This window comes from Mojavia sp., from assembly GCF_059505145.1.
On record NZ_JCACKA010000028.1, the window covers coordinates 1 to 54148 of the forward strand.

Here is a 54148-nt window from a genome sequence, read left to right on the forward strand (position 1 = left end):
CTGCTTTGAAACGGCTTCGTCTTATTATTATGCAACTTAAGTGCCGATTAGCTTACTCAAGCTACAACTGCGGAGTCACCTAACGAAAGTTATTAAATTCGTTAAAAATTCACTGTTAATTTATTCTGATTTCATAGAAGAATCGTTAATCTATTGTCTTAGTTGCTTTAGATACATAAATACCGCTAATGACAACAGATGATTCTCATCAAATAGAAGACGAATTTATAAAAGCTAAAAATAATTGGGAGTTAGAAAAGTTATACGTAGATTTGGCCTCAGCCAAAGGAAAAGCCTTAACACCTATAGAAAAGAAATTCCTCAGAGGTTTACTTTGTGGCTGTAGCCCTGCGGAAATTGCTAAGATAGTTTACCAAAGTGGTAGTAGCAGTACTGTTAGAGTTTACCTATCTAATGGGCTTTATAAATACATAGAAGAAATGCTGAGTAATCAGGTAGGATACTCAGTCAAAGTAAAAAATTGGAGTCGCGTTACTCATTTGCTAGAAAAAGCTGGGTATAAAAAAGGTTGGTTTAAAATCCAACCAGTAGTTAATCCTCTTAAAATAAATACTGAAAGAGAAAATGATTCATTAGAAAATGGAGCGGAAGCAATTAATGTCAGTATTTTCCACGGACGAACACAAGAACTTGCTCAAGTTCGACAATGGATTGTGCAAGAGCGTTGTCGGTTAGTAGTAATTTTGGGTATGGGTGGAATTGGTAAAACTGCTTTTTCAGCCAAGCTAGCAGAAACAATTAAAGATGAGTTTGAATATGTGATCTGGCGATCGCTACGTTTTGCACCGCCTTTAGAGGTACTTTTACACCAGCTAATTCAACTCTTATCCCCAACGCTCAACACAACTAGCCTTCAAACAGTAGAAAGCCGAATTGTACAATTAATTGAGTGTTTGCGTACTCGTCAGTGTCTGATTGTATTGGATCACGTTGACTCGATTTTTGCCAATGGCGATAGATATGAAACACAGGAATATGCGCCAATGCCAAATAATAGCCAAGGTATAAAAAATGGCTATGCTGGCCTTATTTCCCAAATTCGATATCGTCCAGGTTATGAAGGTTATGGAGAGTTGATTCGGCGGTTAGGAGATTGGCAACATCAAAGCTGTGTAGTATTAACCGCTAGGGAAAAACCCCCAGAGATTGCTGCTCTTGAAGGAGAAACATTACCTATTCGCTCTTTAAAATTAACTGGCTTAGATCAGGAAGCAAGCATTGCAATTCTCAGAGCTAAGGGCTTGGATAATCAAACACCACAAAAGGAATGCGAAATATTATTCAAACGATATGCAAGTAACCCACTATTTATCAAATTAGTTGCAACCACTATTCAAGAATTATTTGGTGGTAATATTTCTGAGCTTATCGCCCAAGGAACTTGGGTTTTTGGCGATATTCGAGCAATGTTAGACCAGCACTTTCATCGTTTGTCTGATATAGAAAAATACGTGATGTACTGGCTAGCTCTCAATCCAGATTTAGTTTCGCTAAGAAAGTTGCAAACGGATATCACAATACCAGGTGTATCGCCACAAATGTCGCCAAGATTAATATTGGAGGCTATAGAGTTATTACACAGGCGATCTTTAATCGAGAAGGCTACACCTACGACGAGTATTGAAAAGCAAGCAATCGGTTTTTCCCTAATTCCAGTGTTGAAAGAATATCTAATTGAACAATTAATCGAAAAAAATTTTAAATTAAGTCAACAGACAGATAGTTACTTATTCATCAACCATACTAATTTTGCAGTACAGCTAAAAAATTATATGAGAGAAAATCAACTGAATACACAGATGTAACATTAAAGTGAGAAATTAGGGATTAGGACACTTCATAACTCATAACTGGAGCGTAGCGACTAATGAGTAGCTTATTGCAAGGGGTTAACCTGTACTTAATTGGGATGATGGGTAGCGGTAAGACGACAGTAGGACGTTTACTGGCGAAACATCTGGGTTATGGGTTTGTAGATACCGACAATGTAATTGTCCAAGCAGCAGGAAAATCAATTAATCAGCTATTTGCCGAGTCTGGAGAAGCAGCGTTTCGTCAGTTAGAAAGTGATGTGCTGGCACAAGTTTGTGCTTATACCAAGTTGACTATAGCAACTGGAGGAGGCATTGTACTAAAGCGAGAAAATTGGAGTTATCTGCACCACGGTTTAATTGTTTGGTTAGATGTGCCAGTGGAGTTACTCTACAACCGCTTGGCAGAGGATACCACAAGACCACTCCTGCAAGATGTTGACCCTAAAGGCAAACTGCGATCGCTTCTCGAACAACGCCAACCACTTTACTCCCAAGCCGATTTGCAAATTACTGTTCGTGAAAGTGAAACACCTGAACAAATTGCCACTAGAGTTATGGAGGTAATACCTAGTGTTCTCAAAACCCCAGTTAAACATCACAATTAGTGGTGAGCGCTAAATCTATCGCAAACATTTTTTGAACTGGTATGACAAGCAAAATCTAGCGAGATGTGGCACTCTAAAAGCTTCATGCTGTAGAGAAATATACTAATTGCAAATGTAATACCCAAATTCCGCGTGAGAGATTGTTACCAGTTCCAAAGTCTTCTACACTGACTGGATAGGTTTTAAGTCTCAACAGCTCCTCATAATGGTCAACGATACTGAGTACATCAGGCAAGCTGAAGCCACTCGTGTACAAGTGCTAAGCGAAGCTCTACCTTATATTCAACAATTCACTGGTCGCACTGTTGTTGTTAAATATGGTGGCGCGGCGATGAAAGATAGCACCCTCAAAGATAAAGTCATCCGCGATATTGTATTTTTATCCTGCGTCGGTTTGCGACCAATTTTAGTTCACGGTGGTGGGCCAGAAATTAATAGTTGGTTGGATAAATTGGGAATCGAACCGCAATTTAAAAATGGTCTGCGAGTCACTGATGCCCCCACAATGGATGTGGTGGAAATGGTTTTAGTCGGTCGAGTCAATAAAGAAATTGTCGAGCTAATTAACCAAGCTGGAGGCTTGGCAGTGGGGCTGTGTGGCAAAGATGGTAATCTACTCACAGCTCGTCCCCAAGGTCAAGAAGGTATCGGCTTTGTGGGCGAAGTCAGTAATGTGAATATAAAAATTTTGGATACCCTAGCTAGCAATGGCTATATTCCAGTAGTATCAAGCGTAGCCGCAGACGAGACAGGACAAGCCTATAACATTAACGCGGATACGGTAGCTGGAGAAATCGCCGCCGCACTAGGAGCAGAAAAGTTAATTTTACTGACTGACACCAGGGGTATTTTAAAAGATTACAAAGATCCGTCAACTTTGATTCCTAAAGTAGATATACCCGAAGCCCGCGATTTGATTGCAAGTGGTATTGTCAGCGGGGGGATGATTCCAAAAGTAAATTGTTGTGTGCGATCGCTTGCTCAAGGAGTTAAAGCTGCACATATTATTGATGGTCGCATTCCCCACGCTTTGTTATTAGAAATCTTTACTGACGTTGGTATTGGAACCATGATTCTCGGTTCCCAGTTTATGCAATAAAATCCGACAGGGTGGGCTGTTTGCCCACCTAAAATTACCGTGGATAAATTAAAATTCCCGGCGTTCTCCCTCTGAATTTTCCACCACGCCTTGAATGATCCACGATCGCTGGATTTACTATTATCGTCGAGCCTCGCACGGTGGGGTGAATCTGATTAGGATGGATAAATGTGCGATTTATTACCCGCCTGCCTCTGGGATAGTAGTGATCTGTGTGAACAGGATAGGGGTGAACGGGATAAGGGTGAACGGGATAAGGGTAATTTGTATGAGTCGGATAAGAATGAACCGGATAGGGATAATTTGTGTGAGTCGGTATTTTGTGCCCTGTTACCGGATTTACAGGTATGGGAGCGGGAATCGGACTACCGTAAATAACCGATCCAACGGGAGGCTGTTGGCTCCCGCCATTAATAATTATGAATTGGGCAGAAGCTGGGGCAATTGCAGCACTCATCAGTGCCAGAGTCATACCTGCGCCCAGCCAGTTCAATCGCAAATGCTTGATATTATGCATATTTTGCTTACCCACAAATTTGATAACCTGGAATTGTTAGCGAAAAATACGTAAGAAATAGCACTAGCTACTTGATAAAAATTTTAAAAGTCTATCTAATTTAATTTTGACAGGTTTCAAAAAGATTCCGCAAAGATTGCTGATATTGGCAAAATAAATTAAAGCAGTTCTGATTTGTGTGCAAAACGTGAGTTCAGAAAGTTTAGAAATTGCCAGATCTCGCTACCAAGCTGGGAAAGTTGCCTTTGAAAATGGGCAATATCGAGAAGCTGTGGAAAATTTAGAAAAAGCCAGCGCCCTGTTAGCTCGTAATTCTCGGCTTGGGGGTGAAATAGAACTTTGGCTAGTAACAGCTTATGAAGCGGCTGGGCGGACAGAGGATGCGATCGCTTTGTGTAAACAACTCCAACGCCATCCCGATGTAGAAACCAGCAAACAAGCCCGGCAGTTACTTTACATCCTACAAGCACCAAAGCTCAATAGACCTAGCGAGTGGATGACCGAAATTCCTGATTTGGGCGCAATACCTGATAATGATTCTAAAATTCGTATAACCGCTAATCCTCGCAAATCTTCGCCAAAGCCAGCTGAACCAGAATTTGTTGACCTCAGCCAGGTCAATACCAGAGATAATCGCTTTATCTGGTTAGCGCTAATTGTCGTAGGTTTAACGCTTTCGTACTTGGTTTGGTTGAGTTTTTAAACAAACCTTTTCTGACACCAAACAGTACCAAGAGTTATAAGTCAAGATTGGTTAAAATATTTGACGTTTTTGGAGATTTATAGTAATGAACCTGCAAATTTGGAAAGCAAAAATTCCAAAACCTATTTTGTGCTTGGTACTGTTAGCATCTGTGCTACTGTCTGGTTGTGTAAAGTACGATGTTGGAGTGAATTTTGATAACTCAAATCACGGCGAACTAGTGCAGCATATTAAATTAGGAGAACGGCTAACTAGTTTTAGTGGCGACTATGTGTATGAATGGTTAAACAGCATAGAGCGTCGTGCCCGTAAACTTGAAGGTAAAACGCGGCGGCTTTCTCCAGAAGAAATTATTGTGTCAATTCCTTTCAATAATGGGCAGGAACTACAAAAGAAATTTAACGAGTTTTTTAATTCTCGCACTAATCAAAAAACAGAGTCTGCGCCAAGTGAATCAGACTCAGAATTGCCAAAGATTGAATCCAACTTGCTCATAGAGCAAAATAATTTTTTACTGCTAGTACGTAATCGCTTAATTTATGATTTGGATTTGCGATCGCTTTCTTTGATTTCCAGCAACGGTAATGTCCTAGCAAATGCAGGTTCAATTCTCGATTTAGATTTTAGCTTGAGAGCACCTTGGGGAGCGAAAAACATTCCCATCACCGAAAATGCAATCCAGCCAGAAAAGAACAAAAATCAACTAGTGTGGAAGCTTAGACCTGGTGAACTCAATCATATAGAAGTTGTATTCTGGCTTCCCAGTCCTTTAGGCATTGGTGCGTTACTGATTACTTTGTTTGTCTGGGGAGGGCTGTATCTCAGATACACTTTTATGCCCGATCCCAGGATTCAGTTTGCTCCCAAAGCAGTTGCTACCCAAGAACAGTAGACTATTCAGCTTGCTAGAGTAATTTTGAGGATTGCACTCTGGCGCAATTTATGGCGATAAACGCTCAATCTGCCAACTACCATCGTCCATGCGAGTATAAAGCAAGCGATCGTGTAGGCGGTTAGGGCGTCCCTGCCAAAACTCGATTTCTGTGGGGATAACTCGCAAGCCACCCCAATGAGATGGCCGGGGAATTTCTTGATTTTCAAATTTGCCGTGCAACTCCTGCAAGCGCTGCTCTAGGACTTCTCGGTTGGCTATCACCTCACTTTGATTAGATGCCCATGCACCGAGACGACTGTTCTCAGGACGACTATAAAAATACTTGTCTGACTCTTCATCAGTAACTTTCTCAACTCGCCCAGAAATACGGACTTGGCGTTCTAGTTCTGCCCACCAAAAAACTAAGGACGCCTGGGGATTTTCTGCGAGTTCTTGTCCTTTGCGACTATTGTAGTTAGTGAAGAAGACAAAGCCTCTTTCATCAAAATCTTTTAGTAGCACCATTCTTGCCGAAGGTTTCCCTTCTGGCATAGCAGTAGCTATTGTCATGGCATTGGGTTCAGGAAGTTGGGCTACCAGTGCCTGATCGAACCATTTTTTAAATTGTATAAAAGGATTAGGGTCAGCCTCAGTTTCACTCAAATCTTGTAAAGTATAGTCTTTACGAAGGTCGGCAATGGTTTTATCCATCGTAATTTATTTCCTTGTTATTAGATATGCGTATGTATGTCTTTGTTAAAAATATCTATTATGATGATCAGCGCCAATATCCGTTGAACAAATTCTTTTCAGGAATCTCTAAAACAGATTGCATCAGATGCGCCGTTCAGCCCCCCTACAACGTCTGTTAATTTATGGTCTGAGTGGCCCGATTATCGCTCTCAATGTCTGGCTGCTTTCCGTACTATTTCAGTATTTCCAGCATCCAATCACTATCTTGAGCATCGCCACAATTCTGGCTTTTTTATTAAATTATCCAGTTAAATTATTTGAGCGTGCTCGGATCACTCATGCTCAGGCGGTAATCATTGTTTTGCTTGTAACTTTAACACTGGTGGTAATTCTGGGCGTCACATTAGTACCAATGCTAATTGACCAAACTATTCAACTGTTAAATAAAATTCCAGATTGGTTAACTACCAGTCAAAGAAACTTGGAACAGTTTGAGGCTTTAGCAAAGCAGCGGCGTCTACCCCTAGATTTGCGGGTGGTGAGCAATCAAATCAATGCCAACATCCAAAACTTGGTGCAGCAGCTAGCTTCTGGCGCTGTGGGAGTTGCTGGAACGCTGTTGTCAGGATTACTAAATCTGGTGTTAGTAGTCGTGCTGGCATTTTATATGCTTTTATATGGCGATCGCGTGTGGTTTGGTTTAGTTAGTCTGTTACCCTCTAATATCAGATTCCCCTTAACGGCCTCCTTGCGTCTCAACTTTCAGAACTTTTTTCTCAGCCAGTTATTGTTGGGGCTATTTATGGTAGTAACCCTAACTCCAATTTTCTTACTACTCAAAGTGCCGTTTGCCTTATTGTTTGCGATCGTGATTGGCATAGGTGAACTAATTCCCTTTGTTGGGGCAACTCTAGCCATCGGTCTAGTAACGATATTGGTACTACTGCAAAATTGGTGGTTGGCAATTCAAGTAGCTTTGGCAGCGATTGTTATGCAGCAGATTAAAGATAACCTGCTAGCTCCTAAGTTACTTGGTAACTTTATCGGGCTGAATCCCATCTGGATTTTTGTGGCTATTTTGATGGGATTCGAGATTGCTGGTTTGTTGGGCACACTCGTTGCTGTTCCAATTGCCGGTACTATCAAAGGTACTTTTGATGCGATCAAGAGCGGCCGCTCCGGCGATTTTGTATCACCTTTTACTGTTTCTTATGAATCTGCCTCTGATGAAGAGAATAAACGCTAAAAGGCAGCGCTCTTTTTTGCTTGAGCCAGCCCTAGAGTCAGAGTGCGCGAACAGGACTTGTAATCCCATTCAGCCTACTATATACAGCCTTTGAGATGGCAACCTATTCTAGAAAGCGATCGCCCTTGTTTATCTCAATTTCCGAAAAGTCTGTATTAAGTATTTTAAATTACCGCTTGTTACTGATTTTTAAAGTATAAAAATATCATACTATACATCCCTGTTTAGTACAGTAATCATACAATCCTACTGTGTTAATACAAAACTTGTATTAGTCAAAATACTTAAAAATACAACTTGCAATAACCGAAATCACATTTTCCAATATTACTGAATTTAAATTGCTGGAATTGATTAAGTAAAATTCCTTATGTCAATTGATGAAATTGATGCTAAAAGTAAACCTTGGGTTAATTTTTATATTTTATTACAACCCGCGTTACTGTCAGCAGATGATTTCTTCATAAAACAAGCATAATTTTTGTTGAACGACAAGCAGTTTTGCGTCTATATCCAATAAATTTACTGTTGAATCTACGCACTTTTGATTTAATTAGAACTAATTGATGGATGCTTCCGAGCTATTAGAAACAATTACACTCCTGATTCACCAGGCTGAACGGGGAGAAATTGATCCTTGGGATGTGCAGGTAATTGAGGTGATTGACCGTTACTTAGAACTAATGGCACCAGAGGCAACACAAAGAGGCTATGAAGCCGACTTGTCTCAATCTGGACAGGCTTTCTTATCGGCATCGATGTTGGTGTTATTCAAGGCAAACACCTTAATGCAATTACAATCAGTAGCCGATGAGCAACAAGTTATCCTAGATGACGCATTGCTAGAATCTGAAGATGGCGTATTGTTACATTCAGCTCATCGACTGCCATTAGAGCAACACATACGTCGTCGCCCCGCCGCAATGCCACCACCAAAACGCCGTGTGACTCTGCAAGAGTTAATCGAACAATTGCAGATTATGGCGAACCAACTGAAACTTGTACAAAAAAGCAGCAAACCTATCCGTCCTCGGCGTCAGTCTAGTGTCCAAAGTATGCGGGCAGCGCTAGAACTGGCTCACCAGGAAAATCTGACAGAAGTGGCTGGAGAATTAGAACAAGTCTTGCATCTTTCAGCAACAAAGCTACATTTAGAGCAAAATTGGTTAAATTTGGAACAGCTTGTAGAATTATGGTCGCAGAGCAAGCAACCATACCAAAATGGATCTGCCCATACATCAGAACATAGCCACTTAGTTAGTGTTTTTTGGGCGCTACTACTGTTATCGGCTCAATCCAAGGTAGAGCTATTTCAAGAAGAGTTTTACCAGGAGATTAAAATTCGGTTACCCATAGATTCAGCTAACACATGCAAACCCTTGGAGCAGCCAATGAACTAAGTCACTTTAACCCAGTGGTACAGATAATTTCCAGACTTTTTCTTCAGCAATCCCCAAATTTAAGTAAATTGAAAAGATAACCAATAACTTATTATCATGCTATACCGCTAGTTGTAACAAGCAACAAATTTCCCTAATTTGTGCTATCAGGGATGAATAAAAACAGCAAGAAACCAATGAAGCATAACTCGTTGAAAGTAAACTGGCTTGTGGTTGAGGAATAAATCTATATGAAAGCGATGATTCTTGCGGCGGGTAAGGGTACTCGCGTGCGTCCGATTACCTATACAATTCCCAAACCGATGATTCCAATACTGCAAAAGCCAGTGATGGAATTTTTACTGGAACTTTTACGTCAACATGGTTTTGACCAGATTATGGTCAACGTTAGTCATTTGGCTGCGGAAATCGAAAACTATTTCCGCGACGGTCAGCGGTTTGGTGTACAGATTGGCTATTCTTTTGAAGGGAAAATTGACGACGACGGTAAGCTGGTGGGGGAAGCAGTCGGTTCTGCTGGCGGGATGCGTCGCATCCAAGACTTTTCACCATTTTTTGACGATACGTTTGTAGTGTTGTGCGGTGATGCTTTAATTGATCTGGATTTAACGCAGGCAGTAAAGTGGCATAGAGCTAAGGGGTCGATCGCTACGATCATTACAAAATCGGTTCCGAAGGAAGAGGTTTCTAGCTACGGTGTAGTCGTGACTGATGAAGATGGTCGCGTTAAGGCTTTCCAAGAAAAACCTTCAACAGAAGAAGCTTTAAGCACTAACATCAACACGGGTATTTACATATTTGAGCCAGAGGTATTTAAATATATTCCTTCTGGGATAGAGTACGATATCGGTAGCCAGCTATTCCCAAAACTAGTGGAAATTGGTGCGCCTTTCTACGCCAACCCTATGGATTTTGAATGGGTAGATATTGGTAAGGTTCCAGACTATTGGCGGGCGATTCGCGGTGTGCTGCTAGGTGAAATTAAAAATGTGCAAATTCCTGGTCATGAAGTCGCCCCTGGCATCTACACCGGCTTAAATGTGGCTGTGAATTGGGACAAAGTGGATATTACAGGCCCAGTTTACATCGGTGGTATGACCAGAATTGAAGATGGTGCTAAAATCGTTGGCCCAGCGATGATTGGCCCTAATTGTTGGATATGCAGTGGCGCGACTGTAGAAAACAGTGTAATTTTTGAATGGTCGCGTTTGGGCCCAGGAGCCAGGCTGGTTGATAAGCTGGTGTTTGGGCGTTACTGCGTGGATAAAACCGGGGCAACTATCGACGTCCAAGCTGCGGCTTTAGACTGGTTGATTACTGATGCCCGTCAGTCACCACCATCCCATACTCCTGCTGAACGACAAGCGATCGCAGAATTGTTAGAAACAAATGTAAGTTAGGGATTGGGGATGGGGCATTGGATGAAGAGGACAAGGAGCATGGGGAATGGAGGGACAAGGAGCAAGAGTTAATCATGGTTCTTTCCCCTTGTCCCCTTGTCCCCTTGTCCCCTTGTCCCCTTGTCCCCAGTCCCCAGCCCCCTGTCCCTAGCCCTTAACTATTCAAATATGTATATCTTCTAAGGCTCTGTTCGTAGGTTTGTAGTAATCGCTGAGATTCTGCTAGAGTGATGCGCTTTTCTTCCAAAGCTTTTTCGCAACGCTGGCGGATGTTTTCCACCATATCTTCAGAGTCATATTGCACGTAGCCTACCACTTCGCTCATGGTATCGCCTTTAACGACGTGTTCAATTTGGTAGCCTTTGGGGGTCAATTGGATATGAACTGCGTTAGTGTCGCCAAACAGGTTGTGTAAATTACCCATGATCTCTTGGTAAGCTCCACTGAGAAACATCCCCAAGTAGTAGGGTTCTCCTGGCTTAAAAGTGTGCAGTTCTAAAACAGATTTGACATCACGTAGGTCAATAAAGCGGTCGATTTTGCCATCACTATCGCAGGTGAGGTCTGCCAATATTCCCCGCCGTGTTGGTTCTTCATCTAAGCGGTGTATTGGCATGATTGGAAATAACTGGTCGATCGCCCAACAGTCTGGTGCTGATTGAAACACTGACATATTGACGTAGTAGATAGAAGCCATGATTTGCTCTAGGTCTTCCAACTCATCAGGTACGTATTCCTGCTGCCTAGTCATGTTAAGAATTTTCTGACAGCAAGCCCAGTAAAGTCTTTCGGCTTTGGCGCGTTCTCTTAGACGTAAAATGCCCAAGTTGAAGCGGCTAATGGCTTCTTCTTTAAATTGAGCCGCGTCGTGGTAGAACTCTTGATAATTTTCTTTGTTAATTGATTGGTATGTTTCCCACAAATAATTAATTATTGGAGATTCGCCTTCTTGCGGCGGTTCTGGCGGATCGAGGGGGACATCGCTAGTACTGAGAACATCAAAAATCAGCACCGATTGATGGGATGCGATCGCCCTTCCACTTTCACTAATCAGTGTAGGTACGGGAATTTGCCGCTCTGCACAGGTATCTTTTAACTCTGCCACGATGTCGTTGGCATAGTTTTGCATATTGTAATTTTTCGAGGCGTAGAAATTGGTTTGTGAGCCATCGTAATCTACACCCAAGCCACCGCCGACATCTAGATATTTCATATCGGCCCCCAGCATCGCTAACTCTACGTAGATCCGGCTGGCTTCTTGGATGGCATCTTTAATTACATTGATAGCAGAGATTTGCGAACCGATGTGGAAATGCATTAACTGCAAGGAATCCAGCAAGTCAGCTTCGCGTAATTGGTCAACAGCTTCGATAACTTCTGGCATTGTCAGACCAAATTTAGCGCGATCGCCGCTAGAAGTTCCCCAACGTCCCATACCTTGGGTACTGAGTTTAGCCCGAACACCTAAGATGGGTTTAATACCCAACTGGCGGTTAGCAGCAATTACCAGATCGACCTCTTCGATCTGTTCAATGACAATAATTGGTGTTTGCCCTAGCCTTTGGGCTAACATTGCCGTTTCGATGTATTCTCGGTCTTTATAGCCGTTGCAAATTAATAATGCTCCCGGTGTATCGAGTAAAGCTAAAGCAATCATTAATTCTGGCTTGGAACCAGCTTCTAAACCAAATTGGTGGGGTTTGCCAAACTTGACTAAATCTTCAATCAAGTGTCGCTGCTGATTGCACTTGACAGGAAACACACCGCGATAGACACCAGGGTAGTTGTAGCGGGCGATCGCTTTGGCAAAACAAGCGTTTAACCGCTCAATTCGGTCTTCCAAGATATCGGAAAAGCGAATTAACATGGGTAGCCCCAAATTCCGCTGCTTCAGGGCATTGACTAATTCAAACAAGTCAAGAGAACCGCCGCGATCGCCCTTGGGGGAAACGGTGACGTGACCCGCAGCACTAATGGAAAAATAAGGCTGTCCCCAACCTTCGATGCGATAAAGGGCTTCGCTGTCCTCAATTTTCCAGGAGCGAGGCGAATCTTCTGTGGTAGTACTAGGTGGTAAAAGCTTTTTTTGTTTATAGTTTTTCACTTCTGATTTATGCCCATTGGACGGCAGCTTGACTACCTCTTCAGATGTAGTAGTTGATTCAACACCCATTTCTTCCTGACCTCTGTTTTCACCCACGAATTTTCAATTTAGCGCATTCATCTTTGAACGCATATGCACCCAAAGATAATTTCTGAGATAAACTCTGATTGGTCAAGGGTAATGTGTCATTAATTATGAGTGATTAAGCTTTGGTTAAGTATGCCAAATCTTGCCACTACTGGACAAAGAACAACTAATAACTGACACTAAACACTGGACAATTAATCGTAAAAAATTTATTAAGTTTTGGGAGCATAGCTTTGGAACGCACATTCTTAGCAATTAAGCCTGATGGCGTACAACGCGGACTGGTGAGTGAAATTATCGGTCGCTTTGAAAAAAAAGGTTTTACCCTAGTTGGTTTGAAGCTTTTAAAACCCAGCCGGGAATTAGCTGAACAGCACTATGATGTCCACCGGGAAAGACCATTTTTTGCAGGATTGGTAGAATTTATTACCTCTGGCCCTGTGGTAGCGATGGTATGGGAAGGTGATGGCGTTATTGCCTCTGCAAGAAAGCTAATTGGTGCGACTAACCCCTTAAACGCTGAACCAGGTACAATTAGAGGCGATTTGGGTATTAACATTGGTCGTAACATCATCCACGGTTCTGATGCTCCTGAAACAGCGCAACAAGAAGTAGCTCTGTGGTTTAAGGATGAAGAATTGGTAACTTGGCAACCAGAATTAACTCCTTGGTTGCACGAGTAATGAGTTAGGAACTGGGGATTGGGAAAAAGCAAGGGAGCAGGGAGCAGGGAGCAGGGAGCAGGGAGCAGGGAGCAGGGGAGCAGGAAGCAGGGAGCAGGGGAGAAAACTTCCCCGATGCCCCATGCCCCATGCCCAATGCCCAATGCCCCATTCCCGTTTTCTTATTTCGTTACTTCGCTCTTTTCAGTTATCTCCTGGGGCACTTCAATGAGAGTGCGCTTAGAAAATCCCCAGGCCAGGATCAGAGCGATCGCAGTAATCATTAACCATTCTGGTGGAACAAAACTATCGTTTACAACCCTCAACAACAGACGTAAACCTACCAATGCCACAGTAATATAGCCTGCGTCCTCTAAGTTCTCAAATTCGTCTAACCACCGGATAAACAATCCTGCCATGAATCGTAGAGTGATGATCCCAATTGTTGCACCCGTTAGAACTAACCACTTTTCTTGAGAAACAGCGATCGCAGTTGTCACACTATCCAAAGAAAATGCTAAATCTGTAAATGCAATCACAGGTATCGCTTGCAACAAAGAGCTAAACCTGGGGCCGTGGTGGTGATCATCATCAGCTTCTTGGGAGGTAAAGTGTTGAAATACCAGCCACAGCAAGTAGGCAGCACCCAATAGTTCAAATTGCCAGAAGTTTTGCACCCAAGTGGCAGTGAGAATTAGGGTAATTCGCAGCACATAAGCAACGATTAAACCAAAGTTGAGGGCCCGCCGCTCAAGTTCTTTATCTTCTAATCCTTGGGCGATCGCAGCGAGGGCGATCGCATTGTCAGCAGACAGCACCGCCTCTAAAAACACCAGGATAAGCAGGACTATAGGAGCTTCTACGCTGAAGTGAAAGTTAAGATAATCAAAAATTTTGTCTAGCATTCCAGGTATCTCAAGCAGGGAAACTTAAAAATTAGCAGTAACAGCAAATTTCATCATAAAAAGCGCAACAAATTGCTACTTTTATCCAGCTTAACGTGGCTGTAGTGCATTCTGAAAATGCTTGCATCTAGCTTGCATCTATAGAATTGCAGGGCAAGTAGGGTGTGTAGAGTATAACGCAACCCACCAAAAGTTTGAATATTGTCTCAAAAAGAGAGTTTAGACACTATGTTAGGGGGATTATTGGGTGAAAGTGAGAGAAAAAACTTATTCCGGCTGGCAAAGAATGCTGTAGGGGTAACTTACCACCGATTACACCACTTTTTAACCCAAGCATCTTGCAAGCTGCGATCGCAATTAAACGAGTCTGTTGAAATTTCATTGACTCCCTATAAGAGGATGTCTGAGAAGTATTAAATATTTCGTTTGATCCCCCCTAGCCCCCCTTGGAAAGGGGGGAAATATATCAAAGTCCCCCTTTCCAAGGGGGATTTAGGGGGATCTATAAGTCTCAAATACAACATCAAAAAGTTTTCAAACATCCTATAAGGAACAGATAAGGTCAAACAATTTTGGATGCGTGGATTTTAGATTTATTATCACGTTTAAATTCGCTTTCTACCCTAAAGAGCGGGAACCATTTTCAAGGGAACGGGAACGCTATGGTAACAGACCCGCTCAGATTTGAAATTTTGATCCTTCAATCCAAAATTTCAAATCTAAAATCTAAAATTCGGTGAGAAGATGAACTGATTCGAGTAAGGCGTTTTAAGTCCATACAACTCTTATGAAGATACATCTAAACCATAGTTCTGATAAAGAGTTTTAATTTTATTTTGAATGAGTGCTTGCACATCTTCTGGCGATACAATCACACAATCTGGTGCATATTGCATCACTTCCCGAATAAACCAAAAGGTACTAAAGACACGCCTGACAACTCGCTTCACACGTTGTGTGTCTGGTAGCCATTCATTTATTTGATCTTCCGCTTTGGCTTGATAAGCAAAGCCTAAATTACCCAGTAGATGCATTTCTACATCTATCTGTGCCAAGCCAGTACGCCACTCGCCAGCAACAGGTAAAACAGCAGCCTCTTGAATACGGTCTAAACGCAAACTCCAATTATGACGTAATTCTTCCACATCAGAGTTTCCCTCTGTCTCTTCGCACCAGCAATCAAGATATTGCCGCTTTTCGTGGGGCGTAATTTTGGCATAGCGAACGGTAAAATTAAACACACGCTCTGCTGCATCTTGATAGGAAAGCTGAAAGGGCTGTTCGCGCAAGATATAGCGGTCTATTTCTAAGCGCCAAGGCGGGGGTAAATTCTCTAAGAAACGTTCGATTTCGCCCCGCAACGGTAATGATAGTTCGCTGCGTTCGAGAAGTAAGTTTGCAATAATTTGCGCTTGTTCAATCTGCCCGATATCTGTCAACGCATTGATACATCTATGTAACGCCCTGATGCGGGTTTCTGACCAGTTGTTGTTTTTACCGATGAGTAACTTACGTTGAGCGATCGCTTTAATTAACTTAGAGATGTTAGGCTCCTCTCCCCACATCATACCGAATTCACGAGCGATCGCTTCTAGCTCGGCTTTGTCGCGTTCTGATATCGACAGCGTAATAGATTGACCTTTTCGACTCATATTTTATACGGACACTTTTATACGGATAAATCTTGGCAACTTCTATTTTGCATGGCATTATAGGGAATAACAACGAGTTACGGACAGTTTTTAAGTACAGTGAAAAACTCGCACCATTGGTGCGAGAAATAGGCTGGAGATGTTTTATACCCATCTAAAAAACTGCAACCAATGGTTGCAGAAATTTATAAGTGGTATTTCTTAGCACATATATAAAAACTGCCGCCATTGGTGGCAGAAATTGATTAGATTTACTAAGTCTGTCATTCTTTTTGCATAAAATTTCCGATAAACCAAGCATTCACAAGGAATTATCAAGGATATGTCTGAAAATTACAGCATAAATCTCAAACCTGTTTATTCTCAAACCGTCCCTACACCTGACGGGGTGAAATTACCTAAAGATTGGTCGCTTTCTTGGCATCAAGCAGAAACTTATCAAGCATTACAAGACCCAAATATTGATGTTGTCTTCAATAGAGCGATGACAGGCGATGGTAAAAGCTTGGCAGCTTATTTGTCAGCAATGACAAATCGCACGTACACTTTAGCAATGTATCCGACAAATGAACTCGCACGAGATCAAGAAAAACAGGTTCAAGGATACAAAGATGAATTTAAACCCAAGTACGAACCTCAAATTAATCGCTTAAATGCGGCTATTTTGGAAAAATATATAGCTACTGGTAAGCTGTTTTCCAAACGAGATGGGATAGAAGATTTTTCTACTAACTATGAAATCCTGCTGACGAACCCTGATATTTTCCATTACATCCATAATTTTTACTACTTGAGAGGAAAAATAGATAATCCTGACAGGTTATTCAGACGTATAGATGAAAATTATAAATTATTTATCTATGATGAGTTTCATATTTTTTCATCTCCGCAAGTAGCTAGTGTTATTAATACAATACTTTTAATAAAACACACTGGCGATACTCATAAAAAATTTCTCTTCCTTTCTGCTACACCTAACGAATTGTTAAAGACTTTTCTAGAAAAGGCTCAACTTAGATATAAAGAAATTGCTCCAGATGCTGTTGGAGCTTACAAATTCTCATCAGATGATTCAAGCAATGGGTGGCGGCAGATTAGTCAACCTATTAACTTATGCTTTGCTCAAGGAATAGAGCCTAATCTTAGTTCTAGCTATAAATGGATAGAAGAAAATGCTGAAACGGTGATTTTAAAATTTTTTCAAGACTATCCTAACAGCAAAGGTGCAATTATTTTAAATTCCATCGCAGCAGTTAAAAAGCTAATAGATAAGTTAAAACCTATTTTTGAACCGCGATGGAAGGTTAGAGAAAATACTGGTTTAACAGGAGAAACCGAAAAATCTCAATCAGTTACCGAAGCAGATTTACTTTTGGGTACTTCTACAATTGATGTCGGCGTGGACTTTCGGATTAATTTCTTAGTTTTTGAAGCTGCTGATGCGGGAAACTTTATTCAACGATTTGGTAGGCTTGGTAGACATGAAGGTTTTGAAGCTTATCAAGCTTATGCTTTAATACCTAACTTTCTTGTTGCAAGGCTATTTACAGATAAATCCCATGCTTTAGAAGATGGTGAAACTTCTGACCGCATTAGTTTTAAAAATGCCATTGATAAATTTTGGACATTTAAAAATCAGTTTGAGCGATATCCTCAGCAATGGGGTGGTATACAGTCAGCTTATATCTATTCAAAGCTGCAAGGAAACTATCATATCAAAGAGAAATATCCAGAGGTAGCTAAGAAATTTGGCATTAGTGTTCAAAATGCTTTGGGAATTAGCATTAAACAGATGAATGCACAGTTTTATCGCTGTCAAAGTGAAGGAAAGACAAAAATTATTGATGAGGCTAGGAGTTTTCGGGGAAGTAGCCAGTTAGATTGTGCAATTTATGACTTAACTAATCCAGATGAGCCAGAAGCAGAAAGATTTAAAATGTATAATCTTCCTGGCATTCTCAATAACTTTATTTTCGAGTTATGGGATAAAAATAGCTTTATGGAAAAAGCCGAGAAAGCTGGAGTAATTACTACTCGCTTTGATAAAGCTTTGTGTTATTTAAAGTTTAAAGGCTATCGGGATGTGCGGGAAGATTGGCACTTCTATTATCCAGGGAATTTGAGAGAATTAGCTAAATCTGGTAAGGTGCAAGTTCTACCAGATAAACAACACGAACTACAAGGTTTAGAGATTTCGCAACGACACGGTTACGGTATCAACCAAATTAGTGATGCTGTGAGTAGACGTAAACTAGTGTGCTTCATTTCAGACCGCGATCGCAACTTTTTACGCGCCACTCTCGGATTACCTATGCACTTTCAAGCTTACCCCCTCACGAATGAGCCAGAGGATAGAAGCCCTCAGTACACCATTACTTTTGGACAAGATGCGCTGTTGTTGGAAACCTTAACTTGGCATTGGAAGCCAAAGGATGATGAAGGATGGATATGTTAGAACTAAAGGCTATTAGAGGTGAAGCTACATGACTAACAATGATTTGCTTTCTCGAATTTCCATCGACCCGAATATTTGTTTCGGTAAACCTTGCATTCGCGGACACCGTATTTGGGTTTCTCTAATTCTCGACCTTTTAGCAGCAGAAGAAACAATAGAGACCATTTTAGAAGAATATCCTAGCTTAGAAAAAGAAGACATTCTTGCTTGTATCGCTTATGGTGCTGAGATGACAAGGGATTGTTTTGTTGAAATCCCTTTAGGAACTCACAAGGAAACAAAAAAGTGAATATCAAACTAGATGAAAATCTTGGTAGCCTGCGGGTGGCTACATGGTTGCGTTTAGCAGGGCATGATGTTGCAACAGTTAGAGAACAAGGTCTTACTTCTACTCCAGATGAAGAATTAATTGTTATTTGTCACCAAGAAGGCAGGATATTAGTTACTTCAGATAGAGGATTTGGTAATCGTCTGAAATATAATCCTTCAGACTATTCAGGAATAATCATACTACGTTTACCTGGTCGTTCTAAATTTGCTGATTGGCGTGAAGCTATTGAGACATTAATTGCTGGTTTAGAAGCCGCAGATGTGGCGGGAAAGTTGTGGATAATTAGCAACGGTAATATTCAAGAATATCAACCAATTGAGCTAAAGGATAAAAATTAATGGATGAATTTGATGATAATCTTCCCGATGAAGTACCAGATTTTGATTCAGTAAAAGATGAAGATGATGAATCGCCTGTTAAACGCGAACTTCTCACTATTCGGTTATTTAAAGAAGCTGTAAAAAAGGCAAAAGGAAATGAAGGCGAGCGCATCATAGAAAAATTTGCAGATTATGTCTTACCTAATTTAATTCGACAGCTAGCAGGTGCAACTGCTAAGGGTGGTAAATTCTTTGAAGTAACTGTAGAAATTATAAATACAAAACGCGCAGCAGCAGGTAAAAAACCACTTCGTAGAGACAACGCTGGCGACCAATCTATACTTGCTCACTTACTTAATGGTCTATTTCCCAGCTATCGAATTTTGAGGAAGTTACAAGCAGAAGGAATAGGCACAAATCCAGTTAAGCGTAATTGTGAAGATTTGCAATCGTCTGTATTTATTGTTTCCTATTTGTTGCATGACTATGAAAAATTCCCTGACTATCGAGATTGGTTAGAACAGAATTTTATCATTCGCAATTGGGAAGAAGAACCACCAAAAAAAGAAGATGCTCCGAATTTGGGACGTGAATACATTACCAAAAAGATTTTAGATTTTGGCTTATACCACTTACTAGGCGAACAATGGGAAGAACTTATCGATGACATTATTGAAATTAGCAGCAATGCAGGAGTTAAAAATGATTCGGATTTAGGTTTGATTACTCGTGGCTTAAAACCTTTAGATGATGAAAGACTAGATAGCAGAATTAGACAGGTTTTGATTGACTTAGTTTCACTATCTGATTTATTTGCTTCAGTCATTAAACATCCGAGAGATGTAGAAAATAGTCGTTTACCTACATTGCTTGCAAGATTAAGCAATCATCAATTACAACTTACCTATCATTCCCTTGCAGAAAATCGTGGAATTCTCACAAATATTTTCAATAATGCTTTAATTGCAGCACATCCTGAAGAGTTTTATACACCATTACTTTATCTACCTGATGGCGTTGTCTATTTAGCTACTGTTGATGCTCCTCCGATTACAACTGATGGAATTCCTGAACAAGTTATTACCAAAATAAAGTACTTATGTGCCGAGAAACTGAAGGAAAGACAGACAGGTTTTAATCGTGATGGTAAGGGTTTTAAATTTGCAGATTATTACTGGTTATTTTTTGATGTAGTTGAATTAATGGAAGTTAGCATTAATGCTGCTTCTCGGCTACTTCCAGACACAAAACCTGCTTCTGCTGGTAAGCGAGGCGAAAGCTTGCTGAATTATCAAGCACAAGGCGAACTATCAGCACACTTAAATTTACAAATTTCTAATGAAATTCGCATTGATCGATTAGCGGAGTTTGGTGATATCCTATGTCGGGGGATTTGGGGTAGTTGGTGCGAAAAAGTTAATGATTGGCAGAAACAACTGCTAAAAAATCAGAGAAAAAGTATTCCTGATTTAGATTTGACACAAAAGCTAGCTGAATATTTGGAATTATCAGCAGAAATTCCAGCCGTCAGAGAAATTCAATCTTTGAAAAAAACAGGTGGTGTACCTCTTGATTGGTATTACCTAGCAGCGCAATACTTTCGCAATCATTCAGGATTAAGCTTTGCTCAAATTCTGGAAGTTATGAAAGGGATGGTAAATCATGTTGCTGCTTTTATTAGACCAATTTTAGCAGAGTTTCAGGATATACCCGATGGCTGGGATGACTTAAAAACTTATGTCAGCCAAGTTATTTCTTTACCAACAGGCGCAGTTATAGAACCAAAACCGGACTCATTTTTAGTTGAACTTAAACGCTATAATGCTGCCAAAATAACGGGTAGAGGACGAGAAAATGTTTGTGCAATTTCTAGTTCTTCATATACTGTGACTGAACAGATGGAATCAGCAACTTTATTTGCTCCTCAAGTCTACAGTAATCGTCAGATTTTATTTAATGCTCAAGCTGCTAAACGGCAAATTTGCTCAATTTGGTCAATTGAAATTATGTTGAGACAAATTTTGATGAACCAAACAAATGCTGTAGGAGCAGATTTTGAAGGTCGTAAATATCGCTATCTCTACCTTTACCCAACTTACTTTTTTACCCCAGAAACCAATAAATTTTTGCAAAAGGCTTATGAGCAATTTTCCCGAACTCGGTTTGATGCCGAAATGCGTAAGCATTTTATCGCAGAAAATAAAGTTGCAAAGTTTCAAATTGATGATTATCAAAAAATTGATTCTCTCTTGATTAAAGAAAATCTAAAGCCAGAAGATGACCGGACTTTTAAAATTAGCTTTCCAGAACATGAAACTCTGACATTTTTCTTTTTAGGTTTACCGCCTGGAAGAGACGCTACAGATACAGAATCATGGGTAACACCAGCTTGGTTAGCATTAGCGTTACCGCTTGTTCTCGATGTGAAAGTCGTAGCATCAGAATCACCTGTACCACCTTTCATTAGTGGTGCTGACTTTGAACAAACAGTTTTAATTGATGGAGAACATCAAGCGATTCGTTCTTTGATTCAAAAAGATAAATATCGTTTAGATAGCATTCTACCTCGTAGTTCAGAAACGCGTGAATTTTCTCCCCTAAATGCTCTCACTGCTGCTTACTCTATTCACTTGGAAGTTAACCGTAAAAAGGATGGCGATCCAGATTGGGGAAAACTAGCAGATTTAGCACGAGATTTAGAAACCAGTCCTCTCTATGTCTTCCACTACCTTAACAAATGGTTGCGAAAGCAAGACAAAATTGATTATGTACCTATGGCGAAAGTCCGCCTATACTTGGATTTTTATCACTATTTTGAACCAGAAGGAAAAGCTGTGAATCAACTGCGTAAGTTAACAGAACTCTACCGTCGTTTTTATCGTTCTAAAAGTCAATATGCCAAAGCTAATGCAATTCTCAAACCAATTGATGAGGCTGCTGATGTAATTTTGAAAATTGATAAATCTATGGCTAGTGACACTGATTCTTTAATAGATGTGGTAGCGGCTCGTCTAGCCAAGCTGATGAACAATGTGCGGCGGAAAGCTGCTGAAGGAAAACCAACATTAACTCTAGTTGATGGGAAGTGGAAACCTGCCTTAACTTCAGAAGAAGAACGTCAAGCAGTTTATGAGTTTTCTAAGTATTTTGTAAAGGAAATCTTTGAGGGAAGTTTTAAAAGCGATCGCGCACGTTTAGCAGGTACTCAACTCAATTTAATTAGAGATACTTGTGAATACCTTTATCGCCTAGCAGATGATGAAGAACGTAAAGCACGTCCACAAGATGAACCTGATGATATTCCTGAATTAGAACTTGAAGTATCAGTCTAATTTATTCTTTTTTTTCAACTAACTAAATCGGAGCAATCAAATCATGAAATTCTTGAAAACACTCGATTCTAAATTTTTCCACGATGTAATCCCTGCTAAACCAATGGGAAAATATGTTCATTTTATTACTATTCGTGTTACAGAATCTTACCCTTTATTCCAGACGGATGGTGAACTTAATAAAGCCAGAGTGCGTGCTGGAATTGAAAATAAAGAACCTATTAGTCGCTTGGCAATGTTTAAGCGCAAGCAGTCTACACCAGAACGTTTAACGGGTAGAGAATTACTACGTAACTACAAAATTGGTGATGCTGAAAAATGCGACTACAATGTAGATTTCAGCAAAACTACTCCTGATTGTATTCTCTACGGTTTTGCTATTGGTGATTCCGGTTCTGAAAAGTCGAAAGTAGTTGTAGACACAGCGTACTCTATTACACCCTTTGATGATTCTCACCTTAACTTTACCCTCAATGCACCTTTTGAGAATGGGACGATGAGCCGTCAAGGGGAAGTAACCAGCCGTATTAATAGTCAAGACCATATCTTACCTCAAGTCTTTTTCCCCAGTATTGTCACGCTGAAAGATCCCACTGAAGCTGGATTTCTCTACGTTTTCAATAATATTCTCAGAACACGCCATTACGGAGCGCAGACTACCCGCACTGGTAGAGTGCGTAATGAGTTAGTTGGAGTCATTTTTGCTGATGGTGAGATTGTTAGTAATCTTCTCTGGACTCAAAAGATATATGACGTAATGAGCAATGCAACTCCAAAGCAAATTAATCCTCCTGATCCGCTCAATGAAGATGAGGTTTTAGAGGCTGCTACACAAGCAATTACTACTCTAATGTCTCAAGAGTATATTTCTCATACTGATTTCGTTGGTGCATCCTTCACACAACTTTTGAGTGAAGTCAAGTCTATCACCAGTGATGAAACTCGATTGCAAAAAATGTTGACTCAAGCAAATGCTGAATCATCTATTTATGCTCAAACATGGGTTCTTAAATCAGGTAAGAAAGACCCTAAGAAAGATACCAAGAATAATAAGAAAGCTGTTGCTGCAACGGAGTAAGCGATATGGTGTTTATTTACCGTTGTCAATTAGAACTACATGACAGTCTTTATTACGCAACTCGTGAAATCGGGCGATTGTATGAAACAGAAGCCCTAATTCACAATTATGCTCTCTGTTATGCACTTGGTTTAGTTGATAGCCAAATCTACTCTACTACCGTTGCTGAAGAACATTCTTATCGCTATTTTTGCCCCGAACAAGTGCCAAAATATGAGGAGCATCTAACACCACTCAATCAACAGGGAATTTATGTAACTCCGGCGCGATCGCTCAATCATTCTGCCATACTCAACACCTGGAAGTATGCTAATAACAACTACCACGTTGAAATGGAGAAAACGCAAAAGAATATTCCTAGCTTTGGTAGGGCAAAAGAAATTGCACCGGAAAGCCAATTTGAGTTTTTTATAATTTCTCGCAAGCAACTTAAGCCACCAAAATGGATTCGCTTGGGTAAATGGATGAGTAAAGCTGAACTTACTACTCAAGAAGTTAACAACATTGCATTAAAAACAGGTGACTTCTCCTTTTCTTACCCATTGAATCCTTTGGATGTAATGTTTACCCATCAAGTTGTTAGCTACGATGTGGTAAATATGCCCCCGGTGAGTCTGATTCACAATGTCAGTATTCGCCAAGGACAATATTACGAATTTGATAATCCCAACAAAACCGAAAAATTGCGCTTACCTGCAAAAATGCAGTATCAATTTAAAGCTTAATTTCAAGTGGTGGGCAATGCCCACTACATCTAGCATTTTAAATTATTCATGCCTCACAGCCTCGTCCTTAACCTCATTCCCCAATCTCCCATTTACCCGGAATTCCTCACCGGTAGACACTATCACGCACTATTTCTCACTCTCATCAGTTCTGTTGATTCCAGCTTGGCAGACTATCTGCACTCTTCCAACGTAGACAAAGCCTTCACTCTCTCGCCGTTGCAAATACAACGACAACACAAGCAACATCAGCACACGTTGCAATTGACTCATCAAAAATCTATCGCGGCTGGTACTCCCTGTTGGTGGCGTATTTCCTTACTTGATGACACTTTATTTAGTAAATTAACTCCACTGTGGTTGAATCTTAACCCTGAACACCCTTGGCATTTGGGTTCTGCAAATTTACACATTACGAGTATTCAAGGTACACCCCAATCAACGCAACCTTGGGCTGATGCTTGCACCTACGCACAATTGTACGAGCAAGCATCAGATCGCGATCGCACCTTTAACTTCACCTTTGCAACACCTGTATCCTTCCGTCAAGGCGGATATGATACAGTTCTCCCTATCAAAGAATGTGTATTCAAGAGCCTTCTTAGCCGTTGGAACAAATACAGTGGAATCGAAATCTCCAATATTCCCATTGAATCACTTTATCCAAGTGCTTTTAATATCAATACTGAAGTTGTCAGTAACTACGATAGTAAGTTTATAGGCTGTGTTGGTGGAATTAGTTATCGAATGCTAGGGGATGTTGAACCATTAGCAATCAAGCAAATAAACGCATTAGCTGATTTTGCATTATTTGCAGGGTTGGGGCGTAAAACAACAATGGGTATGGGGATGGCACGTAGAGTATAAATTATAGTTTGCATCCATGAAACTCAATTATGAATGAGACTGATTACATTCCGATTGCTGCTTTAAATCAATATGCTTACTGTCAACATCGCTGCTGGCGAATGTTTTGTGCAGGAGAATTTATTGATAACCAATACACAATTGAAGGTACAACTTTACACGATCGCGTTCATACAACTGGAGACGGAAACCGCGATGAGACTTGGCAAATCAGGGCGATTTGGTTGAAATCCGATACATACAAGCTCATAGGTAAATCTGATTTAATTGAATCAGAGAATGGTCAGTGGTATCCAGTAGAGTACAAGCGAGGACGTAAAGCTGAATGGGACAATGATGAACTGCAAGTCTGCGCTCAAGCATTGTGTTTAGAAGAAATGACAGGTCAAGTAATCAATACTGGTTATATCTACTATGCACATTCACACCAACGCCAGCGTGTAGATATTTCTGAGGAATTACGTCAAAGTGCGATCGCTACCATTGAAGCAGTTCAAACACTAATATTTACGGGTGCAATGCCCAAAGCTATCAAAACAAAACGGTGTGACGGGTGCAGTTTATATTCACACTGTTTACCTCAAGCTACAGAAAAAGTAGAACGCTATCAAGAAGCCAAATAGTTTTTAAGCACATTAAATAGTTGTGGATGTAACTATGGGAACAGTATATGTTACTCAAGAAGATGCTTTTGTTGGCAAAGTTGATGAGCGTCTTCATGTCAAATTTGATAAAAAGACAATTTTAGATGTTCCACTAATTAAAGTAGATGGTGTTGTAATATTAGGACGTGCAACTATTTCACCTGCTGCTATTTCTGAATTGCTAGAGCGGCACATACCTTTAAGCTTTCTGACAGAGAACGGTCGTTACTTAGGGACTTTACAACCAGAAGTAACTAAAAATATTTTCGTGCGTAAAGCTCAATGGCAAGCAGTAGGTGAGTCAGCCCAAGCAATTCATGTGGTGCAAGGTTTTATTCGGGGAAAGTTAAAAAACTATCGTAATTTCTTGCTCCGTCGTCAACGTGAATGTTCAGATTTAGACTTATCTGCAAACATAACTTGCTTAGAACAAGCACTTGCACCAATAGATACTACTCAAAATATTAGTTCACTTCGCGGCTTAGAAGGTGCTGGTAGCGCTGCTTACTTTGGCTGCTTTAATCAACTTATTCTAGCTAAAGAATTTACTTTTAGTAAGCGTGTTCGTCGTCCACCAACTGATAGAGTTAATTCTTTACTCAGCTTTGGCTATTCATTATTGCGACATGACATTCAAGGCGCAGTTAACATTGCTGGTTTTGATCCATATTTAGGATATTTACACTGCGAGCGATATGGTAGACCTTCTTTAGCATTGGATTTAATGGAAGAATTTCGCCCTTTAATAGTAGATGCAGTAGTATTGTCGGCAATCAATAAACAATCATTAACAACAGCAGACTTTCTTACCGAACCCCTCAGTGGAGCCGTTTCACTTACCTCAGAAGGGCGAAAAACATTTTTAAAAATATATGCACAAAAAAAACAATCTGAATTTAAGCATCCAGTACTAGGACGCAAATGCACTTACCAAGAAGCGTTTGAGTTACAAGCTCGGTTACTAGGTAAATATTTAATGGCTGAGATAGACAAATATCCCCCGCTGATTTTGAAATAAAATGTTGGAGGTCAAAAGTAGTAATGAATTTAGTTATATCCTACGACATCAGCGAAGATAAACGCCGTACCAAAATCCACAATATTCTCAAATCTTATGGTCAGTGGATGCAATATAGCGTGTTTGAGTGTCAGCTTACGGATACTCAATATGCTAAATTGCGCTCTCGCTTAAACAAGTTGATTAAATCTGACGCTGATACTATCCACTTTTATCCTATGTGTGCTTGTTGTTTTGGTAAAGTTGAACGTATCGGTGGTGAACCACTACGCGATGATACTATTTTCTTTGCTGAATACGCGGATGGGTAGGTGTTAGTCAAACAGGTTAGAAAAAAATGGCTCAATCCTTTTCAGCATAAGGTTTATAGTAAATTTTCTTCAATCTATTACCCGCGCTCCTTATCTGGAAAGGGTTTCAGCTATTTTCATCTGTTTCAACTCATACCACTTGTGCTATTATTACCCCATCTGCGCTTTAGAACCTTGAAAACCAAATACAGGTTAACTTTCAACCTACTGCCGTTGAAATTTCACTTACTCCCTATTAGGGATTGAAACACTAGCGCTATTTTCAAATTCGCTCATCTTGAAGTTGAAATTTCACTTACTCCCTATTAGGGATTGAAACTTTAATCGCATTGGCAAGCCCGTTAATAGTTTTTATTGTTGAAATTTCACTTACTCCCTATTAGGGATTGAAACAGAGTAAAAATATATCTTATATAAGATATAGCTGTTGAAATTTCACTTACTCCCTATTAGGGATTGAAACGGGAACAGTGGCGTTAAACTCTTCCATATCACGTTGAAATTTCACTTACTCCCTATTAGGGATTGAAACCTTAGCTGGGAGTTACAACCTCCTACAGATAAAGGGTTGAAATTTCACTTACTCCCTATTAGGGATTGAAACACTTGTAGCTGTTCCAGGGAATAAGCAATCACGGTTGAAATTTCACTTACTCCCTATTAGGGATTGAAACAACTCTGTGCGATCGCAGTTGGCACTAGTCAGAGGTTGAAATTTCACTTACTCCCTATTAGGGATTGAAACACACCGCAGACATTGGCAGAATTTGACCGTATGATACTCAACGTTGAAATTTCACTTACTCCCTATTAGGGATTGAAACTTGTGGCAATTCTCCTAAATGGCAAAAGCTACCTGTTGAAATTTCACTTACTCCCTATTAGGGATTGAAACTAGAGGAAGATATGGTCGCAAATCTTGCTGGGGTTGAAATTTCACTTACTCCCTATTAGGGATTGAAACACAATAGTGTTGTGACTTGGGAGAACCGTGCGAGGAGCCGTGTTGAAATTTCACTTACTCCCTATTAGGGATTGAAACTGCCTAACGCAATCCATCTACAATGGTGTTTTAGGTTGAAATTTCACTTACTCCCTATTAGGGATTGAAACGAATTTTGAAAAAACCTGAAAACAGCCGTAAGAAGTGGTTGAAATTTCACTTACTCCCTATTAGGGATTGAAACTAGTAACCATTGTAAGGAAACAAACGTATATAAGGAGTTGAAATTTCACTTACTCCCTATTAGGGATTGAAACGTTTCAATCCCTTTTAGAACATCTGATTATGAACCAAGTTGAAATTTCACTTACTCCCTATTAGGGATTGAAACTGAAGGATAACTTCAATACCGTATCCTCTGCTGAAGGTTGAAATTTCACTTACTCCCTATTAGGGATTGAAACTGATAAGGTAGTACCTCAGGATATTACCAAGTTACGCCCGGGTTGAAATTTCACTTACTCCCTATTAGGGATTGAAACTTGATACCAGCCTTAAACACTCGGAGGAACTAGTAACTGCTGTTGAAATTTCACTTACTCCCTATTAGGGATTGAAACACTGATCGGGAAGTGATCGGAAGTGATCGCCGATCGTTGAAATTTCACTTACTCCCTATTAGGGATTGAAACTGCCTTACTCTCAGTACAATCCAAATACTTTTACGGTTGAAATTTCACTTACTCCCTATTAGGGATTGAAACCAATCACTTCCAAACCGGGCCACTCGTTAGGGGCTGCATGTTGAAATTTCACTTACTCCCTATTAGGGATTGAAACTAATTTTTCCATCAGCAATCAGGCTTTGGCAAATTGTTGAAATTTCACTTACTCCCTATTAGGGATTGAAACACACACCAAAGGCTTCTGATAGGTATTAGCCATCGTTGAAATTTCACTTACTCCCTATTAGGGATTGAAACAGTAGTTTTTTTAATCTCATATTAAACTCCTAAAAGTTGAAATTTCACTTACTCCCTATTAGGGATTGAAACTGGAAGGATTATTTATATAGATGCTGCTGAATAGTTGAAATTTCACTTACTCCCTATTAGGGATTGAAACTTGCTGCAAGTATGGCTGTAGTGCTTTTACCTGAAGTTGAAATTTCACTTACTCCCTATTAGGGATTGAAACACTACGGCAATTATAAATGGCAGAAGTTGCCCAAGTTGAAATTTCACTTACTCCCTATTAGGGATTGAAACTATAGAATGCCTACTCACTGTAGCGCTTCTACCAAAAAAGTTGAAATTTCACTTACTCCCTATTAGGGATTGAAACGGACACTATCCTTAATTGGATCAACAATATTAGGGTTGAAATTTCACTTACTCCCTATTAGGGATTGAAACATTGAATATTTCAGCCAAAGCATCAGTAAAAACTTTCGTTGAAATTTCACTTACTCCCTATTAGGGATTGAAACTTTATAACGTCACAACTCAGTCATAATTCCCAATCGTTGAAATTTCACTTACTCCCTATTAGGGATTGAAACAGCTTTTTTGAATTGCCCCCCACTGTGGCCAAGCACTGAAATTTCACTTACTCCCTATTAGGGATTGAAACCCATTACACCCAACACCTGTAATTAGTTACAGAGTGCAGATTTTTTTATGAATACTTAAAAGGGGAAGGGGCGGTTACCGTCGGCCCCCTTCCCCCTTCATAATGATTATTATTATTGTTTAAATGTCGGCTTATGATTTTTGTTGAGTAGTTTATTCCTTGGAAGTCCCTAAATATTTCGCTCTTCATTGCTTGCTGTGATTGGGTGTAAACAGGCTTACCTTGCAATTTCTGCCCAGCTTAACGAAAATCAAAACACAAGCTAGCGAATCTCTGCTCAAAATAGTGTTCAGTAAGAATACGAATTGCAGCTATAACTATGTCCCAACCAACTATAGAATCAATCTTGCAAGAGAAGCGCCTGTTTCATCCCCCTACAGAATTCTCTCAAAACGCCCAAATTAAAAGTCTCGAAGATTATCAACGTCTCTACGACAAAGCCAAAGCTGATCCACAAAAATTCTGGGCGGAATTAGCCGAAACTGAGTTGCACTGGTTCCAAAAATGGGACACGGTGCTAGACTGGCAACCACCTTTTGCAAAATGGTTTGTCGGCGGTAAGATTAATATTTCTTACAACTGTCTTGACAGACACCTCACTACTTGGCGCAAAAATAAAGCGGCACTAATTTGGGAAGGTGAACCAGGAGATTCGCGTACCCTCACTTATGCCCAACTGCATCGGGAAGTTTGTCAGTTTGCCAATGCACTAAAACAACTGGGAATACAAAAGGGCGATCGCGTCGGTATTTATATGCCGATGATTCCCGAAGCGGCGATCGCAATGTTAGCCTGTGCAAGAATTGGCGCACCCCACAGTGTGGTGTTTGGTGGTTTTAGTGCGGAAGCTTTGCGCGATCGCCTAATTGATGCGGAAGCAAAATTGGTAATTACTGCTGATGGTGGTTGGCGTAAAGATGCGATCGTCCCTCTCAAGGAACAAGTAGACAAAGCCTTAGCCAATGGCGCTGTCCCCAACGTTAAAAATGTATTGGTGGTGCAACGCACAGGGCAAACAACTCACATGGAACCAGAACGTGACCACTGGTGGCATGATTTACAAAAAGGTGTGTCAGCCGATTGTCCTGCGGAATCAATAGATAGTGAGGATTTGCTGTTTATCCTCTACACTTCTGGCAGCACTGGCAAACCAAAGGGTGTTGTGCATACCACTGCTGGGTATAACTTATACACCCACATGACCACCAAATGGGTCTTCGATTTACAAGATACAGATGTATATTGGTGTACTGCTGATGTCGGTTGGATTACAGGTCACAGCTACATTGTTTACGGCCCACTTTCCAACGGTGCAACAACGCTGATGTACGAAGGTGCGCCTCGTGCTTCTAATCCTGGCTGTTTCTGGGATGTAATTGAAAAATACGGTGTCAACATTTTTTATACTGCACCTACGGCAATTCGCGCATTTATTAAGATGGGTGATAAACATCCCAATGCACGAAACTTGTCTTCGTTGCGTTTGCTGGGAACCGTAGGCGAACCAATTAACCCGGAAGCGTGGATGTGGTATCACAAAGTAATTGGCGGTGAACGCTGCCCAATTGTTGATACTTGGTGGCAAACAGAAACTGGCGGTATCATGATTACGCCACTACCAGGGGCAATTCCTACCAAACCCGGTTCAGCAACTCTTCCCTTCCCTGGAATCCTCGCAGATATCGTAGATTTGGAAGGGAATACTGTACCCGAAAACGAAGGCGGTTATCTAGCGGTACGCCACCCTTGGCCAGGAATGATGCGGACAGTTTACGGCGATCCCGAACGCTTCCGTCGTACCTACTGGGAACACATACCCCCAAAAGATGGCAACTATACTTATTTTGCCGGTGATGGAGCCAGAAGAGATGAAGACGGCTATTTCTGGGTAATGGGTCGCGTAGATGATGTACTGAATGTATCTGGACACCGCCTTGGTACAATGGAAGTAGAATCAGCCTTGGTGTCTCATCCTGCGGTTGCAGAAGCTGCGGTAGTAGGTAAACCAGATGAACTCAAAGGTGAGGAAGTAGTTGCGTTTGTAACTTTAGAAGGTACTTTTCAGGCCAGTGAAGATTTGAGTAAAGAACTCAAGCAGCACGTTGTTAAGGAAATTGGCGCGATCGCTCGTCCCGGTGAAATTCGCTTTACAGACGCTTTGCCAAAGACGCGATCGGGTAAAATTATGCGGCGATTGCTGCGAAATCTAGCTGCGGGGCAAGAAGTATCTGGTGATACCTCAACTTTAGAAGATCGCAGTGTATTGGATAAGTTGCGGGAAAGTACGTAAACAATTCAAAAGTCAACAGTCCAAAGTCGTAATACTTGGCTTTTGAGCAAGCACCTTTGGAGCAGGTGCAAGGGTTTAAGGATGTAGGAAAGAAAGAGTATAAGGCTATGAGGGGAAGATTTGAATTGCCATTCCTCCTACACTCTATCTCCTTATACCCCTACACCCTTGTTTTTGAATCTTGACTATCCGAAGGAACATTTGACACACCATCACAGGTCAATACTAATTGAGGTGCGTTTGTGAATTTGCCAACGCACCTCAATTTATCATAGGGATCAGAACACTCTTGAGGGATTAAGGGCGATGAAGCTGAACAACCAATATAAATCAGTATTTGTTCAACCTCTTAGCTACATAACACTGAGTATCATAACTTCAATTTTTATATCACCATCAGTTTTAGCAGTGACTGCACAGGGTTCATTACATACCCCTAGACAGTCTGCTGACAAATTCACCCGACAAGAAAGCTTTAACAGCAGAGAGCAAAAACTAGCACAGTTTGAAGACTCAGTTCAACAAGAGCGATCGCAGTTTATTCAACAAGCCAATTCTTTATACAGTCAAGGAGATTTTAAAGGTGCAGAGGAAAGTTTACGTAAATTTATCAAAAGATTTCCAGAAGATGCCTTTGGACATTTTCAACTAGGAAATGTGCTTTTTCGTCAAAACAGATCGGAAGACGCAATTAGTGCTTACAAAGAAGCAATCCGCTTAAAGTCGAAATATGCTCTAGCTTATAATGCTATGGGGATTGTTTACGCCAGTCAAAGCCGTTGGGATGACGCTATGAGCGAATATCGTAAAGCTCTAGAAATTAATCCTAATTATGCCGATGCATTGACTAATTTAGCACTAGCACTGTGGCAAACAAATAAACGGGAAGAAGCGCTAGTTTCTTTAAACAAAGCTTTAAATATCTTTAAAGAGCAAAATAGAGGCGAAAAAGCTTACCAAGTTGAACAGATTTTGCAAAAGATCAAAAATTCCGATAATCCTGGTGTTTCATAAAAACTACGATACTGCGGTTAGCTAGTAATATTTAAAATCATTCTTTTTTGTCAAAAGTTGCTAGCGATCGCCCAAAACGAAAAGACTCTACCGCAGATAAACATATAGAATTTATCGGTATTTATCGGTGTTTATCTGTGGTTCCAAATAATAAACCATAATTTTTACCAGATGTCAGTTATTGAGCATCTTTGTATTTTGGCGTAAATATTAAAATAAAAGTCAGACAAATCACTGGTTAAAGCCTATAACTTCCCTATCGGCATTAACTCTACCTGAGCATACCCAATTACCAGACTCAGATGTAGGAACGCACCGAAGTTGAGCGACAAAAGCGGGAGAGAATTGTAGAGAAGCTGCGTAATCTTTCTCCTGAACAACTTATTTATCAAACATTTTAACCAACACAACCATTTTAATGAGCAACAGCGCCACCTTACGAAGTTTTCACCTAAACGAATCGCAAAGGTATAGATTCATCTTGAGGATTCTACGCCTTTTAAAATGCCTTTTTGCTCATATACTGGCATAACTAGTTTTCTTAATGCAGGCAATTGTCTACCAAAAATAATAGACCCTATGATACAAGCTATGCCATCAATAATTAATGTATTAGGAGCGCCAATATGACTGGCTAAAAAACCACCTAATAAATTACCCACAGGTATCATTCCTAAAAATGACATTGTATACAAGCTCATCAATCTTCCCCGTTTATCTTCGTCAACAATCGTTTGTAAAAATGTATTGCTGGAAGCAATTTGGAGAATTGTTCCTAAGCCAACAAATAACATTAAGAATAAAGACAACGGTAAGTATCGAGAAAAAGAAAAAGCAATCAAACCAACTCCTAAAATTGCTGGAGCTATAGCAATTATTCTGCCAATACCTACTATTGTTCGTCGCGTAGCTAAATAAATACCTCCCGATAATGCTCCCAGCCCTGAAGCGGCCATCAAAAAGCCTAACGATTCTGCACCACCTTTGAGAATCTCTTCGGCAAAAATTGGTACAAGAATAGTGTTTTGCAACCCCATCAGGCTAACTAAAGTTGATAGCAATAAGATGGCTCTAATTGGTGGAAAGCTAAAAGCATAAACGAATCCTTCTTGAACTTGTTGCAGAGGATTTCCACGGCTAACTGTAACTTTCCAAGGTTTAATTTTCATCGCCAATAATGCGGCGATGACAGCAATGTAGCTCAAACCGTCAATTAAAAAACAGTAAGCAGCACCAACACTGGCAATTAGTAAACCTCCGATCGCGGGGCCAATTAATCGCGCACCATTGATCATGGTTGAGTTAATGGCGATCGCATTGGCTAAATCGTCTTTATGTTCTACTAGTTCTGGCACAAATGCTTGTCTTGCTGGCGCATCTAGAGCATTAATAAATCCCTGAAACAAGCTCAAAGCAATGATGTGCCACACCTGAATTATACCAGTCAGTGCTAGCGCCGCCAATGCTAATGACTGAATCATCGCCAAGATTTGCGTACCAATTAAGGTACGATACCGAGAAAAACGATCCACAAATACTCCCCCAAAGGGAGCAAGAAAAAAGCTAGGAATTTGACTGGTAAATCCGACAAGTCCTAGCATAAATGCGGAGTTAGTTAAGTCATAAACCAACCAAATCGTCGCCAGTTGTGTCATCCAACTCCCAATCAGGGAAATACCTTGTCCGGCAAAAAATAAGCGATAGTTTTTTGATCTTAATGCAGGTAGAAGCAGCCACTTTCTTTTATTCATTGGTCATATTAACTGTTACTGGCACCCGATTTACTTAACCTCTACACTAACTTCCGCAGACATCCCAGGTGTAATCCACAAGTCGTATCCTTGAATACTCTTTTGGTTAAAAATTAATTACTTTTATTGAAATGCGTTGTACGATTTTGGTGAAGTTACCCGTGGGGTTATCCGCTAGCAATAAAGCAAATTGAGCGCCGGAAGCTGGCGAAATACTATCAACACGACCCTTAAAACAGAGGTATTGGCTTTTGTATCCGTTGAAAGTATTAATGCCCATAATTGTCAACTCACTTATTTGATAATTTAATTAACAGTCTTTTATTTAAAATGCCTAATATTGAATAACAAATGAATATTTAGCATACGTAATATTATGATGAAACAAAGCTTAACATTACTTCACCCAATTGGATGATTATGACCTTTTCTCAAGACAGGTATTAACCAGAAAATCCCACAACGCTCGTCATCAATGCCCAATGTCAAGACAAATTAGCGATCGCCCGACTTAATAATTCAGAAAATAATTCTCGTTCAGCCTGAGAAATACCAGACATAGCTTCTTCACGCAATTCTACCGCTAGTGGAGGCAAGATTGTTTCTAGTTCCTTGCCGGCATCGGTTAGCCAAATCCGCCAGATGCGGCGATCGTGAGCATCCCGTTCTCGACGTACCAAACCACGTTCTTCCATGCGATCGAGGACACCAGTTAATGTCCCTCCTACCTGTTTGAGTTTATCGCCAATACTGGAAGTTGGTAAACCATCTTCTTGCCACAAACAACACAAAACTAACCAGTGAAAGGGCGTTAATCCAAACGGCTCTAACTTTTCAGTAAACTTACGAGTTAGCAGTTGTGATAGCAATTTGATTCTGTAGCCCACACTGTATGGTGCTAAAACTTGCTGCCACGACTCTAGTACTTCAAAATGATTAAATGTAGAAACCATTTAAGATAATTATTTAGTGTACGTAATATTATTATAACTAAACTGCGTTCTCTTGACAACAGCTAGTATCCATCTTGATTTAGGAAAGGACTTGTATCAACTGGTACTGTTGCAGTGTAGCGATAACACGGTAAGGCTGAGATAAATTAGCCTTCTGTTGTGCAGAGATCCAAGCATAACTTAAAGGTGGTAGATGGGCAATTGTATTTACCTGTTTACCGTGAATAGGAGTGTAGAAATTGAGCAGTATAGAGTTTTTGTCTTCTGGTTGTAGAAAGTAGACTGGATGCGTTTGAAGAATAGAGGCGATCGCAGGCTGTTGGAAAAAAACTCTAAAAGCAGGATTATAATCACTTAACACACCAAGACTACCAGCCATAGCCAAAGTCAGCCAAGCAGGAATTAAATAACTCGCCACCCAGTAATTATTTGTGAGAAACTTTTTACCAAAGTGGTAACGACCAATCCACACCAAAGGCACAATTAACCAACCCAATCCTAAAATCAAGCACAGAATTGCACGCTGGCGAATATAGCCATCATCTGAATTAAAAGCAAATATGCTTACTAGCAAAAGTACAATACCAAGTACACCAAAGGCATAACTAAAGTTTCTAGGAAGATTTTCTCTAGCCTTCCTTAAAAATGAGAATAATATATTGCTTTCCAATCTTGGAAGAGAAGATTGAGAAGAGTTAGTTTGATATATAAATCCTTGCTCATACATTGTACCCAACCAGCCTAAACCCACAGCAGCAAGCATTGCTATAAAGGGATAAAGACAAAGAGCATAGTGAGAAAGACGAGTAGAAAAAAGACTCAGTTCAGCAAACAGTACAACCGGAAAACCAACTAATATCATTTGATAGCGAGCAATTGGGCGATATAAGAGCAAAGCTAACCCTAAAAGCCCGAAGAAGAACCAAGGGAACGATTTTAACGGAATATTCCAAATATAGAATAGGATTCCATTATAGTTGCGGTCTTCGGAACCTAGCTCAATTACAAATCCTAATAGCTGTGCCAAACTTTCATAACCATAACGCAACCAGTTTAACCAAAGCCAAACCAAGGAGGGAATTAAACCTACTAACAACCCTAAATAAAACATTGGGTTGGTAAGATGACGATGACGGCGATGTTCCCAAATTAAATAAGGTAATAAAGCTATCATTGGCAAAAAAATCATAAAGCTTCTTAATAAGAAGCCTAAACCGAAACTCAACCCAGCAATAAAAACCAAAAAATAGCGATGTTTAGGATAGAGTTCAGCTTTTAGTAAAGATAAAATAGCTAAAAGCACCAACATAATCATAGGAATATCTGGTGCGGCTAAACGACTAGATTGCAACCAGAGAAATTCCAAACTCAAAATAAGAGATGCTAACCACGCCACTCTTTTACCCAAAATTATTTTGCCTAGTTCATATATAATGAACAGGCAAAAAATCCCAGCAACCATACTAGGAAATCGGGCACTAATTTCACTAATACCAAACAATTTGTAGGAACTAGCAATTAACCAATAGGGGCCAGGAGTTTTATGATGTGCATCGCCCCAGGGAGCTATCCAGTCACCAGTATCAAATATCAGGCGCGATCGCCAAGCATAATATCCTTCATCGTGCGCCATTAAGCTATTCTGCCCTGAATTGCATAACAATAAAGGCAGTATCCAAAGTAACAGACTGAAATAATCAAATTGCGAAAATAAGCGAATTTGCCGCCACACAGCTTGAAATAATCGTAATTTGTACAACATTAATTAGTACGAATTGAATGTTGTTGGGTTAACTTAATTTTTTTACCATATTGTTTTTAAAATATGTAAGACAACATCCGAAATACTAGATCCAAATAGTAACTAAAACTGACACATTTTTGTCAATATCTCCTCCAAAAGAAATAACTATGATACTTCGACCGAATCAACGCCTGAAGTTAGATGACACAAATGACAAGCTGTTTTACACTGATCCGCGCTTCGTCACTCATGTCGATGAAGGCTTTATTCAACAGCTAACAGATTTGTATCGTCAGCGACTCAAACCGAACACACGCATCTTTGACATGATGAGCAGTTGGGTGTCTCATCTGCCAGCAGAAATGCAGTTTTCCTATGTTGAGGGACACGGACTCAATGCTGAAGAATTAGCCCGTAATTCCCGATTAAATCATTACTTTGTGCAAAATATCAATGATAATCCGCAGTTACCCTTGCAGGATCAAAATTTTGATGCCGTTCTCAACTGCGTTTCTGTACAGTACGTACAGTATCCAGAAGCAGTCTTTAGCGAAATTTACCGCATCCTCAAACCCGGTGGTGTCGCTATTATCAGTTTTTCTAACCGGATGTTTTTTCAAAAAGCGATTCAAGCTTGGCGGGATGCTTCCGAAGAAACTAGGGTGGAATTAGTCAAGAGCTATTTTGCCTCAGTACCAGGATTTACTACTCCAGAGGTCATTGCCCATAAGTCAAACATCCCCAATTTTCTTCAGTGGTTGGGAGCGCCTGGGGGAGATCCATTTTATGCAGTTTTAGCTTACCGCAATCAAGAGTCCTAAATTAAACCTGCTGAGTAACGAGTACCGAATGCTGAACAAAGATTCATGATTCTATTCACTCATCACTCAGCAATTACAATTTAGCAATATTATCAAAACGTAAAGTTTGTGGCTAAAAATTACACAAGCGCTGATAATTGCCTCAAAGCTTAAACATTAGGAGAAGCTAAACATGACTTTCCCCCGTAAGCGTAGGATTTTAGCTGCTGTTTTACTGTCAGTATTGTTACTGACTACAGCCTGTTCTACAAAAGAACCCAATCGTTTTGATCAAGCACAGCAAGAAAGCACCCGCCAAAAAAGTGGTCAAGCAGTTGCCAAAGAAGCAACTCAGGGTAGCAAATTGAACCAATTTTTCCCGGCTGGCGGAGATGGCTATCAGCGCGTCTATACTCAAGAGAAAAAAGGCTTTTCCGAAGCCAACCTGAAAAAAGGTAATAAAGTTGTCGCGCAACTTGCTATTTCTGACACTACGAGTATTCCCAATGCTGCGGCAAAATTCTCCAAAAGCACTAAAAAAGTTGGTGGTTATCCCGCAGTAGCAGTTGGTAATACTCAAACTTCGATTTTAGTGGGTAAGTATCAAGTGAAAGTGATTTCTAAAGACCCAGCTTTTACCACTAAAGAGCGCGAAGCTTGGATCGAAAAATTTAATCTTAATGGTTTGGCTAAACTCAAATAAACTGCACTACCGAGATAAAAATTACAACAGCTTAAGGAGATTAATTTGAGCAAACCGATTTTTGAGTTAGTGGATCAACTACCAACTAGTGGCTTGACTATTTCGCTGTTGAATGCGCTCGATTTTGTCGCTCCTGGACAATGGCAAAATACTGTAGGTTTTGTCAACACTATTAAAACAGTAACTGGCGAAACTGATGAGGAGCTAATTCAGCAAATTGGCGAACGAGCAATTTATCTTTATAACGATAGATCCCAAGGATATCAACGAGCTATGTGGCTCTATCAAACCGTTGATGGTACAGATAAAGCTCTTGGTGCAGCAGCTTTAGCTAACAAAGTAGGTGAAAAAATTCCTTTATTAGGTTTTTTAAACACTGTTACTCCCAAACCTGACAAAGCCCAAACCATTGACTTATCTTTGAAATTAGTTGCTGAGTTGGTGGCCTTCTGTCAAATTAATGGCATTCCAGGAGACAGCATTGGTGATTTCGTTGGCTCTTTAGGTGAGTATAGTGGTGAGTCGCTGATTCGGATGGTGGCGTTAGTTTGCGTTGATGGCTTGATACCCTTGGGGCCTGACTTCATTAGCAAAGCGATATCTGGAATTAGTCAGACAAATCCACAGGAGTTAGAACAAAACTCGACTTTCCAAAACATCCAAGATGTTATTCCCGGCAATAATGCAGGCAGTAAACTTAACTTTATCGGCGAAAGCTTTGATTCGGTTAAAGGTTGGATGAACGGTCTTGTTGCCTCTAATAATCTCACACCACAGAAAGTTACCGGGCACTTGCAAAATTTTGTTGAAATTTCTGATAGCAAATTAGACTATCTGGCGGCGTTCTTAGATGTGGCAACTAATTACTATGAACACACAGGTACACAAACTCTGGCACGTCGTTTAATTGAACGAGCTGTTGCTGAGATTTAAAGTTATAAGTAATTGGTAATGAGTAATGGTTAATGTTTGCAATTAACCATTACTCATTCCAATTATCAAAAATGTAACGGAAGCGTCAACGAATTAAAACATACTTTCTATCCAGAATCTGCTAATAAGCTAGTTATATTTGAGTGCGATATAGAAAGTCTAATCACACACCTATAACATAGTCATTTCTATTTGGGCAAATGCAGATCCGCCGCGATCGCATATAAGTAAGGTTGAAAAATTGTCCAGTCTTCCAATTTATCAAATTTCCCCGTTTCTGAGGCTGGGTCAAAGGCAGAGGAAATTACGTAAAGTGCGCTCCCATCAAAGGCAACATGGCCGATATGCTGCTCCTGCACTCCATTTTGTTGGTTGATTCCTGTAAACCCATAGCGCATTCCTTGCAGTTTACCAATGGTTACTGGTTGCGGAGGATGGGCTGAGAAAACAATCTGGTTGCCATAGCTAGCCTGACGATCCTTCGAGAAGATATTATAGTAATCTGTCACCCAAGACCTAAGTGCCGTCAATAATTGGGTTTGATACTTAGGATTTTGGTAATCGACTTTTGTATTGGGTGGAATACCAGCTGCTAAAAGCTTCTTTTGAAAATCGGGATTTTTTTCTAATGGATAAATCCCAATCTCAACTGTACCTAAGAGTTTTCCTTTGGTAAAAACACATAGTAGAGGCGCATTCCCCTCACAGGGAGCAACTTGCCAACCACTTGGGGCAGTTGTCTTACCCAGAATCTTTTTCCAGATATTTACCTCTGTAGAGTTGGGGCTTTTTGAGGCTTGTACCACTGGAGTTGTCTGCACGGTTTTGGGTTCAGACAAGTGGGGAAGACTATATTTTATTCCCAGTGGAACTAATGCTACTAACGCAGAACCGATGATTAGATGGTAGAGACGCAACATTTTTCCTGAAAACTTAGAACCAGAAATTGCAGAATGATATTATCTGTGACACTTGATGGATACACAAGAAGATACATCTACATCTCTTGAAGTTCCTTCAAAGAAACTTTTATACTGAGTAATATTAGATATTTACATTTTTAGTAGCACTGAAAGCTACAACAGTGCTACTACTAAAATCATTATTCATGGGGGTCTGCTGAGTTATTTGCGACCAAAAATTGTAGTAAGGCAGAGCAATTAAGACGAAGATTCAATGTTTTAGGATTTGTTATTTGTAGCGAGAACGTTGTCTACGACTTTGCTTGTGCCTAGCAATTGCTTTGCGCTTTTCTTTTTCTAAAGGCGTCTCAAAGTGACGCTTCTTACGCATATCTTGGAAAATTCCTGCTTTAGAAACTTCCCGCTTAAATCTTCGCAGAGCTGATTCAATCCCTTCATTCTCCCCCAATACTACTTGTGTCATTCTGATTCCTCCTCATGTGGATGAATAGACAAAATAAAATATTCCAGCAGAGATGAGCCTTTGCCCTGATCTGCTGGAGACTCTAGATTTTAAGTTGTTTTTAATGAAAGCCTTAATAACTACGGCGATTGTTGTTACGGGCATTGTTGCCCCAGTTACCACGAGGGGAAGAACTTCTTTCCTCACGAGGTTTAGCTTTGTTAACTTTCAAATCACGTCCCATCCACTCTGCACCATCTAGTGCTTCAATAGCAGCTGCTTCTTGAGCATCTGTTTCCATTTCTACAAATGCAAAACCTCGTGGACGACCTGTCTCACGGTCGGTTGGTAGTTGAACGCGATTAACTGTTCCATACTCAGCAAAGGCCCTCTTCAGGTCTTCTTCTGTAACCTGATAGGACAAATTTCCAACGTAAATTGACATATTCTGTCTCCGAATTCAGAGAGTGTAGAGAGTTAAATTCGGAGAGACGCTTTTTAGAAACCAAAACGACTAACTCAACCGAAAATAATCTTTATATCCACGATTATAACACAGCATCTGAAAATAAACTCCTACGGAGTTGGATTTAAAAGACATCTATCGTGGGATACCCAGCGAAAGCTGCTATTTACGAAGTTATTCTTGTGTGTACTACATTATCGCACTTTGATTGCATTTTTCAACATTATTTGCTAACAACTATTTTAATTACTTATGAAACGAAATTTGAGTACCTGACATCAAGGAGATATTCATGCAATTAATTTCCCAAACTTTATGCATTAGGCAACTGTGCTAAAATCCTCTCTGCTTCCTTACATAGTACCTCGTGGTATTGACCATTACTAGCTAGCAAACCACCCCACTGATTAATATCATCGGTGTTGTACTGCAATAGAGTGCCATCAAAGTGAGTAAAGTGGCCACCAGCTTCTGTCAAAATTAATTCTGGCGCTGCTATATCCCAGTCTTTAGGGGCAGACTTGCCAGATAAAGAAATATAGATATCTGCCTGTTGCTCAACAATAGCTGCAACTTTGCAACCCACACTACCAATAGCTTTTTGATGACGACAGGGTAAATTTTGCAGAAGGTAATTTAACCTTTGATTGCGGTGAGAACGACTAACTACTAGAGTTAAATCCTCAAGGCGTTTTGTGCCTAGTCCAAACAACAGTTGTAAGGGAGCAGAGCCATTACTTGTTTCTACAAATGTACCTCCGCCTTGTATAGCATAATATAACTTTTCTGCTTCCGGTACTGCTACTACTGCCAGTATTGGGCGTGTCTCTTTAACTAGAGCAATGTGAACTGCGTAGTCCCCAGTTTGATCGATAAAGCCGCGTGTGCCATCTAAAGGATCAATGATCCATACGAACTGAGCATTATCTTTACTCTGTTGCGATTTATAGGTTTCTTCGCTGATATAGGCAAATTCTTTGTCGCCCAAAGCTGCTTGTAGACTATCCAAAATGTATTGGCTGACAGCTATATCTGCAACCGTGACAGGCTCATTTTGTTTATACTGCACTTCAAGGTTAGAGCTTTTGGCAGTCCCGTGATAATAAGACCTTAGTATATCTGCTGCTCCCCATCCCACCTGACGAGCGATCGCTAATATTTCTTGTAAGTCTTTCATTAATTCAGCCTTGTCTAAGTTAAATTTAACTAATCAGCATTGTTTGGGTGAATCCATCCAACGGCGAGTACCAAAAAATTGACAAGCATTAGCGGCGACACAAGCTGCTAATGCCAGCGCGTCGGTAAAACTGTTTTGTAAAATATAATGGCAGAAGGCACCGTGGAAAATATCTCCAGCCCCCAGTGTATCAACTGCTTGAATACGCGGCACATCTACAACGCCATAATTACCGCAACTTAAGTATTCAATTGGCTGTTCTCCGTGGGTAATGGCAATGTGAGCAATCTCAAAAGAACTAAGATAGGCAAACACTTCTGCTGGTGTATGACAGTTGGGGGGATAAAAATTAGCAGAACAAATAGCGTAATCAACAAACGGTAAGAGTTGCTCAAATCCGGTTTTCCAACTGCCACCATCGATCGCAATTGGGATATTCTTAGCTTTAGCGATTTGCGCGATCGCTATGCCAACTGCCATCTGATGCCCATCAATCAGCACTATATCAACATTATGCAAAATCTCTGAGGGAATAGATGAACTACTCGCTTGAATTTTGACAGCATTAATGGAAACTACTGCTCGTTCACCTGTAGATTGGGTAACAATGATCGAAGAGACAGGTACTGCTGCGTTAGTGCTAGGTTCAAGATCTGCGATCGCTACTTTGTAAGTTGCCAAATCTTGGCGAATTAGCTGCGTTATCGGGTGAGAACCTACCACACCCAATACAGTAGCTTGATTCCCTAAATGACTGAAGGTGACAGCAGCATTTGTAGCTGGGCCACCTGCTGCCACAGTATAATCACTTGCTACAATCTTCTGATTATTTTGCGGGGCAGACTCAGCTAAGTAAATCAAATCCAAGGTTACTAAACCTACAAATAAAGCAGACTGGGATTGAGGATTTACCACCATAAGCTATTGTGGATTTATTGGTATACAGGTAACCAGTCAAGACAATTGCCACAATTAAGTTAGACAATTTTAAATTGCTTCATGCAGACTGATCCAAAACCAGGAACACTTTACGTTGTCGGCACACCAATTGGCAATCTGGAAGATATCACCTTTCGGGCAGTACGAATCTTGCAAACTGTGGATTTAATTGCTGCGGAAGACACACGCCACACGGGGAAACTGCTACAACATTTTCAAATTAAAACACCCCAGGTGAGTTACCACGAACACAATCGTAACAGCCGCATTCCCGAATTATTAGAGCATCTAGGTAATGGCAAAGCAATTGCCCTGGTAAGTGATGCTGGAATGCCAGGAATTTCCGATCCGGGATACGAACTCGTGAAAGCCTGTACAGAGGCGGGGATACAAGTAGTTCCAATTCCTGGTGCTAGTGCCGCAATTACAGCTTTGAGTGCATCTGGATTACCAACTAATCAATTTGTCTTTGAAGGCTTTCTCTCAGCAAAAGGACAACAACGACGAGAACATTTAGAATCTCTGCAAACAGAATCCCGCACTATAATTTTCTACGAGTCGCCCCATCGGTTGCGTGACACTTTACAAGACTTAGGAGAAACTCTAGGAAGCGATCGCCAAATTGTACTCGCACGAGAGCTAACAAAATTTTATGAGGAATTTTGGCGGGGGACAATAGCTGCCGCGATCGCCCACTATACCCAGCGTGAACCCCAAGGCGAATATACTTTAGTGGTGGCGGGAACCCCACCCAGTCAACCTCAACTGACAGAAGCAGAACTTAAAGCTGAACTACAACAATTAATCCGTCAGGGAATCTCGCGGTCGCAAGCTAGCCGTCAGTTAGCAAAATTTACTTCACTTCCCCGTCGTCAAATCTATCAACTAGCTCTTTCTCTTGACCTTACTCCTGAGTAAGAATACGTTGCTTTTCTGCCAATGGCGATCGCTTAGTTTCGTTAGGGAACCTTAACACAAATATTCAAGGTTTTTTCTCAGTAAATTCACTGAGAAAAACCCAATAATTAAATAAAGTTAACTTACTATTTTACAGATATTTAATAACTAAAGTCTAATTTTATAGAAATAAGTTTCAGCCACTAAAGAAGTAAAAAATATTAGTAGGTTGTTAATTAAATTAATAGGCTTGATTCTAGTTTTTCTAGGCATTCACTTTTTTGACCAAAACATTATATTTGTAGGTGGTTACTATACAATTTCATAGCGTAGTTTACCTGCCACTGCATCTGTTTTAGCAATTATGGCAGGATTATTTATATTAGTGTTTTTCCGTCGAGAAAATAGTAAACTCAGATAGATTTTATTAACTACTGGTATAGTGCTAGTTTTTCTGAGTGGTGGAGTAATTTTCAGACCAACTAGCTTGTGGAAGTTATTTGTTGTTTTGACAGCATTATTTACTCGATATAAATTATTGCACGAGGGTAGAATCAACTTTCAAAAAAAGTATAAAGAATAGATTTTTATCAATAGTTATCAAAAGCCGAAGTTACATAACTTACTATCATGTAGTATAATCGGAAAAATTTTGGTGTTATTATCGCCCCATCTTCTGAACTCCCACTGAGAGCGCGTTACAGCACTAAAATTAATTTTCACTTAAAAGTAAAATTCACCGCTATGAAGCATATATAATCTGCCTCAACCGTATGAATTGCTTTTTTACTTGTTCTAGACTAGGGGAGTTTTGCTAAGTCTGGGGCTGCTATTACAATGGAAACTGATCGATAATGAGGACACGGCAAGAATGACCCAAGTGGTTTTAGGAGAAAACGAAGGAATAGATTCAGCTCTACGTCGGTTTAAACGCCAGGTTTCCAAAGCTGGTATTTTAGCTGACGTCAAGTATCATCGGCATTTTGAAACACCATTGGAAAAGCGTAAACGTAAGGCAGTGGCAGCTAGACGCAAGCGACGTTTTAAATAAACCTATTTTGGTAGTAGTGCTACTTGAAAACAGGTTCTTAAACGAGTAACAAAACGTTGCCATCCTTCTTACAAAAATTAACCAAAATGCATCGCACCCCTGATTGGGGTGTGAGTTAATTATTTTGCCCATATATAGGGCATTTTAAGTGTCTGAGTATGGTTGGATGGAGTCAGCGACAATCGCTACCCATCAACCAAAATAAAAGTTGTATTCTTTTTTAATTTCCCTGTTTCGCTATGTGGTATTGCTTAGGACTCAGGGCTTAGGACTCAGCACTAGACTTATTTATACTTAAGACTCAGAAGTATCAATAGTACGACTATTACAACGGTTCATCGCTTTTTCTACTCCCTGTTTCAGGCTGAATTCTATGCACTCAACCACAAACTGAAGTACAAGAGACATCATTTGAGTTTCGGTAGCAGAAAAGCGCCCCAGTACATGGGAGACAGCACCCGAATCATCAATATTACCTGCGCCTTTCGGTTTGCCAATGCCGATTCGCAAACGTGGGAAGTTTTGAGTACTTAAATGTGCGATCGCGCTTTTCATACCATTATGTCCTCCAGCGGAACCAGACAAGCGTAGGCGAGTCTTTCCCAAAGGCAAATCCATATCATCATAAATTACTAACACCGACTCTGGCGGTAATTTATACCAACTAGTTACCGCTTGTATTGCTTGCCCTGACCGATTCATATAAGTTAATGGCTTCAGCAAGCGGATTTTACCGCCAACAGGCGCGATGCCTTCGCCGAACTCCCCTTGAAACTTACGATTTTCTGCTAGGGGAATTTGCCAAGAACGAGAGATAGCATCAACAGCAGCAAAGCCGATATTGTGGCGCGTTTGGTCATACTTAGGCTCTGGATTCCCCAACCCGACAATTAGCTGAGGAATTACCAAAGCTGGTTTTGTAACAGCATCTGTCATTTTGCTGATAGTCAATCGATATGCAGCACTTACTTAGCTTGTTTGGGAAGAACCAGCAGTGTCATGGCTTGATTGCGCTGGTTCGATTTGCTTGGGTTCAAGTTCGGCGGTAGTCTTCACAGCTTGTTCGATTTGTTCAGCTTCCCGCTTAAACTCACCTTGAAATTCATTAGAAGCTTCTTGAAAACTGCGAATTGCTTTACCAAGACTACGACCAACCTCTGGCAGTTTTTTAGGGCCAAATACTAATAGCGCCACTACCAAAATTACAGCCATTTCTGGTAGCCCAATACCAAATACATTCACGTGAATTCTCCTATAAATTTACAGGTGAAGCAGACAAATGAGAGTATACAATCTCCCTATCTATAATATGTTTACTTGTTTTCGATTAGTTTTTTCAGTATCAAATCCACAAAAAAACCCGGACGAGCCGGGTGTAGCTTCGCTGATTCTACAGGCTTAACAACCTTGTATAAGTTAACGGCCTATACTGCGCCAATCAACAAATACATCCTGAATCAGGATGGTCTTGTTATAGACTTGTAAAATAATCAGCAGAAATACGAAGAATAACAGCATAAAAACAGCCATCACCGGAGTTGTACCCCAACCCGGAGCGACTTTCCCATACTCCGAGTTCAAGGGTCTCAGTATATCTCCCAACCTAGTCCTTTGTGCCATAGTTCACCTAAGATTACTTGCCAAAGCTTTTTTTAATCTTCTGTAATATTCTATAAGAATAGCACTCATAATCTATCCCTAAGTTATGGAACCCGCAATAGTTCTTAGCATTTCTGTCGCCGCCGCTGTTATAGCCATCACCGGGTGGGGCATCTATATATCTTTTGGGCCTCCTAGCAAGGAATTAGCAGATCCATTTGAGGATCACGAAGACTAAACAGTTTACGCTCAAGGGTACAGACGCGATCGCCCGCGCCTGTACAATAGTCAAAATTCCTAAAAATCAGGATTGAGGCTCTGGTATAATTTTAAAACTGACAATTTTCCAAGGTTGGATAGTGAAGATTTGTTGCTGAGATGAGAATTCCTGAGTAGCAGAACGCTCCAATAAATCTACCTCATCTCCTAGACTCAATTCCACATCACTTTGCAAAGATAGCTTGGCTGTGTCTCCGTGACATTCATAACACCGTAAAATCAGCTGTTGCGGATTATCTTCTGCTTGCTTTAATGCCATCAAGATTAAATTATCAGCCGATAAATTTAGAAAGCTAACCTTGTCATTAGTGCTGAGTATTGGCAAGTGATTGCTAACAGAGTTGACAATCACTTGCAGTGGGATGTTTAATTCGTAGCCACGCTTAACCGTATGGGCTGACTCCCAGCTATTAGCATGGGGGTATAAAGCATAGGTAAATTCGTGAAAGCCTCGGTCAGCTTCTGGATTAGGCCAATTAGGACTGCGTAGTAAAGTCAGGCGTAGTTGATTTGGTTGACTGTCGTAACCGTATTTACAATCATTCAGCAAACTGACACCGTAGCTCAACTCATCTGTTTCGCCAGTTAAATCAGCCCAACGTAAGGCAGGAACTTCCCATTTTGCCTGTTCTGCGGGGGTTTGTCGTTGAGTTGAACGGCGAATAGCAGCACAGGGAATTTCGTATGTAGCAAAGTCTGCGGTGATATTTAAAGGAAAAGCTGCTTTCACCAACACCTGATTTTCTTGCCAATCAACAGTGGTGGCAATTTTGAGTAGAGGTACACCAGCTTGCAGAATATAATCCTGGCAAAATTCCGATTCACCCAACTGACGCACCACCCGTAGACGGCTTTGCACCGCACCTTGTTCTAGCCACTCAATAGATTTGAGAGTAGTTGGTGGTAAAGGATGTTGGGCATAATTGGGGTCGATATTCCAAGCATCCCAATATTGACCGCTATCTTTAAAAGCTTGCAATTGATTACCAGCACCACTTAAAACTTCTCGTTGATGGGTTTTGTCAAAAACATTAGACAAATCTCCGGTGTCAGGATTAACTATAACGCGCAAAAATTCATTTTCTAGAACCCAGCCAGCCGGAAGCGGGGGAGAGGGAGGGAGGGAGGAAGTGGGGACAAGCCAAAATAAGCGGTAACCGACGGATGGAATATCGCTAGCAAGAAATAGTAGAGTTGATGCTTTACTTACTTGCGATACAAGTTGGTTTCCAGAAACATCGTAAATCTGCCACTGATGATTAACTGTTGCTGGTGTGGGTAAGGTAACAGCAACTACCTCAGAACGTTGCCAATTGAGCGAGTTGAAAACGACAACAGGCAAACTCTCAGGCTGTGGTGGTTGTGGTAGGGTGATGTGAGATGCGATCGCTAACAATGATTCTTGTAATATTTTCGTTCCTGCTTGTTCCACCTGCTGCCACTGGGGTAGCGCATCTATATAAACTTGGGTAATTGAAGAACCAGGCAATATATCGTGAAACTGCTGAAATAACAGTTGTTTCCAAGCTGTTTCGATTTCAGCTTGGGGATATTTCACACCGCAACTGACCGTTGCCAAACTTGCAAATAGTTCAGCTTGGTACAATAATCCTTCACAACGACGATTCCAACGTTTTTGATCGCCGTGGGTAGTGTAGCAACCACGATGGAATTCTAAATACAGTTCATCTTCCCAAACGGGGAAATTGGTATTTTCTGTGTCTTCTGTGCGAATTTGCTCTAAATATTTTTCAGCAGTTGTAAATTTTAGTTCTGGGAAGAAAGGAGAGTGTTGCCAGCGTCGGGCAGTTTCTAACATATCACGGGTAGGGCCACCGCCGTGGTCGCCAACACCAGGAAGCCAGAGGGCTTCTGGTAGCTGAGTTTGGGTTTGCCATTCACAAGCGTAAGCTGCCATTTTTACCGGATCAATACCTTCACCAATCGGCGCAGACATGAAACTGAAGACTTCGCTACCATCAGGCGATCGCCACCAAAAAGCGCCATAATCAAATTTAGTGGTATCATTCCATCGCAACTTTTGCGTGACGAAATACTCAACGCCAGCATTCACTAAAAATTGGGGCAAAGTAGCACAGAAACCAAAACTATCTGGAACCCATACTATAGGCGAAAGTTTACCGAATTTTTCTTGTATGTAACGCTGACCATACAATAGCTGACGCACAATAGATTCACCAGCAATGATGTTGAGTTCCGGTTCAACCCACATTCCGCCGATAACTTCCCAACGTCCAGCAGCTACCGCCTCTTGAATTGCTGTAAATAAATCTGGACGATGTTCTTCAATCCAAGCATAAAGTGCTGGTGTTGAATGACAGTAGATTAACTCTGGAAAATCTTGTTGCAGTTTCAGCACCGACTCAAAAGTGCGTTGTGCTGCATTCCAAGTTTCACTCACAGGCCACAGCCATGCTAAATCTAAGTGAGCATGACCCAATAAATAGAATTTAGATTTTGAATCACCGATGGAAGCTGATGCACGCCGATAAATATCGGATTCCTGGAGGCGATGACGCACTGTCAAGAGAATATTTTCCCACTCTTCCTTCTCTATCTTTACGTCTTTGCGGTTCATAATTTCTCTAACCATCCCCGCCAAATCATCCAACTTCTCTGGTGCAAACCTTTCTAAATAAAGCTGCACCACAGCCAACTCATCAGCTACAAAACCGGCATCTGGACGATTATAATCATTAGATTCGTAAACAAGGAGCGATCGCACCAAAGCACCATTATCATGTCCCGGACTCACCAACCGCAAAGCCACAATAAATTCTTCGCCTGGCGTAATTCCTTGGCTGAGAAGTACTCTGGGTGAGCAATCAAACAAATCTCCTTCCAGTACCAACTCGCCATTAACATAAATCTCGGCAGCATCCGCCCACCAAAGCAACGCCAGCCGCAAAGATAACCCCGCTAACGGATAACCCTGTAAATCCTGGGGAACCACGATTTTTTGAGCCAGCCACAAAACTTGTTTACCCCCTGCCCAAGCTATACTTCCTTTATCGTTTAGCTCTACAGGCGTCCACTGAGATAAATCAGATGTGGCAACAACAGTATTCTGGTCAGATTCCTGGTATAGCCAGGTAGACTGAATGTTAATTTGGCAAAAAGAGCGCAATTTCTCAATTGCTTCTGTGATTAATTTAGTATGAGATGAAGATACAGTAGAGGTCATATTTTAGTTAAGATTAGGGCACTTACGATATTTAACAGTTTGTCGTTTTGACTATTCGCTGGGAGTCTCGCAACTCAACAAAGCTTAAACTTATAAATCACTACCATGCCTTCTGGTTCCTCTGGTCGTTATCAAAGCAGAATATTTAACTTTGTCCACCAGCAATCTCGGCGGTTGACTCAACAGTGGGAACATACCATCCGCCATGTACAAGTTGCCACTAAATGGGGTGTTGAGGTACTACTTTATCCTGTACATATACTGTTGCAGTCAGCCCATTCAGCAGAGAGGACACTGTATACAAAACAACAACAAACTAAACTACAGTTAGAACCAGAAACGCCTCTGGCTGCTGATACCCCCATTCAGAACGTACTAGAGACTGTCAAAAATCTACCATTGGAGGAAGCTACTGCTACTCCCCCAAACAGTAGATCAACGCCTACAAATCCGTTAAAGTTCTTAAAGGATTCCTGGTTAAAAATTTTTCATCATCAACCAACCACTCAACCTAGTATTTCTGAATCCTTAACTATTCCAAATAATCTGCCAGGGAGTCTCAGCGCTTCATCAACAGAGAATACCCTTAAGCATAATCATCCAGTAGTGCGGGGAGTTGCTACAAATTTAGTGAATCGCAACTTGGTACTTGTCACTATCGATAATGAAATTCTAGACATTTTGACTTTGCAACAACAAGCCAAATTAGCAGACCGAATTATTAACGAAATTGCTAACTATTGGCGTTGTTGGCGTATGTTTGAAGTCAAGAAAGAAACAGCGCTATTACCGGAAATTCAGCATTTATTAGCAAAGCTAACTGGTAGTCATCCAGAGCAGGTGACTGCTCTACCACAGGGGACAGTAACAGAACAAGAAATTGAATCTAAATATTCACTGCATTCTCAAAGGATATTAGCATTTTTAGATGCAGCAGTGGCAAATTTAGAATCAAATGCTTTAGTACCTGTACAACAACATAGCCGAGAAATTATCCAAGTTGCCCAAACTCAGTTAAATATATTTCTTTATGGGAAAGAGCAGCTAGCAGCCAGAGGAGAAATTGCAGTTGCGGCTGATATGGAGACTCAGACGCTAAAGGTTCAATCTTTGATTGCAGCAGCACTCAATTACTTTTTTGGTGTTAGCAAACAAAAACAACTAAGTTCCAGAGATTCCGATACAAAAGCACAAGGCAAACGATTACCTTATCGCTTTTCCAAGATGCCTAGAAACAGTCGTTTGCAGAATGCAGATTTAGCCGCAGATGCTTGGCTGACGTGGAGTGATTTGTATGGTGGCTATGAGACTTCTGTAAACAAATCAGTTGCGCCCTCTGCAAGTAAAAAAGTGGAAGTATCCAATCAATCAGCAGCGCATTCTTCACCCAGAAATTTGATTAGGAATTATCAAAACTTTTTACAGCAACCAAAACCGAGTTCTGGGTTGGTGCAACAGCAAAAATCACCTCGAAATGTTGTGTCTACTCAAAAAAAATCGGGAAAAGTCAACTCTGTAAAACAAATTACTTCTCGGATTTCCCAACCTCAAAATGCAAGTAAAAAAGGGGAAATTGCTCAACACCAAAGCACTCAAGTTGAGGCCAAGCCAGACTGGATAGAAACTCAAGCCACCCTCATTGGATATGAAAAGCATATTTTAGAGCAACTTCTAGAATTGCTTGATAGTATTATGCTTTGGCTAGAAGAGATAGTTGGAAAGATTATTAAGTTCTGGCAGCGGTTGTGGCAAGGTAAGTAAGCTGATAAACATTCAGCTTTCAAACATCTAATTCCTAAGCAATAAAGAGCTAGGATACTTGCTTGTATTAATTTTTTATATATTAAATTGTTCAGCGTTATTGGTAGTTTTCTTAGCGAAAATTCTTGTTTACTGTAAGTATTTCAATTTTAAAAATCCACTAGAAAAACCGAAGATGGAGACGTTTGTGGTAGATTTACCTCAAATCCCAAAGGTGGGTGAAACAATTGTGGTTGAAAGAATGTCGCCTACGAAACAGTGTGTGATTATTTTTGAGTACATTGTGACAGCAGTACAATTTAATGCATCCAATGAATCTGCGGAGCTACCAGATGCCAGAATTAACGCATGTTTGAACCATTGTTGGGAAGGCACATCTAATTTCAAAATGACAAACTTTTTAGAGAAATAATTCTTTACCAAAACATATGATTGAGGAAACTACGAAACAGCTTTATTCCCCTTGGTTCCTGATAGTCTTTTGGTAACAGAGCGAGCATTGCGTTCTCTAATGCTGATAAAACTGCATCTACTTCCTGTCGCTTCGGTATGGAGGTTGCAGAACAAGATAATGGTTGACCAAAGCGAATAGTTAACTCTTTTCCCAGATAAAGGTCATGAGTGCCAATTAAAGCCACTGGTACTATCGGTACACCAGCTCGTAGGGCGTAAATCACAGTTCCTCGCTTGAGGGGGAGGTGTAACTTGCCTTCAGTGTCTCCTAGTCGCCCTTCTGGAAACAGAACTATGCCATCACCACGAGCTAAAAGTGCTAGAACAATGCGGTCTATCTGTCGTAGTGTTTGTATATCTCCACCAGTGGGTACATTCTCTTCAATAGCTGTAGCCAACTCAACAAGGTCTTGCCGTCCGGCTTTCGCCTCTGCAATCACAGCAATTTCTTCTTTCCAAATCCGTTCTAAAGGAATGACACCTCCGGCAAACCCAAGGATGAGGCGCTTCCACCACTTGTTATAAAGGGTGCGAGCATCACCCAAGATGTAGTAGTAAGGTTGGGCGGGAAGTTCGCCTAGTAGAAGGAATGGGTCGATATGGTGCAGATGGTTGACAGCCAAAATTGCAGGTTCTTGAGGCAGCCTTTCTTGATATTCTACCCGCACCCGGAATAAACCGTGAATGAGCGATCGCAATACAAAGCGCCGCAACCCACCGTTAGCTCTGGGTTCCCGATACTCTGAATTAATTACTGCCAAGTCTTTGAGAGCTTCTTCAATCGTCTGCCGAACAGCAGGATCAATGGCCGCAGCCAAACCCTCTTGCACCCTGTTGATGGTTGCAGCAGTCAAGGGCGGTATGGTGTGTGATTGTGTTCTATTTTCCTGCTGATGGCTAGTTTGCAATTCGGCTGTTTTCTTTGGGGAATCTACTCCATCAGTGCGGTCTTGAGGAACAACATCACTAGAATTATTGTTATTAATACCCTCATTGTTCATAAAAAAATCTTACTTCTTGATCCGAAAGTTTTAACCAATCTATGGTTATAAACTGTAAGACCTAGCTCTTAATATTGCAGGGTGCGATCGCCTCTGCTGGCGATACATTACCATAGATGACAGATAAAATTCTTGGCAAGTATTCATCCATCATCGTCACATTGTTTTTCGTAGCGAATGCGTAAGTCTTAAGACTGATTAATGAGTCTTTGAGGGAGATGAATGAGTCTTTGAGGGAGATGAATGAGTCTTTGAGGTGGATGAATGAGTCTTTGAGGGAGATGAATGAGTCTTTGAGGGAGATGAATGAGTCTTTGAGGGAGATGAAT

The 54148-nt window shown here is 40.7% G+C and carries 47 protein-coding genes, 2 pseudogenes and 1 CRISPR repeat array; of the genes and pseudogenes, 30 read left to right on the forward strand and 19 right to left on the reverse strand.

What is annotated here, in order from left to right; translation table 11 throughout:
- Positions 1 to 188: 188 nt before the first annotated feature.
- From AC5JL8_RS03825 to argB, 3 genes are all read left to right on the forward strand, one after another.
- The gene (locus AC5JL8_RS03825) at positions 189 to 1826 is read left to right on the forward strand and encodes an NB-ARC domain-containing protein (RefSeq protein WP_495878455.1); all 1638 of its coding nucleotides are present in this window, start codon (positions 189 to 191) and stop codon (positions 1824 to 1826) included.
- A gap of 62 nt (positions 1827 to 1888) precedes the next feature.
- Positions 1889 to 2440, forward strand: coding sequence for a shikimate kinase (locus AC5JL8_RS03830; protein WP_495878456.1), 552 nt, complete (start codon positions 1889 to 1891; stop codon positions 2438 to 2440).
- 202 nt (positions 2441 to 2642) lie between these two features.
- Positions 2643 to 3539, forward strand: a complete 897-nt coding sequence (gene argB / locus AC5JL8_RS03835) for an acetylglutamate kinase (protein ID WP_495878616.1) — start codon at positions 2643 to 2645, stop codon at positions 3537 to 3539.
- A gap of 34 nt (positions 3540 to 3573) precedes the next feature.
- Here the strand turns inward: argB and AC5JL8_RS03840 are convergent, their stop codons facing one another.
- A complete protein-coding gene (locus tag AC5JL8_RS03840) occupies positions 3574 to 4056 on the reverse strand; it encodes a hypothetical protein (protein WP_495878457.1) in 483 nt (160 codons plus the stop codon).
- 187 nt (positions 4057 to 4243) lie between these two features.
- Here AC5JL8_RS03840 and AC5JL8_RS03845 point away from each other — a divergent pair, with 187 nt between their 5' ends.
- Entirely contained in the window at positions 4244 to 4759 is a 516-nt protein-coding gene (locus tag AC5JL8_RS03845; protein ID WP_495878458.1) for a tetratricopeptide repeat protein, read from the forward strand.
- 85 nt (positions 4760 to 4844) lie between these two features.
- Complete coding sequence (locus AC5JL8_RS03850) at positions 4845 to 5651, forward strand: DUF3153 domain-containing protein (protein ID WP_495878459.1); 807 nt, start codon at positions 4845 to 4847, stop codon at positions 5649 to 5651.
- Positions 5652 to 5699: 48 nt separating this feature from the next.
- Here the strand turns inward: AC5JL8_RS03850 and pdxH are convergent, their stop codons facing one another.
- On the reverse strand, positions 5700 to 6344 hold the full coding sequence (gene pdxH, locus AC5JL8_RS03855) for a pyridoxamine 5'-phosphate oxidase (RefSeq protein ID WP_495878460.1): 645 nt from the start codon (positions 6342 to 6344) through the stop codon (positions 5700 to 5702).
- A gap of 127 nt (positions 6345 to 6471) precedes the next feature.
- Between pdxH and AC5JL8_RS03860 the strand changes: the two genes are divergently transcribed.
- The 3 genes from AC5JL8_RS03860 to AC5JL8_RS03870 all read left to right on the forward strand — a co-directional run bounded on the left by AC5JL8_RS03860 (position 6472) and on the right by AC5JL8_RS03870 (position 10372).
- Entirely contained in the window at positions 6472 to 7572 is a 1101-nt protein-coding gene (locus AC5JL8_RS03860; protein ID WP_495878461.1) for an AI-2E family transporter, read from the forward strand.
- 566 nt (positions 7573 to 8138) lie between these two features.
- The gene (locus AC5JL8_RS03865; protein WP_495878462.1) at positions 8139 to 8972 is read left to right on the forward strand and encodes a segregation/condensation protein A; all 834 of its coding nucleotides are present in this window, start codon (positions 8139 to 8141) and stop codon (positions 8970 to 8972) included.
- A 230-nt stretch (positions 8973 to 9202) separates the two neighbouring features.
- Positions 9203 to 10372 (forward strand): nucleotidyltransferase family protein, encoded by a 1170-nt coding sequence (locus AC5JL8_RS03870; RefSeq protein ID WP_495878463.1) that lies wholly within the window; start codon positions 9203 to 9205, stop codon positions 10370 to 10372.
- A 154-nt stretch (positions 10373 to 10526) separates the two neighbouring features.
- Here the strand turns inward: AC5JL8_RS03870 and speA are convergent, their stop codons facing one another.
- Positions 10527 to 12545 carry a biosynthetic arginine decarboxylase gene (gene speA / locus AC5JL8_RS03875; protein WP_495878464.1) on the reverse strand — a complete coding sequence of 673 codons (2019 nt, stop codon included), beginning with the start codon at positions 12543 to 12545 and terminating at the stop codon, positions 10527 to 10529.
- 251 nt (positions 12546 to 12796) lie between these two features.
- Here speA and ndk point away from each other — a divergent pair, with 251 nt between their 5' ends.
- Positions 12797 to 13246 (forward strand): nucleoside-diphosphate kinase, encoded by a 450-nt coding sequence (gene ndk, locus AC5JL8_RS03880; protein WP_495878465.1) that lies wholly within the window; start codon positions 12797 to 12799, stop codon positions 13244 to 13246.
- 161 nt (positions 13247 to 13407) lie between these two features.
- Here the strand turns inward: ndk and AC5JL8_RS03885 are convergent, their stop codons facing one another.
- Positions 13408 to 14130, reverse strand: coding sequence for a TerC family protein (locus AC5JL8_RS03885; protein ID WP_495878466.1), 723 nt, complete (start codon positions 14128 to 14130; stop codon positions 13408 to 13410).
- Positions 14131 to 14339: 209 nt separating this feature from the next.
- Between AC5JL8_RS03885 and AC5JL8_RS03890 the strand changes: the two are divergent.
- Positions 14340 to 14496: pseudogene (locus AC5JL8_RS03890) on the forward strand (IS701 family transposase); the annotation flags it as partial.
- 419 nt (positions 14497 to 14915) lie between these two features.
- Here AC5JL8_RS03890 and AC5JL8_RS03895 read toward each other — a convergent pair.
- Entirely contained in the window at positions 14916 to 15782 is an 867-nt protein-coding gene (locus tag AC5JL8_RS03895; RefSeq protein WP_495878467.1) for a WYL domain-containing protein, read from the reverse strand.
- A gap of 322 nt (positions 15783 to 16104) precedes the next feature.
- On the opposite strand from AC5JL8_RS03895, the gene cas3 reads away from it, so the two are divergent.
- From cas3 to AC5JL8_RS03955, 12 genes are all read left to right on the forward strand, one after another.
- Positions 16105 to 18237, forward strand: coding sequence for a type I-D CRISPR-associated helicase Cas3' (gene cas3 / locus AC5JL8_RS03900; protein ID WP_495878468.1), 2133 nt, complete (start codon positions 16105 to 16107; stop codon positions 18235 to 18237).
- A gap of 28 nt (positions 18238 to 18265) precedes the next feature.
- The gene (locus tag AC5JL8_RS03905) at positions 18266 to 18526 is read left to right on the forward strand and encodes a DUF433 domain-containing protein (RefSeq protein ID WP_495878469.1); all 261 of its coding nucleotides are present in this window, start codon (positions 18266 to 18268) and stop codon (positions 18524 to 18526) included.
- Positions 18523 to 18906 (forward strand): DUF5615 family PIN-like protein, encoded by a 384-nt coding sequence (locus AC5JL8_RS03910; protein ID WP_495878470.1) that lies wholly within the window; start codon positions 18523 to 18525, stop codon positions 18904 to 18906. Before AC5JL8_RS03905 ends, AC5JL8_RS03910 begins: the two co-directional genes overlap by 4 nt.
- Positions 18906 to 22220: a type I-D CRISPR-associated protein Cas10d/Csc3 gene (gene cas10d / locus AC5JL8_RS03915; RefSeq protein WP_495878471.1), complete on the forward strand. Its 3315-nt coding sequence runs from the start codon at positions 18906 to 18908 to the stop codon at positions 22218 to 22220. The genes AC5JL8_RS03910 and cas10d overlap by 1 nt, the downstream gene beginning before the upstream one ends.
- 43 nt (positions 22221 to 22263) lie before the next feature.
- Positions 22264 to 23298, forward strand: a complete 1035-nt coding sequence (cas7d, locus tag AC5JL8_RS03920; protein ID WP_495878472.1) for a type I-D CRISPR-associated protein Cas7/Csc2 — start codon at positions 22264 to 22266, stop codon at positions 23296 to 23298.
- A 5-nt stretch (positions 23299 to 23303) separates the two neighbouring features.
- Positions 23304 to 24023 (forward strand): type I-D CRISPR-associated protein Cas5/Csc1, encoded by a 720-nt coding sequence (gene cas5d / locus AC5JL8_RS03925; protein WP_495878473.1) that lies wholly within the window; start codon positions 23304 to 23306, stop codon positions 24021 to 24023.
- A gap of 48 nt (positions 24024 to 24071) precedes the next feature.
- Positions 24072 to 24890 carry a CRISPR-associated endoribonuclease Cas6 gene (gene cas6, locus AC5JL8_RS03930; protein WP_495878474.1) on the forward strand — a complete coding sequence of 273 codons (819 nt, stop codon included), beginning with the start codon at positions 24072 to 24074 and terminating at the stop codon, positions 24888 to 24890.
- Positions 24891 to 24919: 29 nt separating this feature from the next.
- Complete coding sequence (gene cas4 / locus AC5JL8_RS03935; RefSeq protein ID WP_495878475.1) at positions 24920 to 25513, forward strand: CRISPR-associated protein Cas4; 594 nt, start codon at positions 24920 to 24922, stop codon at positions 25511 to 25513.
- Between the two features lie 34 nt (positions 25514 to 25547).
- Entirely contained in the window at positions 25548 to 26552 is a 1005-nt protein-coding gene (cas1d, locus tag AC5JL8_RS03940; RefSeq protein WP_495878476.1) for a type I-D CRISPR-associated endonuclease Cas1d, read from the forward strand.
- A gap of 23 nt (positions 26553 to 26575) precedes the next feature.
- On the forward strand, positions 26576 to 26863 hold the full coding sequence (cas2, locus tag AC5JL8_RS03945; protein ID WP_495878477.1) for a CRISPR-associated endonuclease Cas2: 288 nt from the start codon (positions 26576 to 26578) through the stop codon (positions 26861 to 26863).
- A gap of 212 nt (positions 26864 to 27075) precedes the next feature.
- Positions 27076 to 29438: direct repeats of the CRISPR family, unit length 37 nt; unit sequence GTTGAAATTTCACTTACTCCCTATTAGGGATTGAAAC.
- A gap of 319 nt (positions 29439 to 29757) precedes the next feature.
- The gene (gene acs / locus AC5JL8_RS03950) at positions 29758 to 31728 is read left to right on the forward strand and encodes an acetate--CoA ligase (RefSeq protein WP_495878478.1); all 1971 of its coding nucleotides are present in this window, start codon (positions 29758 to 29760) and stop codon (positions 31726 to 31728) included.
- A gap of 306 nt (positions 31729 to 32034) precedes the next feature.
- Positions 32035 to 32742 (forward strand): tetratricopeptide repeat protein, encoded by a 708-nt coding sequence (locus AC5JL8_RS03955; protein ID WP_495878479.1) that lies wholly within the window; start codon positions 32035 to 32037, stop codon positions 32740 to 32742.
- Between the two features lie 476 nt (positions 32743 to 33218).
- On the opposite strand, the gene AC5JL8_RS03960 is transcribed toward AC5JL8_RS03955, so the two are convergent.
- The 3 genes from AC5JL8_RS03960 to AC5JL8_RS03970 form a co-directional block, all read right to left on the reverse strand.
- On the reverse strand, positions 33219 to 34493 hold the full coding sequence (locus AC5JL8_RS03960) for an MFS transporter (RefSeq protein ID WP_495878480.1): 1275 nt from the start codon (positions 34491 to 34493) through the stop codon (positions 33219 to 33221).
- Between the two features lie 485 nt (positions 34494 to 34978).
- Complete coding sequence (locus AC5JL8_RS03965) at positions 34979 to 35446, reverse strand: MarR family winged helix-turn-helix transcriptional regulator (protein ID WP_495878481.1); 468 nt, start codon at positions 35444 to 35446, stop codon at positions 34979 to 34981.
- 79 nt (positions 35447 to 35525) lie between these two features.
- Positions 35526 to 37208 carry an ArnT family glycosyltransferase gene (locus tag AC5JL8_RS03970; protein WP_495878482.1) on the reverse strand — a complete coding sequence of 561 codons (1683 nt, stop codon included), beginning with the start codon at positions 37206 to 37208 and terminating at the stop codon, positions 35526 to 35528.
- Positions 37209 to 37357: 149 nt separating this feature from the next.
- Here AC5JL8_RS03970 and AC5JL8_RS03975 point away from each other — a divergent pair, with 149 nt between their 5' ends.
- The 3 genes from AC5JL8_RS03975 (at position 37358) to AC5JL8_RS03985 (ending at position 39626) form a co-directional block, all read left to right on the forward strand.
- Complete coding sequence (locus tag AC5JL8_RS03975; RefSeq protein ID WP_495878483.1) at positions 37358 to 38011, forward strand: class I SAM-dependent methyltransferase; 654 nt, start codon at positions 37358 to 37360, stop codon at positions 38009 to 38011.
- 172 nt (positions 38012 to 38183) lie between these two features.
- Positions 38184 to 38693: a hypothetical protein gene (locus AC5JL8_RS03980; protein WP_495878484.1), complete on the forward strand. Its 510-nt coding sequence runs from the start codon at positions 38184 to 38186 to the stop codon at positions 38691 to 38693.
- 45 nt (positions 38694 to 38738) lie between these two features.
- A complete protein-coding gene (locus tag AC5JL8_RS03985; protein ID WP_495878485.1) occupies positions 38739 to 39626 on the forward strand; it encodes a hypothetical protein in 888 nt (295 codons plus the stop codon).
- A gap of 188 nt (positions 39627 to 39814) precedes the next feature.
- Here AC5JL8_RS03985 and AC5JL8_RS03990 read toward each other — a convergent pair whose 3' ends face one another.
- From AC5JL8_RS03990 to AC5JL8_RS04010, 5 genes are all read right to left on the reverse strand, one after another.
- The gene (locus tag AC5JL8_RS03990) at positions 39815 to 40546 is read right to left on the reverse strand and encodes a hypothetical protein (RefSeq protein WP_495878486.1); all 732 of its coding nucleotides are present in this window, start codon (positions 40544 to 40546) and stop codon (positions 39815 to 39817) included.
- A gap of 271 nt (positions 40547 to 40817) precedes the next feature.
- Positions 40818 to 41012 carry a 30S ribosomal protein S21 gene (gene rpsU / locus AC5JL8_RS03995; protein WP_495878487.1) on the reverse strand — a complete coding sequence of 65 codons (195 nt, stop codon included), beginning with the start codon at positions 41010 to 41012 and terminating at the stop codon, positions 40818 to 40820.
- 112 nt (positions 41013 to 41124) lie between these two features.
- The gene (gene rbp / locus AC5JL8_RS04000) at positions 41125 to 41436 is read right to left on the reverse strand and encodes an RNA-binding regulator (RefSeq protein WP_495878488.1); all 312 of its coding nucleotides are present in this window, start codon (positions 41434 to 41436) and stop codon (positions 41125 to 41127) included.
- 334 nt (positions 41437 to 41770) lie between these two features.
- The gene (locus tag AC5JL8_RS04005) at positions 41771 to 42634 is read right to left on the reverse strand and encodes a 3'(2'),5'-bisphosphate nucleotidase CysQ family protein (protein WP_495878489.1); all 864 of its coding nucleotides are present in this window, start codon (positions 42632 to 42634) and stop codon (positions 41771 to 41773) included.
- Between the two features lie 33 nt (positions 42635 to 42667).
- Positions 42668 to 43552, reverse strand: coding sequence for a sugar kinase (locus tag AC5JL8_RS04010; protein WP_495878490.1), 885 nt, complete (start codon positions 43550 to 43552; stop codon positions 42668 to 42670).
- A gap of 81 nt (positions 43553 to 43633) precedes the next feature.
- Here AC5JL8_RS04010 and rsmI point away from each other — a divergent pair, with 81 nt between their 5' ends.
- A complete protein-coding gene (gene rsmI / locus AC5JL8_RS04015; protein WP_495878491.1) occupies positions 43634 to 44491 on the forward strand; it encodes a 16S rRNA (cytidine(1402)-2'-O)-methyltransferase in 858 nt (285 codons plus the stop codon).
- A gap of 850 nt (positions 44492 to 45341) precedes the next feature.
- Complete coding sequence (gene rpsU / locus AC5JL8_RS04020) at positions 45342 to 45521, forward strand: 30S ribosomal protein S21 (RefSeq protein WP_008226419.1); 180 nt, start codon at positions 45342 to 45344, stop codon at positions 45519 to 45521.
- Positions 45522 to 45815: 294 nt separating this feature from the next.
- Here rpsU (AC5JL8_RS04020) and pth read toward each other — a convergent pair whose 3' ends face one another.
- The 3 genes from pth to psbH form a co-directional block, all read right to left on the reverse strand.
- Positions 45816 to 46457: an aminoacyl-tRNA hydrolase gene (gene pth, locus AC5JL8_RS04025; protein ID WP_495878492.1), complete on the reverse strand. Its 642-nt coding sequence runs from the start codon at positions 46455 to 46457 to the stop codon at positions 45816 to 45818.
- 33 nt (positions 46458 to 46490) lie between these two features.
- Entirely contained in the window at positions 46491 to 46763 is a 273-nt protein-coding gene (locus tag AC5JL8_RS04030; RefSeq protein WP_495878493.1) for a TatA/E family twin arginine-targeting protein translocase, read from the reverse strand.
- 174 nt (positions 46764 to 46937) lie between these two features.
- Positions 46938 to 47141: a photosystem II reaction center phosphoprotein PsbH gene (psbH, locus tag AC5JL8_RS04035; protein ID WP_086686560.1), complete on the reverse strand. Its 204-nt coding sequence runs from the start codon at positions 47139 to 47141 to the stop codon at positions 46938 to 46940.
- Positions 47142 to 47226: 85 nt separating this feature from the next.
- On the opposite strand from psbH, the gene psbN reads away from it, so the two are divergent.
- Complete coding sequence (psbN, locus tag AC5JL8_RS04040) at positions 47227 to 47358, forward strand: photosystem II reaction center protein PsbN (protein ID WP_495878494.1); 132 nt, start codon at positions 47227 to 47229, stop codon at positions 47356 to 47358.
- A 66-nt stretch (positions 47359 to 47424) separates the two neighbouring features.
- Here the strand turns inward: psbN and AC5JL8_RS04045 are convergent, their stop codons facing one another.
- Positions 47425 to 50604 (reverse strand): alpha-mannosidase, encoded by a 3180-nt coding sequence (locus AC5JL8_RS04045; protein ID WP_495878495.1) that lies wholly within the window; start codon positions 50602 to 50604, stop codon positions 47425 to 47427.
- Between the two features lie 105 nt (positions 50605 to 50709).
- Here AC5JL8_RS04045 and AC5JL8_RS04050 point away from each other — a divergent pair, with 105 nt between their 5' ends.
- A complete protein-coding gene (locus AC5JL8_RS04050) occupies positions 50710 to 52365 on the forward strand; it encodes a hypothetical protein (RefSeq protein WP_495878496.1) in 1656 nt (551 codons plus the stop codon).
- A gap of 175 nt (positions 52366 to 52540) precedes the next feature.
- Positions 52541 to 52777: a hypothetical protein gene (locus AC5JL8_RS04055; RefSeq protein WP_495878497.1), complete on the forward strand. Its 237-nt coding sequence runs from the start codon at positions 52541 to 52543 to the stop codon at positions 52775 to 52777.
- Positions 52778 to 52781: 4 nt separating this feature from the next.
- On the opposite strand, the gene AC5JL8_RS04060 is transcribed toward AC5JL8_RS04055, so the two are convergent.
- A complete protein-coding gene (locus tag AC5JL8_RS04060; RefSeq protein WP_495878498.1) occupies positions 52782 to 53819 on the reverse strand; it encodes a lysophospholipid acyltransferase family protein in 1038 nt (345 codons plus the stop codon).
- 61 nt (positions 53820 to 53880) lie between these two features.
- Positions 53881 to 54148: pseudogene (locus tag AC5JL8_RS04065) on the reverse strand (hypothetical protein); the annotation flags it as partial.

Bases quoted from the DNA above. Each gene is read 5' to 3' on its own strand.
- AC5JL8_RS03825 (WP_495878455.1), top strand. From the start codon at position 189: ATGACAACAGATGATTCTCATCAAATAGAAGACGAATTTATAAAAGCT.
- AC5JL8_RS03830 (WP_495878456.1), top strand. From the start codon at position 1,889: ATGAGTAGCTTATTGCAAGGGGTTAACCTGTACTTAATTGGGATGATG.
- AC5JL8_RS03840 (WP_495878457.1), bottom strand. From the start codon at position 4,056: ATGCATAATATCAAGCATTTGCGATTGAACTGGCTGGGCGCAGGTATG.
- AC5JL8_RS03850 (WP_495878459.1), top strand. From the start codon at position 4,845: ATGAACCTGCAAATTTGGAAAGCAAAAATTCCAAAACCTATTTTGTGC.
- pdxH (WP_495878460.1), bottom strand. From the start codon at position 6,344: ATGGATAAAACCATTGCCGACCTTCGTAAAGACTATACTTTACAAGAT.
- AC5JL8_RS03860 (WP_495878461.1), top strand. From the start codon at position 6,472: ATGCGCCGTTCAGCCCCCCTACAACGTCTGTTAATTTATGGTCTGAGT.
- AC5JL8_RS03865 (WP_495878462.1), top strand. From the start codon at position 8,139: ATGGATGCTTCCGAGCTATTAGAAACAATTACACTCCTGATTCACCAG.
- AC5JL8_RS03870 (WP_495878463.1), top strand. From the start codon at position 9,203: ATGAAAGCGATGATTCTTGCGGCGGGTAAGGGTACTCGCGTGCGTCCG.
- speA (WP_495878464.1), bottom strand. From the start codon at position 12,545: ATGGGTGTTGAATCAACTACTACATCTGAAGAGGTAGTCAAGCTGCCG.
- AC5JL8_RS03885 (WP_495878466.1), bottom strand. From the start codon at position 14,130: ATGCTAGACAAAATTTTTGATTATCTTAACTTTCACTTCAGCGTAGAA.
- AC5JL8_RS03895 (WP_495878467.1), bottom strand. From the start codon at position 15,782: ATGAGTCGAAAAGGTCAATCTATTACGCTGTCGATATCAGAACGCGAC.
- cas3 (WP_495878468.1), top strand. From the start codon at position 16,105: ATGTCTGAAAATTACAGCATAAATCTCAAACCTGTTTATTCTCAAACC.
- AC5JL8_RS03905 (WP_495878469.1), top strand. From the start codon at position 18,266: ATGACTAACAATGATTTGCTTTCTCGAATTTCCATCGACCCGAATATT.
- cas10d (WP_495878471.1), top strand. From the start codon at position 18,906: ATGGATGAATTTGATGATAATCTTCCCGATGAAGTACCAGATTTTGAT.
- cas7d (WP_495878472.1), top strand. From the start codon at position 22,264: ATGAAATTCTTGAAAACACTCGATTCTAAATTTTTCCACGATGTAATC.
- cas5d (WP_495878473.1), top strand. From the start codon at position 23,304: ATGGTGTTTATTTACCGTTGTCAATTAGAACTACATGACAGTCTTTAT.
- cas6 (WP_495878474.1), top strand. From the start codon at position 24,072: ATGCCTCACAGCCTCGTCCTTAACCTCATTCCCCAATCTCCCATTTAC.
- cas4 (WP_495878475.1), top strand. From the start codon at position 24,920: ATGAATGAGACTGATTACATTCCGATTGCTGCTTTAAATCAATATGCT.
- cas1d (WP_495878476.1), top strand. From the start codon at position 25,548: ATGGGAACAGTATATGTTACTCAAGAAGATGCTTTTGTTGGCAAAGTT.
- cas2 (WP_495878477.1), top strand. From the start codon at position 26,576: ATGAATTTAGTTATATCCTACGACATCAGCGAAGATAAACGCCGTACC.
- acs (WP_495878478.1), top strand. From the start codon at position 29,758: ATGTCCCAACCAACTATAGAATCAATCTTGCAAGAGAAGCGCCTGTTT.
- AC5JL8_RS03955 (WP_495878479.1), top strand. From the start codon at position 32,035: ATGAAGCTGAACAACCAATATAAATCAGTATTTGTTCAACCTCTTAGC.
- AC5JL8_RS03960 (WP_495878480.1), bottom strand. From the start codon at position 34,493: ATGAATAAAAGAAAGTGGCTGCTTCTACCTGCATTAAGATCAAAAAAC.
- AC5JL8_RS03965 (WP_495878481.1), bottom strand. From the start codon at position 35,446: ATGGTTTCTACATTTAATCATTTTGAAGTACTAGAGTCGTGGCAGCAA.
- AC5JL8_RS03970 (WP_495878482.1), bottom strand. From the start codon at position 37,208: ATGTTGTACAAATTACGATTATTTCAAGCTGTGTGGCGGCAAATTCGC.
- AC5JL8_RS03975 (WP_495878483.1), top strand. From the start codon at position 37,358: ATGATACTTCGACCGAATCAACGCCTGAAGTTAGATGACACAAATGAC.
- AC5JL8_RS03980 (WP_495878484.1), top strand. From the start codon at position 38,184: ATGACTTTCCCCCGTAAGCGTAGGATTTTAGCTGCTGTTTTACTGTCA.
- AC5JL8_RS03990 (WP_495878486.1), bottom strand. From the start codon at position 40,546: ATGTTGCGTCTCTACCATCTAATCATCGGTTCTGCGTTAGTAGCATTA.
- rpsU (WP_495878487.1), bottom strand. From the start codon at position 41,012: ATGACACAAGTAGTATTGGGGGAGAATGAAGGGATTGAATCAGCTCTG.
- rbp (WP_495878488.1), bottom strand. From the start codon at position 41,436: ATGTCAATTTACGTTGGAAATTTGTCCTATCAGGTTACAGAAGAAGAC.
- AC5JL8_RS04005 (WP_495878489.1), bottom strand. From the start codon at position 42,634: ATGAAAGACTTACAAGAAATATTAGCGATCGCTCGTCAGGTGGGATGG.
- AC5JL8_RS04010 (WP_495878490.1), bottom strand. From the start codon at position 43,552: ATGGTGGTAAATCCTCAATCCCAGTCTGCTTTATTTGTAGGTTTAGTA.
- rsmI (WP_495878491.1), top strand. From the start codon at position 43,634: ATGCAGACTGATCCAAAACCAGGAACACTTTACGTTGTCGGCACACCA.
- rpsU (WP_008226419.1), top strand. From the start codon at position 45,342: ATGACCCAAGTGGTTTTAGGAGAAAACGAAGGAATAGATTCAGCTCTA.
- pth (WP_495878492.1), bottom strand. From the start codon at position 46,457: ATGACAGATGCTGTTACAAAACCAGCTTTGGTAATTCCTCAGCTAATT.
- psbH (WP_086686560.1), bottom strand. From the start codon at position 47,141: ATGGCACAAAGGACTAGGTTGGGAGATATACTGAGACCCTTGAACTCG.
- psbN (WP_495878494.1), top strand. From the start codon at position 47,227: ATGGAACCCGCAATAGTTCTTAGCATTTCTGTCGCCGCCGCTGTTATA.
- AC5JL8_RS04045 (WP_495878495.1), bottom strand. From the start codon at position 50,604: ATGACCTCTACTGTATCTTCATCTCATACTAAATTAATCACAGAAGCA.
- AC5JL8_RS04050 (WP_495878496.1), top strand. From the start codon at position 50,710: ATGCCTTCTGGTTCCTCTGGTCGTTATCAAAGCAGAATATTTAACTTT.
- AC5JL8_RS04055 (WP_495878497.1), top strand. From the start codon at position 52,541: ATGGAGACGTTTGTGGTAGATTTACCTCAAATCCCAAAGGTGGGTGAA.
- AC5JL8_RS04060 (WP_495878498.1), bottom strand. From the start codon at position 53,819: ATGAACAATGAGGGTATTAATAACAATAATTCTAGTGATGTTGTTCCT.